Origin of the sequence: Chryseobacterium sp. MFBS3-17, assembly GCF_020687745.1 — a bacterium.
Taxonomy (GTDB): Bacteria; Bacteroidota; Bacteroidia; order Flavobacteriales; family Weeksellaceae; genus Marnyiella.
This window is the reverse complement of the sequence record NZ_JAJEWK010000009.1, coordinates 1-57,671: the sequence shown is the minus strand read 5'-3', so window position 1 is coordinate 57,671 and position 57,671 is coordinate 1. Positions and strand designations below refer to the sequence as shown.

Annotated in this window: 44 protein-coding genes (1 of these 44 running past the window's edge); 24 read left to right on the top strand and 20 right to left on the bottom strand. The window is 43.9% G+C overall.

Translation table 11 applies throughout. From position 1 onward, the window contains the following. The 9 genes from lpxK to LKO26_RS06810 form a co-directional block, all read left to right on the top strand. Positions 1-401, top strand: partial view of a tetraacyldisaccharide 4'-kinase gene (gene lpxK / locus LKO26_RS06845; protein ID WP_227587114.1) — the final stretch only. The gene continues 628 nt to the left of window position 1, outside the view; 401 of the gene's 1,029 nt are visible here — the last part of the coding sequence; the start codon falls outside the window, past its left edge; it ends in the stop codon at positions 399-401. 447 nt (positions 402-848) lie between these two features. Next, complete coding sequence (locus LKO26_RS06840) at positions 849-3,200, top strand: DUF11 domain-containing protein (RefSeq protein ID WP_227587113.1); 2,352 nt, start codon at positions 849-851, stop codon at positions 3,198-3,200. Between the two features lie 18 nt (positions 3,201-3,218). After that, positions 3,219-3,749 (top strand): hypothetical protein, encoded by a 531-nt coding sequence (locus tag LKO26_RS06835; RefSeq protein WP_227587112.1) that lies wholly within the window; start codon positions 3,219-3,221, stop codon positions 3,747-3,749. Positions 3,750-4,192: 443 nt separating this feature from the next. Next, entirely contained in the window at positions 4,193-8,029 is a 3,837-nt protein-coding gene (gene rpoB / locus LKO26_RS06830) for a DNA-directed RNA polymerase subunit beta (RefSeq protein WP_227587111.1), read from the top strand. A gap of 121 nt (positions 8,030-8,150) precedes the next feature. Next, on the top strand, positions 8,151-12,416 hold the full coding sequence (gene rpoC, locus LKO26_RS06825) for a DNA-directed RNA polymerase subunit beta' (protein ID WP_227587110.1): 4,266 nt from the start codon (positions 8,151-8,153) through the stop codon (positions 12,414-12,416). A gap of 103 nt (positions 12,417-12,519) precedes the next feature. After that, positions 12,520-12,825 (top strand): DUF3467 domain-containing protein, encoded by a 306-nt coding sequence (locus LKO26_RS06820; RefSeq protein WP_227587109.1) that lies wholly within the window; start codon positions 12,520-12,522, stop codon positions 12,823-12,825. A 593-nt stretch (positions 12,826-13,418) separates the two neighbouring features. Next, positions 13,419-13,550 (top strand): hypothetical protein, encoded by a 132-nt coding sequence (locus LKO26_RS12720; RefSeq protein ID WP_262907426.1) that lies wholly within the window; start codon positions 13,419-13,421, stop codon positions 13,548-13,550. A 274-nt stretch (positions 13,551-13,824) separates the two neighbouring features. Continuing rightward, a complete protein-coding gene (locus tag LKO26_RS06815) occupies positions 13,825-15,102 on the top strand; it encodes an ectonucleotide pyrophosphatase/phosphodiesterase (protein WP_227587108.1) in 1,278 nt (425 codons plus the stop codon). Between the two features lie 84 nt (positions 15,103-15,186). Beyond that, complete coding sequence (locus LKO26_RS06810) at positions 15,187-15,774, top strand: hypothetical protein (RefSeq protein WP_227587107.1); 588 nt, start codon at positions 15,187-15,189, stop codon at positions 15,772-15,774. Positions 15,775-15,979: 205 nt separating this feature from the next. On the opposite strand, the gene LKO26_RS06805 is transcribed toward LKO26_RS06810, so the two are convergent. Next, a complete protein-coding gene (locus tag LKO26_RS06805; protein ID WP_227587106.1) occupies positions 15,980-18,397 on the bottom strand; it encodes a prolyl oligopeptidase family serine peptidase in 2,418 nt (805 codons plus the stop codon). A 305-nt stretch (positions 18,398-18,702) separates the two neighbouring features. Beyond that, positions 18,703-19,761 carry an NAD(P)-dependent alcohol dehydrogenase gene (locus tag LKO26_RS06800; RefSeq protein WP_227587105.1) on the bottom strand — a complete coding sequence of 353 codons (1,059 nt, stop codon included), beginning with the start codon at positions 19,759-19,761 and terminating at the stop codon, positions 18,703-18,705. Between the two features lie 415 nt (positions 19,762-20,176). On the opposite strand from LKO26_RS06800, the gene LKO26_RS06795 reads away from it, so the two are divergent. After that, positions 20,177-21,922 carry a sensor histidine kinase gene (locus LKO26_RS06795; RefSeq protein WP_227587104.1) on the top strand — a complete coding sequence of 582 codons (1,746 nt, stop codon included), beginning with the start codon at positions 20,177-20,179 and terminating at the stop codon, positions 21,920-21,922. Continuing rightward, positions 21,900-22,550, top strand: coding sequence for a response regulator transcription factor (locus tag LKO26_RS06790; RefSeq protein ID WP_227587103.1), 651 nt, complete (start codon positions 21,900-21,902; stop codon positions 22,548-22,550). The genes LKO26_RS06795 and LKO26_RS06790 overlap by 23 nt, the downstream gene beginning before the upstream one ends. 375 nt (positions 22,551-22,925) lie before the next feature. Here the strand turns inward: LKO26_RS06790 and amyA are convergent, their stop codons facing one another. The 15 genes from amyA to tssD (LKO26_RS06715) form a co-directional block, all read right to left on the bottom strand. Next, a complete protein-coding gene (gene amyA / locus LKO26_RS06785; RefSeq protein ID WP_227587102.1) occupies positions 22,926-24,416 on the bottom strand; it encodes an alpha-amylase in 1,491 nt (496 codons plus the stop codon). Between the two features lie 129 nt (positions 24,417-24,545). Beyond that, complete coding sequence (pyk, locus tag LKO26_RS06780; RefSeq protein WP_227587101.1) at positions 24,546-25,988, bottom strand: pyruvate kinase; 1,443 nt, start codon at positions 25,986-25,988, stop codon at positions 24,546-24,548. Beyond that, on the bottom strand, positions 25,981-26,451 hold the full coding sequence (locus LKO26_RS06775) for an IPExxxVDY family protein (RefSeq protein ID WP_227587100.1): 471 nt from the start codon (positions 26,449-26,451) through the stop codon (positions 25,981-25,983). The genes pyk and LKO26_RS06775 overlap by 8 nt, the downstream gene beginning before the upstream one ends. Then, a complete protein-coding gene (rnc, locus tag LKO26_RS06770; RefSeq protein ID WP_227587099.1) occupies positions 26,426-27,190 on the bottom strand; it encodes a ribonuclease III in 765 nt (254 codons plus the stop codon). The genes LKO26_RS06775 and rnc overlap by 26 nt, the downstream gene beginning before the upstream one ends. A gap of 9 nt (positions 27,191-27,199) precedes the next feature. Beyond that, complete coding sequence (gene fabF, locus LKO26_RS06765) at positions 27,200-28,444, bottom strand: beta-ketoacyl-ACP synthase II (protein WP_227587098.1); 1,245 nt, start codon at positions 28,442-28,444, stop codon at positions 27,200-27,202. Positions 28,445-28,473: 29 nt separating this feature from the next. Continuing rightward, on the bottom strand, positions 28,474-28,713 hold the full coding sequence (locus LKO26_RS06760) for an acyl carrier protein (protein WP_227587097.1): 240 nt from the start codon (positions 28,711-28,713) through the stop codon (positions 28,474-28,476). A gap of 203 nt (positions 28,714-28,916) precedes the next feature. After that, positions 28,917-29,879: a DUF2931 family protein gene (locus LKO26_RS06755; protein WP_227587096.1), complete on the bottom strand. Its 963-nt coding sequence runs from the start codon at positions 29,877-29,879 to the stop codon at positions 28,917-28,919. A 79-nt stretch (positions 29,880-29,958) separates the two neighbouring features. After that, the gene (locus LKO26_RS06750) at positions 29,959-31,587 is read right to left on the bottom strand and encodes a phospholipase effector Tle1 domain-containing protein (RefSeq protein WP_227587095.1); all 1,629 of its coding nucleotides are present in this window, start codon (positions 31,585-31,587) and stop codon (positions 29,959-29,961) included. Positions 31,588-31,590: 3 nt separating this feature from the next. After that, complete coding sequence (locus LKO26_RS06745) at positions 31,591-33,549, bottom strand: type VI secretion system Vgr family protein (protein ID WP_227587094.1); 1,959 nt, start codon at positions 33,547-33,549, stop codon at positions 31,591-31,593. 211 nt (positions 33,550-33,760) lie between these two features. After that, positions 33,761-34,168 carry a type VI secretion system tube protein TssD gene (tssD, locus tag LKO26_RS06740; protein WP_227587093.1) on the bottom strand — a complete coding sequence of 136 codons (408 nt, stop codon included), beginning with the start codon at positions 34,166-34,168 and terminating at the stop codon, positions 33,761-33,763. 254 nt (positions 34,169-34,422) lie between these two features. Continuing rightward, positions 34,423-35,787: a hypothetical protein gene (locus tag LKO26_RS06735; protein WP_227587092.1), complete on the bottom strand. Its 1,365-nt coding sequence runs from the start codon at positions 35,785-35,787 to the stop codon at positions 34,423-34,425. A 199-nt stretch (positions 35,788-35,986) separates the two neighbouring features. Continuing rightward, positions 35,987-36,583 (bottom strand): hypothetical protein, encoded by a 597-nt coding sequence (locus LKO26_RS06730; RefSeq protein ID WP_227587091.1) that lies wholly within the window; start codon positions 36,581-36,583, stop codon positions 35,987-35,989. Between the two features lie 7 nt (positions 36,584-36,590). After that, positions 36,591-37,640 carry a hypothetical protein gene (locus LKO26_RS06725; RefSeq protein WP_227587090.1) on the bottom strand — a complete coding sequence of 350 codons (1,050 nt, stop codon included), beginning with the start codon at positions 37,638-37,640 and terminating at the stop codon, positions 36,591-36,593. Next, positions 37,640-39,745, bottom strand: coding sequence for a type VI secretion system Vgr family protein (locus LKO26_RS06720; protein ID WP_227587089.1), 2,106 nt, complete (start codon positions 39,743-39,745; stop codon positions 37,640-37,642). Before LKO26_RS06720 ends, LKO26_RS06725 begins: the two co-directional genes overlap by 1 nt. A gap of 196 nt (positions 39,746-39,941) precedes the next feature. After that, a complete protein-coding gene (gene tssD, locus LKO26_RS06715) occupies positions 39,942-40,346 on the bottom strand; it encodes a type VI secretion system tube protein TssD (RefSeq protein ID WP_227587088.1) in 405 nt (134 codons plus the stop codon). Between the two features lie 356 nt (positions 40,347-40,702). Here tssD (LKO26_RS06715) and LKO26_RS06710 point away from each other — a divergent pair, with 356 nt between their 5' ends. The 12 genes from LKO26_RS06710 to tssR all read left to right on the top strand — a co-directional run bounded on the left by LKO26_RS06710 (position 40,703) and on the right by tssR (position 54,633). Beyond that, a complete protein-coding gene (locus LKO26_RS06710) occupies positions 40,703-43,186 on the top strand; it encodes an ATP-dependent Clp protease ATP-binding subunit (RefSeq protein ID WP_227587087.1) in 2,484 nt (827 codons plus the stop codon). A 13-nt stretch (positions 43,187-43,199) separates the two neighbouring features. Then, positions 43,200-44,078, top strand: a complete 879-nt coding sequence (locus tag LKO26_RS06705; RefSeq protein WP_227587086.1) for a lytic transglycosylase domain-containing protein — start codon at positions 43,200-43,202, stop codon at positions 44,076-44,078. A gap of 1 nt (position 44,079) precedes the next feature. After that, complete coding sequence (locus LKO26_RS06700; protein ID WP_227587085.1) at positions 44,080-44,520, top strand: GPW/gp25 family protein; 441 nt, start codon at positions 44,080-44,082, stop codon at positions 44,518-44,520. Between the two features lie 12 nt (positions 44,521-44,532). Further along, positions 44,533-46,404, top strand: a complete 1,872-nt coding sequence (locus LKO26_RS06695; protein WP_227587084.1) for a type VI secretion system baseplate subunit TssF — start codon at positions 44,533-44,535, stop codon at positions 46,402-46,404. Between the two features lie 7 nt (positions 46,405-46,411). Further along, a complete protein-coding gene (locus tag LKO26_RS06690; protein WP_227587083.1) occupies positions 46,412-47,356 on the top strand; it encodes a hypothetical protein in 945 nt (314 codons plus the stop codon). Positions 47,357-47,401: 45 nt separating this feature from the next. Next, complete coding sequence (locus tag LKO26_RS06685) at positions 47,402-48,316, top strand: TssN family type VI secretion system protein (protein WP_227587082.1); 915 nt, start codon at positions 47,402-47,404, stop codon at positions 48,314-48,316. Next, on the top strand, positions 48,313-49,461 hold the full coding sequence (locus tag LKO26_RS06680) for a hypothetical protein (protein ID WP_227587081.1): 1,149 nt from the start codon (positions 48,313-48,315) through the stop codon (positions 49,459-49,461). The genes LKO26_RS06685 and LKO26_RS06680 overlap by 4 nt, the downstream gene beginning before the upstream one ends. A gap of 72 nt (positions 49,462-49,533) precedes the next feature. Further along, complete coding sequence (locus tag LKO26_RS06675) at positions 49,534-50,205, top strand: response regulator transcription factor (protein ID WP_227587080.1); 672 nt, start codon at positions 49,534-49,536, stop codon at positions 50,203-50,205. A 3-nt stretch (positions 50,206-50,208) separates the two neighbouring features. Continuing rightward, positions 50,209-50,742, top strand: a complete 534-nt coding sequence (gene tssO, locus LKO26_RS06670; protein ID WP_227587079.1) for a type VI secretion system TssO — start codon at positions 50,209-50,211, stop codon at positions 50,740-50,742. A gap of 18 nt (positions 50,743-50,760) precedes the next feature. Next, complete coding sequence (tssO, locus tag LKO26_RS06665; RefSeq protein WP_227587078.1) at positions 50,761-51,285, top strand: type VI secretion system TssO; 525 nt, start codon at positions 50,761-50,763, stop codon at positions 51,283-51,285. 25 nt (positions 51,286-51,310) lie between these two features. Then, entirely contained in the window at positions 51,311-52,228 is a 918-nt protein-coding gene (locus LKO26_RS06660; RefSeq protein ID WP_227587077.1) for a PKD domain-containing protein, read from the top strand. Between the two features lie 29 nt (positions 52,229-52,257). Beyond that, positions 52,258-54,633: a type VI secretion system protein TssR domain-containing protein gene (gene tssR, locus LKO26_RS06655; protein ID WP_227587076.1), complete on the top strand. Its 2,376-nt coding sequence runs from the start codon at positions 52,258-52,260 to the stop codon at positions 54,631-54,633. A 74-nt stretch (positions 54,634-54,707) separates the two neighbouring features. Here tssR and LKO26_RS06650 read toward each other — a convergent pair whose 3' ends face one another. The 3 genes from LKO26_RS06650 to LKO26_RS06640 all read right to left on the bottom strand — a co-directional run bounded on the left by LKO26_RS06650 (position 54,708) and on the right by LKO26_RS06640 (position 57,041). Continuing rightward, complete coding sequence (locus tag LKO26_RS06650; protein WP_227587075.1) at positions 54,708-55,145, bottom strand: hypothetical protein; 438 nt, start codon at positions 55,143-55,145, stop codon at positions 54,708-54,710. 72 nt (positions 55,146-55,217) lie between these two features. Continuing rightward, positions 55,218-56,579, bottom strand: a complete 1,362-nt coding sequence (locus tag LKO26_RS06645) for a DUF5458 family protein (protein WP_227587074.1) — start codon at positions 56,577-56,579, stop codon at positions 55,218-55,220. A 15-nt stretch (positions 56,580-56,594) separates the two neighbouring features. Next, the gene (locus LKO26_RS06640) at positions 56,595-57,041 is read right to left on the bottom strand and encodes a type VI secretion system contractile sheath small subunit (RefSeq protein WP_227587073.1); all 447 of its coding nucleotides are present in this window, start codon (positions 57,039-57,041) and stop codon (positions 56,595-56,597) included. 268 nt (positions 57,042-57,309) lie between these two features. Here LKO26_RS06640 and LKO26_RS06635 point away from each other — a divergent pair. After that, positions 57,310-57,671: DUF4280 domain-containing protein (locus LKO26_RS06635; protein ID WP_227587072.1), on the top strand; the 362-nt coding region annotated here is incomplete at its 3' end.

Genomic DNA, 57,671 nt, shown 5'->3' with positions numbered 1-57,671 from the left:
AGAAGGTGTTCTTCTCTTCCATAGTATATGATGAACATGTTTTTTCTGTAGACCATAAAATTCCGGATAATAATCTGGCCTATTACGACATTTTACTCATTACCGGCATTGCCAACCCGAAACCACTGACAGAACATCTTTCCAAGTTCTCGCAACGGGTGAAACATATGAAATTCAAGGACCATCATGACTTTTCTGATGCGGACATCAAAAACATCCTGAGCGAATACAAAAAACTGGGCGAATACCGGATGATCCTGACTACAGAAAAGGATTTCGTACGCCTGAAAAGCTTTGACTACCTACGCAAACTGGTCTATTACTGGCCCATTAACGTGGTCATTGATAAAAAAGCAGAGTTTAATCAGCTGGTGATACAGTACGTTCAGGGCAACAATTAACTTTTACTTTCCAGATTTTCCCGAAACCATATAAACTGGAATGCACTTTATCAAAAAAAAAGGATATCCAGCCGGAATGATTGATGAATTATATTAATATAATTTAATTTATCACTTCATTTTTTAAATTATTTTATGCGTATATTTGCTTCCTGAAAGGTAAAAAAAGCTGTTATTGATTATAAATTGTCAATCGCACCTGCTCTTAAAACTTTAAAAATTACATTGTTTTTTGCAATAATTAAAAAAGCGGATTAACTTATATTAATCTCGAAAACCAGACTATGGCACAGAAAACATTACTTGAAAATATAAAATTATTTTATACTATGTACCGATAAACAAAATATATATTTTGCACAAAAAACAATATATAGCTTTATATTCTTAAATCTTTTTTACTCAGAAATACATAATCATTAAACAACAATTACCAAACTTCAACAAATGAGATTAAAAACTACCCCCGTAGAAAAATCCGCTAAGTTATTCAAGGCATTAACAGTCTTGGTAACTCTGCTGTGCAGCCCTTCTTTATGGGCAGACGGCTCCCGGGACCTGTACCCCTCTACCGCCACCGGTGTTCGTGCACAGTTACAAGCTGCCAACACGGTGACTGCCAACTGGCCCTTTCCTAATTCTTCTGCCCATTATGTGTATGCCCAGGCAGGAGAACGGATTACACTGGCTTCCAGCGCACAGGGTTCAGGATCAGCAAGAATCAGACTCATAGGTCCATCCGGAACCGAACTGGTAAATAACACCTCCGGCGGTCTGATTGCAAACCGGGCGGCAGAATTAGCAGGACCACGACTATTCGGGCAAACGGGAGGCAATTTTTACACACCCATTTACTATCAGGTGCCAGCTAATGGCACAGGCATATACAAAGTGGAATTTACTGCCCGTACCACCAATACACCATCTAACAGCATCAGCGCAACAGAAAACTGGTCTCAGGGAAACAACGGTATTATTGCTTGGGATATATCCGTCATTAACAGCAGCAATAGTGGTTTTATACCGGGACGCGTATATACCAATGTCATGAATCTGAGTAATGGTTCCGGCGGCAGCGGTGGCGCCAATGGATTTCATGGAGTTTTCTATACGCTTACAAAAGACGGCTACACCTACCGGGTAAAAAACAATGGCAACAACGGACTTTATTTCACGTTTTTTGTCAACAATAATGGTTTTGTAAATCCCAGCACCAGGATTCCGTTATACAAGAGTTTAAATTATTCAAACGGAACCAACTTTACCAGCCGTGTACACAACCCGAACCTGGCCGATACTGCTACAGAGATCACCCATAAAATATTTTACACGCTGCCCGCATCAGATTTACCAGCTTCTGCTACCGGCGCAGCTCCAGGCCCTAACCAAAGCAATACTACATGGCTGAAAAATGCTGTGATTACCCCGCAAGTAGCCGGAGTTTCGGTAGTAGGTGTAGAAGGAACCGGCAGCCAGGTGGGTGCCAAAGGTGGTTACGTTAAATTCAACGCAGACACCCAGGGAAATTACCAGGTCATCATAGAAGGATCTGCACCCGGATCCGGCTTTGTGAGACGCGTACTTACCGGCTCTGCAGTTGCAGGCCTCAATCAGGTGTACTGGGACGGAAAAGATGGTAACGATGCGCTGCCACCGGCCAGCAACACCGCACTTCCCATTAAAGTCACTGTAATTCTGCAAGGTGCCGAAGTACACTTCCCTTTCATTGATATGGAATACAACCCGAACGGGATTATTATTGAATTACTAAATCACAACAATCTGGCATCAGCCCCTGTATCAGACATTGTGTACTGGGATGACTCCGATGTAAGCGGCACAGGTCCGACTCCGAAAAACAACAGCCATCTTCCGCCAACCAACAACCCGGGCAACACTTCATCCAATGTAAACGGACACCTGTGGTCAGGCGGCACATTTGGTAACGAGAAGGGCATCGATACCTGGACCTTCATCAAGGGACAGGAAACCACCATCAATACCGGCGTGCTGGTAAAAATAGCAGATCTAAAAATCGTTTCTATCGTTCCGGACAAAAATACTGCCTATACAGGAGATCATATTATCTATACCGTCAAAGTGAAAAACGACGGCCCCAGTGATGTGACCGGCGCAAAATTCAACTTTAATCTTCCGGCGGGAATGTCACCTCAGAACGCCCAGTTTGCGGCCAGCGCATGCGGAAGCAGCACCCCGCTGACCTACAATGCTGCCGGAAATACCTACACCTCAGACCTTACTCTGCCCAATGGCTGCGAAGTAACCATTACCATTACCGTAACCGTAAACAACACCGGCCCGCAAGGTCCGCAGGCACAGCAGGTGGAAGCTACAATTCTCCGCACCAATGACGTTACAGACCCCGATGCCACCAATCCGGACATCAACACGATGCCTACTGATGCACATTCAGAATGCGCCAACAACGGACTGGGCGGCACATGCAACAATATCCTGACGAACAGTGCACTGATTGCGACCAGAGCCTGCTACAGTGACCCGCTGATTACAGGAACCGGAGCACCGTCGCAACACGGAATCACGTTACTGCAGAGAGCAGGATCCGGCAATGACAACTGGCCCATGGTTCGCACCTCTGCGCATACCGTCTTGGAATCCAACACCAAAGGTCTTGTGATTACCCGTGTATCTACCGCAGGGCTTACCGCCATCACTGCTCCTCAGGAGGGAATGATGGTCTACGATACAACGGAAAAATGTCTGAAAATATACAGTGACGGAGTCTGGTCATGTTTCAACAATCCAGCTTGTCCATAATTCATAAACAGTAAAGTCATGAAAAAAATAATATCAGCAGGAATAATCCTGATTTCAACACAGGCATTCTCACAGGTAATCATCGGAGATGATACCGGTACTGCCATCAATAAAACCTCTGTACTGCTGGAATTTGCAGCAGGACAAAATAAAGGGCTCATTTTGCCTTACGTAAGAACGCTGCCGGCATCACCGGCAGAAGGAACCATCGTGCTGGATGCATCAGCGCCCACTGCCGCACGAGTAAAATACTATAACGGAACCTGGGTAGACCTCAGCGGACAAGACGCAAATGTAGGCGAAGAAATGGACGACCAGCCTACTACTGCCGAAATCACGGGAGCCAAAGCGGTTATAGGTGCCTCCACCTCTACCGCAGACGGTGTGCTGGTATTGGAATCCACTACAAAAGCCATGGTTCTTCCTACGGTAACAGATGTCAGTTTAATCCCGGATCCGTCTCCCGGGATGATGGTATATGTGAATAAAGCAGATGCTAAAAGACTGGCTGTATTTAACGGAAGCCAATGGTCATTCTGGGCTCCGTAATGATTTTCCCATGAACACACTTCAAGAGCGGCATTTTGCCGCTCTTTTTTATTTATCCAAAAGGAAATCAAACAGATAGCCACATTTATATTTTGCATTGTCAATAAAACTTTGTATCTTTGCCCCTCTTTTGGCGCTTATAATTGTTACTTTTTTGTAAAATATTGAATATGAACTCTTTTGGATTTTTCCGAAAGGGGCATTTTCATTGAGCAACCGTAACAGATTTTGTGTCTGAGAGAAATCAAAAAATATTTTGCATTACACCGTGAAAAGATATACCGGCGTTGCAGTTAGAAATCAGGACTAAGAAATTAGAAATGAAGCAAGACTCAATCTGATAGCGCCAAATATCACACGTCTTCCCTTCTTTCGCTCCTTTTTATCCGGTTTCTGATATTTTTTAAACAAAATATTTTTTAACCCAATTGTTTTATTACTTTATGAGTAAATCTAAAGCTACAAAAAGCTCTGCGGAAATTACCGCAAAGGAAAGAATCAACTTTTCTTCAGCCAAAGGGCGGATTTCAGCTCCGGATTTCCTGGATGTGCAGTTAGCCTCATTCACGGAATTCTTCCAGCTGGACACGCTTCCGGAAGCCAGAGTGAACGAAGGTCTTTACAAGACTTTCCAGGAAAACTTCCCGATTACAGATTCCAGAAATCAGTTCGTACTGGAGTTCCTGGATTATCTGGTAGACTCGCCACGGTATTCCATAGACGAGTGTGTAGAGAGAGGTCTAACCTACTCTGTACCATTAAAAGCCAGACTGAAACTGTATTGTACCGATGAGGAACATGAAGATTTCCAGACGGTTATTCAGGATGTTTATCTGGGGCCGGTGCCTTACATGACCCCATCCGGATCATTCATCATCAACGGTGCAGAACGTGTTATTGTGACACAGTTGCACAGATCTCCGGGGGTATTCTTCGGACAAACGTACCATGCCAACGGTACCAAACTGTATTATTCCAGAATTATCCCGTTCAAAGGATCATGGATGGAATTTACCACGGACATCAATAACGTGATGTATGCGTATATTGACCGTAAGAAAAAATTACCTTTAACTACCCTGCTCAGAGCAATTGGTTATGAGTCTGATAAGGATATTCTTCAGATTTTTGACCTTGCCGAAGAAGTAAAAGTTTCTAAAGCTGCGCTGAAAAAAGTAGAAGGAAGAACCCTGGCAGCGAGAGTGCTGAACACCTGGTTCGAGGACTTCGTAGACGAGGATACCGGCGAAGTGGTTTCCATTGAAAGAAATGAAATCATTCTGGACCGTGAAACCATTCTTGAAAAAGAACATATTGATATGATTCTGGATGCAGGTGTAAAATCTATCCTGATTCACAAAGAAAACTCTAATGAGTTCTCCATCATTCAGAATACCCTGCAAAAAGACCCTACCAACTCCGAAAAGGAAGCAGTAGAATACATCTACCGTCAGCTGCGTAATGCAGATCCGCCAGATGAGGAAACAGCAAGAGGAATTATAGAAAAGCTGTTCTTCTCTGAGCAGAGATACTCGCTTGGTGAAGTAGGCCGTTACAGACTGAACAAGAAACTGGGTCTTAACATTCCGGAATCTACCGAGGTACTGACCAAGGAAGACATCATTGCAATAGTAAGACACCTGATAGAACTGGTAAACTCTAAGGCAGAGGTAGATGATATAGATCACTTGTCTAACAGAAGAATTAAAACTGTGGGCGAGCAGCTTGCAGGACAATTCGGCGTGGGTCTTTCCAGAATAGCCAGAACCATCCGTGAGCGTATGAACGTTCGGGATAACGAAATCTTTACACCTATTGATCTGGTTAATGCCAAAACATTAACTTCAGTAATCAACTCATTCTTTGGGACCAACCAACTGTCTCAGTTTATGGACCAGACCAACCCGCTGTCTGAAATCACTCACAAGAGAAGACTTTCTGCACTGGGGCCTGGCGGACTTTCCAGAGAAAGAGCAGGTTTCGAGGTGCGTGACGTTCACCATACCCACTACGGAAGAATTTGTCCGATTGAAACACCGGAAGGTCCGAACATCGGTCTGATTTCCTCTCTGGGTATTTATGCGAAGATCAACAACTTAGGTTTTATAGAAACCCCATACCGTAAAGTAGAAAACGGAAAAGTAAATCTGAAATCAGAGCCTGTTTATCTGAATGCTGAAGATGAAGAAGATAAGGTAATTGCGCAGGCCAACGTGGATTTGAACGAGGATGGTGCATTTGAAACAGACAGAATCATTGCCCGTCTGGATGGTGATTATCCTGTAGTAGAACCGCATGAAGTACACCTGATAGATGTTGCTCCTAACCAGATTTCCGGTATATCTGCATCATTGATTCCATTCCTGGAGCATGATGATGCGAACCGTGCCCTGATGGGATCCAACATGATGCGTCAGGCTGTTCCGCTGCTGAAGCCGGAAGCACCTGTAGTAGGAACCGGACTGGAAAAGCAAGTAGCCAAAGACTCCAGAATTCTGATTAACGCAGAAGGACCTGGTGTGGTAGAATATGTAGATGCAGATAAAATTGTCATTAACTACGAAAGAAGTGAAGACGAGGATATTGTAAGCTTTGATTCATCCACAAAAACTTATAAACTGACCAAATTCAGAAAGACCAACCAGAGTACCACCATTACTTTGAGACCTAACGTACGTGTAGGAGACAAAGTAGAAAAAGGACAGGTACTGTGTGATGGTTATGCTACAGAAAACGGTGAACTGGCACTGGGCCGTAACCTTACCGTAGCCTTCATGCCGTGGAAAGGATATAACTTTGAGGATGCCATCGTAATCAATGAAAAAATTGTGCGCGAAGACTGGTTTACGTCTATCCATGTAGATGAATACTCACTGGAAGTGCGCGATACCAAACTGGGTATGGAAGAACTCACTGCTGATATTCCTAACGTTTCTGAAGAAGCTACAAAAGATCTGGATGAAAACGGTATGATCCGCATTGGTGCCGAGGTGAAGCCCGGCGACATTATGATCGGAAAAATTACCCCGAAAGGTGAATCTGACCCTACACCGGAAGAAAAACTTCTGCGTGCTATCTTCGGAGACAAAGCCGGAGATGTGAAAGATGCTTCCCTGAAGGCAGACTCCTCATTGCGCGGAGTAGTCATCAACAAAAAACTTTTCGCCAGAAATATTAAGGACAAGAAAAAACGTGCAGAAGAAAAGCTGAAGCTGGAAGAAATCGAAAATAACTATAAAGCGAAATTCGATGATCTGCGCAGTACACTGATTGAGAAACTAACGTCTCTGGTTAATGGTAAAACATCACAGGGTGTAAGAAACGATCTGGAAGAAGAAGTCATTGGTAAAGGGGTGAAATTCACTCAGAAACTGCTTACTTCTATTGAAGATTATGTAAACATCAGTGGTGCAGACTGGACTGTGGACGAAGAGAAAAACAACCTTATCAAGCAACTGATTCACAATTATAAGATTAAGTTCAATGATATTGCCGGAGTTAAAAACCGTGAGAAATTTGCCGTTTCCATAGGTGATGAACTTCCTGCAGGAATCATGAAACTGGCTAAAGTGTATATTGCGAAGAAACGTAAACTGAATGTAGGAGACAAGATGGCAGGTCGCCACGGTAACAAGGGTATCGTATCCAGAATCGTAAGAGAGGAAGATATGCCGTTCCTGGAAGACGGAACACCGGTAGACATTGTACTGAATCCGCTGGGGGTACCTTCCCGTATGAACATTGGACAGATTTACGAAACTGTACTGGGCTGGGCCGGTAAAAAACTGGGACTGAAGTTTGCTACGCCAATCTTTGACGGTGCATCGCTGGATGATATTACCAAATATACAGATGAAGCAGGACTTCCGCGTTACGGAAGCACCTATCTGTATGACGGTGGTACCGGTGAGCGCTTTACACAACCGGCTACAGTTGGTATTATATACATGCTGAAACTGGGGCACATGGTAGATGACAAGATGCACGCACGTTCCATAGGACCTTACTCACTGATTACACAGCAGCCACTAGGTGGTAAAGCACAATTTGGTGGTCAGCGTTTCGGAGAGATGGAGGTTTGGGCACTGGAAGCCTTCGGTGCATCCAATATCCTGAGAGAAATCCTTACTGTGAAGTCAGATGACGTCATTGGTAGAGCAAAAACTTATGAAGCCATAGCCAAAGGAGAAGCCATGCCGGAACCCGGCATTCCGGAATCCTTCAATGTATTGCTTCACGAGCTGCAGGGTCTTGGATTAGACGTAAGATTGGAAGAGTAGATAACAGATGTCAGACACCCGTTGTCAGACTTTGACACTCCAAAAATTTTAAAACCAGTTGAATTTGGAAGAAAAGATTTCGTCTGAAATCTGAAATCTAAAATCTAAAATCTAAAAAACAATGTCAAATAAAAATAAATCAAGCAGATTTAGCAAAATCACCATCGGTCTGGCTTCACCGGAATCCATTCTTCAGGAATCCAGAGGGGAGATTCTAAAGCCGGAAACCATCAACTACAGAACGCACAAGCCGGAAAGAGACGGGTTGTTCTGCGAGAAAATATTCGGTCCTGTAAAGGATTACGAATGTGCCTGTGGAAAATACAAAAGAATCCGCTATAAAGGAATCGTGTGTGACCGCTGTGGTGTGGAAGTGACCGAGAAAAAAGTGCGTAGAGAAAGAATAGGCCATATCAATCTGGTGGTTCCTATTGCTCACATCTGGTACTTCCGTTCTTTACCGAACAAAATAGGATACCTGCTGGGTATGCCGTCTAAAAAACTGGACATGATTATCTACTATGAAAGATATGTCGTGATTCAGCAAGGTATTGCCAAAAAAGCAGACGGTTCAGATTTTGATCACATGGAATTCCTTACAGAAGAGGAATACCTGGATATTCTGGAAACAATACCGCATGAAAATCAGTATCTGGATGATTCTGATCCAAATAAATTCATCGCCAAAATGGGTGCAGAAGCAGTAGAAGAACTGCTGAGAAGAATTAACCTGGACGAATTGTCTTTTGACCTGAGACATAAAGCGCACAACGAAGGTTCCAAGCAAAGAAGAACCGAAGCACTGAAACGTCTGAACGTGGTAGAAGCCCTGAGAGGTGCCAATACCCGGATGATTAACCGCCCGGAATGGATGATTATGAGAGTGCTTCCGGTAATACCACCGGAACTGAGACCTTTGGTACCACTGGACGGAGGACGTTTTGCCACATCGGATCTCAATGACCTTTACCGTAGAGTAATCATCAGAAACAACCGTCTGAAGAGACTCCTGGAAATCAAAGCTCCGGAAGTAATCCTCAGAAATGAGAAACGCATGCTTCAGGAATCTGTAGACTCATTGTTCGATAATACCAGAAAATCTTCTGCCGTAAAATCAGAATCCAACAGACCACTGAAATCCCTTTCTGACTCTCTGAAGGGTAAGCAGGGACGTTTCCGCCAGAACCTTTTGGGTAAAAGGGTAGATTACTCTGCACGTTCTGTAATTGTTGTAGGTCCGAACCTGCAGCTGCATGAATGTGGAATTCCTAAAGATATGGCCGCAGAACTGTACAAACCGTTTATCATCAGAAAACTGATTGAAAGAGGAATTGTAAAAACAGTAAAATCTGCGAAAAGAATCATTGACAGAAAAGAACCTGTGGTATATGATATCCTGGAAAATGTGATGAAAGGCCACCCGGTTCTGCTGAACAGGGCACCTACCCTGCACAGACTGGGAATCCAGGCGTTCCAGCCAAAAATGATTGAAGGGAAAGCCATACAGCTACACCCGCTGGTAACCACGGCCTTTAATGCCGACTTTGACGGTGACCAGATGGCCGTTCACCTCCCGCTGGGACCGGAAGCCATACTGGAAGCACAGCTGTTGATGCTGGGATCGCAGAACATTCTGAACCCTGCAAACGGTTCGCCTATTACGGTACCTTCTCAGGACATGGTTCTGGGTCTGTATTTCATGACCAAAGAAGCCCACTCTACAGAAGAACATAAAGTAAAAGGTGAAGGACTGGCATTCTACTCTCCGGAGGAAGTAGAGATTGCCTACGCAGAAGGACAAGTCTCCCTGAATGCGAAAGTAAGATGCCGTCTGCCCATCAAAGAAAACGGAGAAATCACCACCAAACTGATTGAGACTACTGTAGGTAGAATTTTATTCAACCAGATTGTACCAAAGGAATCCGGATTCATTAATGAACTACTGACCAAGAAATCTCTGAGAAACGTTATCGGAAGAATTCTGGCAGATACAGATTTCCCGACTACCGTTCAGTTCCTGGACAATATGAAGGACCTGGGTTACCAGAACGCCTTCAAGGGAGGACTTTCCTTCAGCCTGGGAGACATTGTAATTCCTGAAGAGAAGAAAACAATGATTGCCACTGCGGTAGAGAATGTAGATGAGATTAAGGCCAACTATAACATGGGTCTTATTACCGATACAGAGCGTTATAACCAGGTTATTGACGTGTGGACCAATACCAATGCCGGACTTACAGAAATGATTATGAGCAGAATGAAAACCGACCAGGGCGGATTCAATTCTGTGTACATGATGCTGGATTCCGGAGCGAGGGGTTCCAAGGAACAGATTCGTCAGTTATCCGGGATGAGAGGGCTGATGGCCAAACCGCAAAAAGCAGGTTCTACCGGTGCAGAGATTATTGAAAACCCGATTGTGGCCAACTTTAAAGAAGGTCTGTCCATTCTGGAATACTTTATCTCTACCCACGGTGCCCGTAAAGGTCTTGCAGATACCGCACTGAAAACTGCAGATGCAGGTTACCTGACCCGTAGACTGGTAGATGTGGCACAAGATGTTATCATTACTGAAGACGATTGTGGAACACTGCGTGGTACAGAAGTAACGGCACTGAAGAAAAATGATGAAATTGTAGAAAAACTCTCCGAAAGAATTTTGGGTAGAGTTTCCCTGCACGATGTTTATCATCCGGAAACAGATGAAATCATCATCCATGCAGATACCATCATTAACGAAGCATATGCCCGTGAGGTAGAAACTGCAGGAATTGAAGCCATAGAAGTACGTTCACCACTTACCTGTGAAACCAAAAAAGGAATCTGTGCCAAATGTTATGGCCGTAACCTCGCTACCGGTAAACCTATCCACATGGGTGAAGCTGTGGGGGTAATTGCCGCACAGTCTATTGGGGAACCTGGTACACAGCTTACCCTGAGAACCTTCCACCAGGGGGGTACTGCAGGAAACGTATCAGAAAACCCATTCATTGCAGCCAGAAGAGACGGTATCGTAGAAATGGACGAAATCCGTACCGTAACCTCTGAAAACGATGAAGGTAAAAAAGCAGAAATCTTGGTTTCCCGTTCCACAGAATTCCGTCTGGTAGCAGACAATGACACCAGAACACCTCTGATGGTGACCAACGTGCCTTATGGTTCCGAAATATTTGTAAAACCGGGAGATAAAGTGAAAAAAGGCGATATGATTGCCAAATGGGATCCGTATAATGCGGTAATCATTGCAGAAACTGCCGGTAAAGTAGAATATGAAGACATCATCCAGGGCGTTTCATTCCAGTTGGAAATCGACGAGCAAACAGGATTCGAAGAGAAAGTAATTGCAGAATCCCGTAACAAAAAAGCAGTACCTACGCTGAAGGTTGTAGACTCCAAAGGGGTAGAACAGAAAGCGTATAACCTGCCGGTGGGTGCCCACCTTATGGTCAATGACGGGGAGAAGATTAAAGCAGGTAAAGTCCTGATTAAGATTCCAAGAAAATCTGCAAAAGCAGGGGATATCACCGGAGGTCTTCCGCGTGTGACCGAACTTTTTGAAGCCAGAAATCCATCAAACCCGGCTGTGGTAACAGAGATTGACGGTGTAGTATCTTACGGTAAAATCAAGAGAGGTAACCGCGAACTTATTGTGGAAGCCAAAACCGGAGAGCGTAAAATCTACCTGGTCAAACTTTCCAACCAGATCCTGGTACAGGAAAATGACTTTGTGAGAGCAGGATCACCGCTATCTGACGGATCCGTAACTCCGGATGACATCCTGAACATTAAAGGCCCAACTGCCGTACAGGAATATCTGGTTAATGAAATTCAGGAAGTGTACCGACTTCAGGGGGTAAAAATTGACGATAAGCATTTCGAAATCATCGTTCGTCAGATGATGACTAAAGTAGAAATTGTGGACGGTGGTGATACCCAGTTCCTGGAAGGTGCGCTGGAGCACAAATTTGACTTCCTGGAAGAAAACAACCGCGTATTCGGACTGAAAGTAGTTACAGAAGCCGGAGATTCCAAGGAATTCAAACCAGGACAGATGATTACAGCCAGAGAACTCAGAGATGAAAACTCCAAACTGAAACGTGAAGACCTGCAGCTGGTAGAAGTACGTGAAGCCCTTCCTGCTACTGCTACGCCGGTTCTCCAGGGGATCACCAGAGCGGCTCTGCAAACCAAGTCATTCATGTCTGCGGCGTCCTTCCAGGAAACCACAAAAGTACTGAACGAAGCGGCTGTATCCGGTAAAGTAGATTACCTGACCGGTCTGAAAGAAAACGTAATTGTAGGTCACAGAATTCCTGCAGGAACCGGTCTGAAAGATTATCAGAACATTATTGTAGGTTCCAAAAAAGAATTCGAAGACATTAATTAATTATTAAATGGTTCAAAGTTCAAAGTTAAAGGATCAGCATTTTTAAAGACTTTTCCTTAACTTTGGACAGCGAACATACAACTTAAATAAAACAAAATCTAACATGGACAACAATCAAAACCAAGATCCAAACAACATTAACATTCAACTGAACGAAATGGTTGCTGCAGGGGTATACTGTAACCTTGCACTGGTAAACCACTCACCTTCTGAGTTCGTTCTGGACTTTATCCAGATGATGCCGGGGGTACAGCAGGCCAACGTAAGATCCAGAGTAATCCTGGCTCCTCTGCATGCCAAAAGAGTACTGCAGGCACTTCAGCAAAACATCCAGAACTACGAACAACAATTTGGAGAAATCAAAGAAGTTGAGCCTTTCGTAATCGGACAAAATAACGTACAGGCGTAAGCACAGGTTTGTAATACGTACAACAATCCCTGCCATGTGGCAGGGATTTGTTTTTATTTACTGAGCAAATTCTGTAGCTGCTCCATCATCTTGTCTTTATCTTTTAATCTCTCTTCATACAATTTTTCTATCTTTTCACTCTTCTCTTTATTTTCCTGATAGAGATTTTGAATATCCTGATATCCTACAGATGCATCGGTACATTATTCAAAAATATTTTGTGCAGAGTTGTTTTTAGTACATTTGAAAACCACACAAATCTCATGAGAAAAAATTCAATTTTTCCGCTGCTTGCGCTGTGGTAAATTTGAATAATCCCTGTTCAATAAACAAAACTACAATCCCAAAACCAATTACACTCACCAAGCAGTAATTTAGTGAGAAAGATATATGAAAAAGCTATACAAACATACCGCTTGTATGGTTTTTATATTACTTTAATGTTGGCAAATTTTGATTACCGATAATATACTTAGTTCCAAAACTTAAATACCAAATCTCTACCCCTACTCTTAACAATCATTCAATAAAAAACTAGCTATTACACAAAAACAATACTATTATTTGATTATATTTGAGCATAACTCAAAACCATGACTAAGAACACTCCCCACTCCTTTTCTGATGCTTTAAGCTTCGTGAATCCGGCGCTGCAGGCAGAATTTCAACAGTATGCCACCCCCGTACACATCAGAGCAAAAAAAGAAATTACCAGGGAAGGCTAAAGAAACAAATTCATTCCCTTTCTGGGTCGGTCAAGGTATATACCCTGAAAAACGGCCGGAAATTCATCTACTATTATATAACCAAATAAGAGATGCATCATGACATTACCATCTGTTTTTTCAGATTACGTGAGTAAAGTAAGGTGGTATCACTGTGAAACTCCGATTAAACAGTAGATCTGAAGCCACTTTACGGTGGCTTTTTTAATGAACTTCTACTGCGTGAATTTTTTATCCTAAAAGTTCCGCTTACATTTGTTGAAAATTATAACAGATGAAGAAGAGCATCGTTTTATTCTTATGTTGCGTTGCGCTGAGTGCATTCTCACAAAAACCGGTGACCGATACCGCGCAAGTGATTCAGCCCCACCGGAAAAATGCCCCTGAGACGCACGCCAAACCCTATGTGATTCTGATATCTGCCGATGGTTTCCGCCATGATTATGCGGAAAAATATGGTGCCAAAAATATTCTGAACATAGGCAGGAGCGGTGTTTCGGCAAAATCTATGATTCCCTCTTATCCGTCGGTTACCGGACCCAATCATTATTCACTGATCACCGGGATGTATCCTGCTCATCATGGATTTGTAGACAATTATTTCTTTGACCCGCGGCGCAATGAAATGTTTGCCATGAAAGACCTGAACCAAAATAAAAATAAAAAATGGCTGGGCGGCATCCCGCTGTGGAGTCTTGCCGAGCAACAGGGTGTTCTTTCGGCTTCACTGTTCTGGGTAGGTTCCAATACTGATGCCGGCGGTACCGGTCCCACCTATTATTACGATTATCATGAAGCATTTTCCACTGATAAAAAAATTGACATCGTGTTGGACTGGCTGCAGCTCCCCGAAGAAAAAAGGCCTCATTTCATCACCTTTTACTTCCCGGAGGTCGATCAGAACGGACACCGCTTTGGCGCAGAGGCCCCGGAGACCCGTGCGGCGGTAAAAATGATTGATGATGCCGTGGGAAAACTCATGCAGAAAGTCAATGCGCTCCAGTTGCCACAGGTGAACTTTATTTTCGTCTCAGACCACGGGATGATTGATGCCGATGTAGCGCACACACTGAAAGTCCCCGAACTGATTACCGATAAAAACCGCTTTGTATATATCAACTCTCAAACATTTCTCAGGGTAACTGTAAAAGATAAAAACCAGATAAAAAGCGTTTATCGCGAACTGAAAAAGCAGCAAACAAAGGAGTATAAAGTGCACCTGACCAAACGGTTTCCCCGAAAACTCAATTATGCCAGCCGGAATGACCGTTTCAATCGCATTGGCGATATCATTCTGGTACCGGATTCACCGAAAATTTTCCTGGAAGTCAACCGCACTTCTCCCGGCAAACATGGCTATGATCCTTACCGGGTTCCCGAAATGCAGGCTACATTTAAAGCATCCGGCCCGGCTTTCCAAGAGGGAAAAGTGATTGCTCCGTTCAGAAATGTAAACCTCTACCCCATTGTGGCCGAAATTTTAGGCTTAACCATGACCCATCCCATAGATGGCAAATCTGCCACAGCAAGAAGGGTTTTGAAAAGAAAATAGAAAGGGTAGAAAGTCCTTTCTACTTTCTAACAAAGCATCCTTTTACAACCAAAACGACAGATAAATTCTAAAATTTGAATACTGTTGATTATAGATACGCATGCAAATAAGCAAATGACCAAACAACAACTGAAAATTTTAATCGGAATAAATTTACTGACCATATTGTTGGTGATTTCACCCTTTTTACCAGGGCCGGGTTTTCTCAGCAAACTCACAAATACAATATTCAGTTTAGCACAAATCAGCAGCGTTTTCGGGCTTCTGCTGATGCCTGTGGGATTATTACGAACAATCAAACAAAGGAGTCAACAAGACAAGAAACTACTCCCCCTGCTGCTTTGGACTGTTCCGCTGTGTATAATTATCTTTTCCATATGGGGTGCAGGGTTTGCGAGAGAGATAAGCAGACAAATTGCAATGCACAATGCACAAAATTTAATTACCGCTATAGAAACATTCAGGACTGCGAATGATCATTATCCGGAAAATATTTCTCAATTACAGCCATCATACATTAAAAATATTCCGCAACCTTGGATCATGGGGATTTCAGGCTATACTTATGAAAAGAAAGATGACCATTTCAATTTGTCATTTACTCAAAATGTGTTACTAAATTTTAATTTTGAAGTTATGATATATGATCCTATGGGAAATCACACAGCATAGAAGAAGAACTACAAACTTTATATAGGACAGGCCTAGACAACTGGAAATACTATATTTATGACTGAAATAGATGAATTTCAGCAGCGGACCACTAAGTTTAGCTTCATTCGGCCGGAGAAAATTTAATAAAAAACGAACTTTAAGGCATTAAATAAACCGCGACTTGCACAAGACGCGGTTTATTATTATTTTCAGAAAGAACAAATTATTTACCCTTGTTTTTCACGTATTTCTCCAGCCACTGGTCTTGCTCCCAGATGACGTGCAAAATGCTTTCTTTGGCAGCATAGCCGTGAGATTCTTTGGGCAGCAGCACCAGACGGGCAGGCGCCCCGAAACCTTTCAATGCATTGAAATAGCGTTCGCTCTGCATGGTATACGTACCGGAATTATTGTCATCATTCCCGTGAATCAGCAGCAGTGGCGTTTTCATTTTATCGGCACTCATAAACGGCGACATGGTATTGTACACCTGCGGTGCTTCCCAGTAGTTGCGCTCCTCACTCTGGAATCCAAATGGCGTCAGGGTACGGTTATAGGCACCGCTTCGGGCAATTCCGGCCGCAAAAAGACTGGAATGAGACAGCAGATTGGCCGTCATAAAGGCACCGTAAGAATGGCCGCCCACCGCCACCCGGTTGCGGTCTATATATCCCAGTTCATCTACGGCATCAATGGCCGCTTTGGCATTGGCTACCAGTTGTGGGATAAAGGTATCATTGGGCTCCTCTTTTCCTTCGCCTACAATCGGGAAGGCAGCATCATCCAGCACAGCATAGCCGCGGGTTACCCAGTAAATGGGAGATCCGTAATGCGGAAAAGTAAATTCATTGGGATTGGTAGTCACCTGTGCGGCACTGCTTTTATCTTTATACTCTGCAGGATATGCCCACATAATCATGGGCAGTTTTTCCTTTTTCTTCATGTCATAACCCACCGGAAGATATAAAGTTCCCGAAAGTTCCAGTCCGTCCTCGCGCTTATACTTAATGACTTCCTTATGTACATTTTCTATGGCGGTAAATGGATTTCTGAAATGGGTCACCTGCACGGGTGCTTTTCGGCTCCGGATGTTCTTTACAAAATAATTCGGATATTGATTGGGGGATTCCTTGCGAACCAGAATCTCCCCTTTTTTCACATCCAGCACAGAGGTAATGTCCTCTTTTTCACGGGTAAGTGCCGACTGGTACAAACGGTTGCTCTTCAGCGTACTTAGGTTCAGCTGATCGATGAACGGAAATTGTCCTTTTTCGGTAAACCCTTCTCCCAGCAGTAAAATCTGGTCGTTCTGAATGTCCATCACATATTGCCCGAATTCATTTCTTTTGGTTTCCGGACTGCCGGGATCACTGTATTTATCCTGATAATTCCGGTCCCACAGGATTTTGGGTTTCTGCGTAAAATCCGAAGGATTCAGGATATAGGTCTTGGAGTTCCGGGTATTCCACCAATAATCCGAGAGTAAAGCGAAACGGTCATTGCCCCAGGTAATTCCGGAAAATCTTCCGATGGTTTTGGCTACAGATTGCGGTGAGCCGGTAAACGGTGCTGCAATCTGGAACACCTCATCACGGAATGGCGTTTCCTGAGCCGGGTCTCCTCCATCCAGTGCTTCTGCATAGACCAGTGTGGCGGCTTTATCGGCCCGCCACTGTACAGCGCGCTTACCGGTCTGCACTGCCATAAAGCCTTTGGGTAAGTCTTCCAGCAGCGGGGTTTTAGAAAATTCTGACACCGGTTTCCCCTCTTTGTCATAAATGGTGGTGGTCACCGGGAATCTGCTGAGCGGCACAATATACGAATAGGGTTTTTCTATGGTGGAAACCATCACATAATTGCCGTCCGGCGAGAAGGAAATGCTGCGGTAGATGGCTTTATTTTTCCAAAGAACCGCATTTCCGTTCAGATCTACCTGATACAGTTCGGAGGTGGTAAGGATATCGAAATTATCTTCATCTGTTTTACTGGTGAGTAAATCCTGGTAGGTTCTGTTTTGCGCCAGACTGCCGTCACTTACGGTCACCACAGGTCCCTGAGGCAAAGCCGTTTTGGGATCAGTCAATGCAGGTTTGTCTTGGGGAAGCATGCGCACCAATAGGGATTTCCCGTCCTTGAACCACGTGATCGGACTTCCCAGATTGGCGTTGGCACGGGCATCTGTAAGCTTTTTTGCGGTTAAAGATTTAAAATCTGCCAGCCAGACTTCTACTCCGCCATCGGCGGTATGGGTGAAGGCCATCTGTGTTTCATCCGGGCTCCAGGAGAAATGGGCCAGTCTGGGGTTCCGGGGCAAGCCTTTAAACTGCTGCAGTTCCCGGTCTTTCAGTTTCCGGTACTGCAAATTGTTGACATAGGTAATGGTACTTGAGATATTGGTTTTCGGGTTGATGCGGAGTCCGGCCAGGCGCATCTCTTCTTCCGAAAGACCGGCGATGGTTTTATAGGTGTCGCGGTACATGAACACAATCTGTTCCTTTTTACTGTCCATAGCGACAGACGGTGCCCGCTGATAGTCTACCAGCTCCCTGATTTCTGCGGGAGGAACCTGATAGGTAATATCTTCCTGTGCAAAGCCGAAACCTGCCAGCAAGACAAAAAGCAATGAAGTCATTTTTTTCATGAGTCTCTGTTTAAGATCAAGGGTAAAAATAAGGAATTAAAGTTGAAGAAACGAAACTCGTCTCACGTCAGACAACTTATATTATGGTAGAAGAAACCTTTTTTGGAAGAAGTACGCCGCGCGAACCTAGCCCGGATGGCAGGGGCTACCCCGCACAGATTACCCACGGTTAAAACCGTGGGCAATCTGAAGGAGTAATAGCGTACAGCCGGTGAGAAAGGTGTGTCCACAACATCACGCCATGCTCTTGATTATCTGATACTTAAAGCAGCTATAGTCTTTTACAGGCTGACAGACGAGAGGATTTATCCTTTCAAACTTTGCATATCAATGACAAAACGGTAGCGTACGTCGCTTTTCAGCATGCGTTCGTAGGCATGGTTAATGTCCTGCATTCTGATCATTTCCACCTCCGGCAGAATATTATTTTCCCCACAAAAATCCAGCATTTCCTGGGTTTCCCGGATGCCTCCGATGACCGAACCGGCTACCGAGCGCCGGCCGCCAATCATGGGTGAGGTAAGTAATGCTTCATCCATTTTCCCGATGTATCCCACCAAAACCAGAGTTCCGGCAACTGCCAGCGTGGAAATATACGGATTGATATCATGGTCATACGGGACCGTGTCTATAATGAGGTCAAATTTGCCCTTTGCCGCTTTCATTTCATTTTCGTAGGTGGAGATGATCACCGCATCGGCACCCAGATTCAGTGCATCCTGAATCTTATTCGGACTGCGGGAGAAAAGGGTTACCTCTGCACCCAGACCTTTGGCCAGTTTGATGGCCATATGACCCAGGCCGCCCAGACCCACCACCGCAACTTTGGTCCCGGGGCCGGCATTCCAGTGTTTCAGCGGTGACCAGGTGGTGATCCCGGCACACAGCAAGGGCGCTACAGCCTTCAGATCCAGGTTTTCAGGGATTTTCAGTCCGAAAGCTTCATCTACCACCACCTTCTCAGAATATCCGCCAAAGGTATGTCCACCCAGAAACTCATCCCGGCCGTTATAGGTTCCCACAGAACCATTCAGGCAATATTGCTCCAAATCTTTTTTGCAACTGTCACACTCACGGCAGGCATCTACCAGACACCCCACACCGGCCAGGTCACCCACTTTGAATTTTGTGACTTCTGAGCCCACGCGGGTAATTCTGCCGATGATCTCATGGCCGGGCACAGAAGGATATTTGGTGCCGCCCCAGTCATTGCGGGCCGTATGCAGGTCACTATGGCATACGCCGCAGTACAGAATATCGATTTCTATATCTGTGGGATTTACCTCCCGGCGGTCAATCTGCATTTCTGACAGGTCATCATCTTTACTGGGCGTGCCAAAAGCCTTTACAGGGAATGTCTTCATACTTCTGAGTATTTATGCTGTTAATTTCATTCAAATGTACAGCAAATCTCACGATGCTGCAGAATAAGCCTTATTAAAGTTTTCTTAAAAATATTCGGTTTCTGCGCTTCTGAGCCCGGAAGAATATTTCTCCCGATTCTCTGCAGGCATTTAAAATTTCGGGATCAGGCCTTTGTTGTAACAATAGATACACAACCTCTGAATCGGCTTATGCAAAATATATTCTTCTCATAGACAAATATCTACGAGCGTATAGAGTTCATTCTATACCCGAAAAGAGATTGAACGAACATCCATTAATATCTTTGTATAGCATGAATCTTTTAGTAACTGATAAAAATCTGCTTATGACCACCTGTATACTGGAATTTTATCGTTACTTTTAGTACAATGAAAATACCTGAGAAAAGAAATAATGCAAAAAGCAAATAATCCAGACACGCCACTGAACTTCAGATACAGAAAAATCATTCATTTTTCTCTCATTGGTTGTTTACTGCTGATCCAGTTGCTCATTGCCGGATTTTTCTATAACGAATTCCGCACCGGCAAAAACAAAATCTATATGGAAAACCGGCTGAAAGAAATTACAGCATTGGAAAATCTGACTCAGAACTCCAGGGAAAATTTGCTGAATGTTCAGGATTACTTTCAGAAATACCTGAAGACCGGGGACAAGTCCCACCTCAACGCTTATTTCGAATCCATAGGGAAACTTACCGGCAAGCTGGACAGTATTCAGAATCTCAAATTTGAGGATCCGAAAATCAACAGCATACTGGCATCCAGGAAAATAGATTCAATGAAACTGGAAGACCTGAAAATACTGATTGATTCCACACAGGAATATACCACAAAAACAGGTTTTAAGCTAAGGGAAGAAATGCCGGTATTTAATAATTTTTTTTTGGAAGAAACCCCGGAAACCTTTGATGTAACCACCGAAACCTACACGGATTCTGTAAGGAAAAAGAACCTTTTCGGGAGGCTGGGTGATGCCATCACCGGCAAGGAAACGGTTCGCAAAGACAGTACGGTGGTGACGCTGAAATCCGGAAAAACCCCTGCCGCCCAGCTGAAAGAAAATCTGGATCATATGGTGGGAACCATCAACAATCATTACCATAAGGAAACCCGCCGTTTTATTACGGCTGCCGGCAAAAACCAGGACAACAGCATCAAATTCTATGAAACCTTCAGCAGGCTGATGGCGTACAGCAATGCTGTGATGTCCATTTACGAATCTGCTGTAAAAAACTCTAAAACAGAGATTGAAAAAGAGTATGAAAAACTGACTTCACAGAAAAACAAAATCAGGGAATACCTGATCATCGGAGCCATGATCCTCATGTTTATCGTATCCCTCCTGATATTACTGCTGACCAGAATTGCGTTTCTGTATGAAAAAAAACTGAAAGCGGCCTCCAGACAAATCAGCGAAAATTTAAAATTCAAAAACAGAATCCTGGGAATGCTGAGCCATGAAATGAGAGCCCCGCTGAAAAATATCGGCCTGTTTATGAACCGGATCAAGAATAAAATAGAGGATGAAAAAATAAAAGAATATCTAAACTCGGTCAGTTATACCAGTAACACATTAATGATGCAAGCCGGCCAGATTCTGGAATACACCAAAAACCAGCAGGCAGAAAACCGCCTGATTCCCGTATATTTTAATCTGAAGGAAGAGGTGAATGCCATCTTCAGATCCATAACACCCTATATTGAAAGCCGGAATAACCGGTTCATTACGGAGGAAAATATACATCCGGAAACAATGGTGTACTCTGATAATGCCAAGATTAATCAGATTTTTATGAATATTCTGGGGAATGCCAATAAATTTACCGAAAACGGAACCATCAAAGCGACTGCCCACACAGAAAAAACCGGCGAAAACAATTTGCTGTTCACGGCAACGGTAAGCGATACGGGAGCCGGAATTTCAGACGCTGATCTTCAAAAGATATTTGAGCCTTACTACCAGGGCGTCCTGTCTAAAGATGTAGAAAACCTGGGTGCCGGACTCGGCCTGAGCCTGTGCAAAGAACTGGTGGAGTTGTACCCGGGAACCATTTCTGTACAGCGAAATGCGGATCAGGGTACTACTGTAACTTTTTCCATTAACCTTAAAATAAATGATGACAGAACTGCCTCCTAAAAGCCTCACCTTCTTACTGGCAGATGATCACGCCATGATCCGGCACGGCCTGGCCATGCTGATTGATGATATTCACCCGGATCATCAGCTTATTCATGCCTCAGATTTAAAAAACATAAAACTCATTCTGCAACAGGACAAAGTAGATATTGCCATACTGGATGCCTCTTTTCCCGACGGAAACTGCCTCAGCATTCTGCCGGAACTGCGCCGCAATAACCCCGGACTCGTCCTGCTGATTTACAGCGGTATTGATGAAACAACACATGCCCTGCAATACATCAATGCCGGTGCCAATGGTTTTCTGAGTAAATTAAGTGAGGATCACGAAGTAGAATCTGCCTTGCGGCAACTCATCAAAGAGGGTCGGTACCTTTCTGCACAGACTCAGTCACTGCTCATTCACTCCCTGCAGAACCCGGCTTTGGTAAACCCCTTGTCCTGCCTTACCGACCGTGAGCTTGAGGTAGCCCTGCTCTATGCGGGCGGAACCGGAAATATAGAAATCGCAGCGCAGTTGAACATCAAGCAAAATACCGTGAGTACACTAAAAAAACGGGTATTCGAAAAACTAAAAATAGACAATATTGTACAACTAATCAGCCTGATCAACGATTACCGGCACTGAATAGTATACATGATCTGTAGACAAATATCTACAACTGTATAGACGCCTTTCTAAAGGAAATTCCGGATATACATGATGATGTATATTATCTTTGTACTCATAATCTTTAAGAGAGAAAATTCATTTTTTTCTGCTAAAGATTAAAGCACAACTGTTCATATAAGATTTTGACCACATCACTCTTTCTTCTTTTGGGAAAGTTTTTCGTGTTTTTTTTGGGGAGTTTGTAAAATTGAAAACACACGTGGTCAGACTTTCATTCTCTTTACAGAGCGTATTGCTCTGTAAGAGATGTTAGTCACCGATAGCTCATCTGATGAGAAAAAATTTCAGAACAGGATAACCGCATTTTGCCATGCGGTTATTTTTTTGTACTCAGACTCCGGATTCTATTGCCGAAACCGGTACCCAGACCGAAACATTTCCTGCGGGAACAGGAAAATTCCCCCAGCCGTTTTCATCAATCTCCACTTCATGGTCAAAGCGCTGCAAATAGTCATAAAAATGCTGTCCTGCATAGGGCATTCCCATTTCCATTGGTTTCTCATAGGCATCCCTGTTGCTCAGCACCACTGCACAGCCAGCATGATTTTCATCTCCCTCCCGGGTCCAGCCCAGGCAATTGGCATCTTCAAAATAATCCCGCTGAAATCCGTACGCAAATAACTTTCTGACTTTTAATAACTCCTCTATCTTTTCTGTTTTCTGCATAAAGATTTCATGTTCCAGGCCATCCTCACCGGTATCCCGGTATTGTGCCCCATATAAATCGGGATAAAATACGCAGGGCAGTCCGCTTTCCCTTAGCAGAATCAGCGCATAGGCCAGCGGTTTGAACCAGTTTTCCACCACAGATTCCAGTTCCTGCAGGGGCTGGGTGTCATGATTTGCCACGACCGTCACAGAGAGCATCGGATTTTTCTCGGTCAATGTTCCCCGGAAGATGTTCCGGAGGTCATATGCTGCGCCTTGGCGGGAAGCCTCATGAAAGTGCCGTTGAAGAGGCGCATCAAACAAACTCATGGATCCCTGTATAACCGCTATGTATTCTTCCAGCAATTCCGGCTGTCCCGCATTCCAGTATTCGCCTACGGCAAAGATATTTTTACCAGTATTGGATCGCAACAAGGTAAGCCATTCGCGATAAAAATCCGGCGACTGATGTTTCACGGCATCCAATCTGACGCCGTCAAAACCAATCTGATCATGGTACCACTTTCCCCAGGCATTCAACTCTTCTCTCACAAAAGGATTACGATGTTCGATATCATTGAACATGAGATAGTCATAGTTCCCCTTCTCATCTCCAACCATTTCTTCCCAACCCTCGCCATGATCATGTAAAATCCGGAAAATCCCTTCATGGTTTTCTGCATGATCCACACCGGAAAAGCATGTAAAATCCCATTGAAAATCCGAATAAACATTGTTCCGTCCCGGGAAAGTAAATCGGGTATAACTTTCTATTTCTACCGGTTCGGATTCGGCATCTTCCCTGTTTTCCGGATTTACCCGCACCGCCATGAAGCGCTCTTTCTGGTCTCCGTGTGCTTTGTGATTCAGTACTATATCTGCCATAACAGCAATACCGGCTTCCTGCAATGCTTTGCAGGCAGCAAGATACGCTTCTTTGGTTCCGTACTTGGTCGCTACGGATCCCTTTTGGTCAAATTCGCCCAGGTCATACAGATCATAAGGATCATAGCCTACGGAGTAACCCCCGTAGGCACCCTTAAAAGCCGGCGGAAGCCACGCCATAGAAATGCCCAGTTCACTTAGTAAGGGAACTGATTCCTGCAGGTTTTTGTAGAAAGTGCCGTTTCCTTCGGTATACCAGTGGAAAGCCTGAAATAATGTAGGGTTCATATGGGAAGATTTAAATATAAAGGTACGTAAATACTCCAAAAATGATGCAGATGTAGATTCATAAAATCTTAAGGACAAAAAATCCTCAGAAGGATCTGAGGATTGCAGATTGGCCGTGTGACCATTCCCTTATATGGTAGTGAGTCTCAGCGTATTGGTTCTGCCTCCTTCACCAGATGGTGTGGCATTCAGGTTGATTACAAAATCGCCTTCATCTACATAACCCAGTTCATTCACCATTTTATTTACATGCACAATGGTTTCATCAGTGGTTTGTACATCATCATAATAATAGGCACGGACACCCCAAAGTAAATTGAGCATGGTGGTTACCCTGCGGTTGGAACTGAAAACGATGATATGCGAATTGGGCCGGTGAGAAGAAATCTGAAACGCCGTATAACCGGAATGCGTGAGGGTGATGATGGCTTCCACATCTGTACTTTTTGCAATGCGCACTGCAGCCAGACAAATTCTTTTGGTAATGAAACGGTCATCTATACAATTATATTCTTTTTCTATAGGCTCATTTTTGTGAATATAAAAATTGGTACTTTCTATGTTTTTCACAATTTTGGTCATATTTTCAACCACCTGTACGGGATATCTTCCTACGGAAGTTTCCCCGGACAGCATCACGGCATCTGCACCGTCCAGCACCGAGTTGGCCACATCATTCACCTCTGCGCGGGTTGGCGTAAGGCTGCGGATCATGGTTTCCATCATTTGGGTAGCGATGATGACCGGCTTGGCATAAGCTCTGGCTTTTTCTACCAACATTTTCTGTATGGCGGGAACTTCTTCCATGGGAACTTCTACCCCCAGGTCTCCCCGTGCCACCATCAGCCCGTCACATTCCATTAAAATCTGTTCGATATTCTTTACCCCTTCCGGTTTTTCTATTTTAGCAATAATAGGAATTTTCTGACCCTTCGGGTGTTCTTTCAGAAGATTCTTGAGGTCAATGATGTCTTGTGCGTGGCGCACAAAGGAAAGGGCGATCCAGTCCAGATCAAGTTCCATAATGAAACGGGTATCTGCTATGTCTTTCTCGGTAAGTGCCGGAAGGGATACATGGGTATTGGGCAGGTTCACGCCTTTTTTGGAACTTAGCGGTCCCCCTTGTATGGTTACGGCTTTCACGGTATCTGTTTCGTTGGTTTCCAGCACCTGCAGAACCAGTTTACCATCGTCAATGAGAATGCGTTCTCCGGCTTTTACGTCTTTCGGAAAATCCTGATACGTCATATACACCACGGTAGAGTCTCCTTCTATTTTTTCATTGGTGAAGGTCAGAACATCTCCCGGGTTCAGATAGGAACCTTCTTTCACCACGCCTACCCTCAGTTTCGGGCCCTGCAAATCTCCCAGGATGCCTACAGATGATCCCAGTTCCTGATTGATTTCACGGATTAAGCGGACATTATTGCGAACCAACTCATAATCAGCATGTGAAAAATTTATCCGGAAAATATCTACCCCTGCTTTCACCAGATCAGTCATAATTTCTTTAGTGGCTGTGGCGGGTCCCAGGGTTGCAATGATTTTTGTTTTCTTAAGGTATTTATTCATAGTACTGAATTATTTGGTAAAGCGCGTCATCTGCACTCAGAAAGAGGTCTTGTCTCTGAAAGCACAAGTTTTCCGGTAGCAAAATTACGGAAAAATCGGCATATGTATCGGGTGTGAACAAGATATAATCTGCATCCGGATGCAGGGGCATCAGCCAGGAAGTTTCTTGTTCATCCGGAAAGAGGACATCGCTGATTTTTTTCTGAACGCTCTGCACGGAGCGGTTACCGAAAAAGTGAAAACACACCTTGCTCTCGCGGCAGTATCCGCGGAACACTACAAATGAATAGGTGAAGTAGCTGCCTTCCAGCACCAGATCATCAATTCTTTCAAAGCAAAAGCGGTTGTGTTTGTTGAGCAGGTAAAAAAACTCATAGTCGGGAATATCTTTCACCAGTCGTACCAGTGCAATCTGGCCCGCCTGCTCTTCGGGTTCCTCAAGTATTAGTTTTAGGTGCTCCAAGGATATTTTCTTTTTTGTTTAATACATAAAATGCGCGCTGCGCGGCTTTCTCTTCTGCTTTCTTCTTGGAAGATTCAGTTGCATTGGCTATTTTATCATCGTGCAGCCATAAGGTACAGCGGAACACGACATTTTTTCCGGCCTGAATTTCCTCGCAGGTTTCATAGCGGATGCTCACTTTCTGCTTCTGGCTCCACTCCAGCAATAACCCTTTGTAGCTTACGATCAGGTTTTCCAGTTTATTGATTTCTTCCGGTGTCAGTAGTCTTTCCAGAACAATATTCCGGCAGGCATCATATCCCAGATCCAGGTAAACGGCGCCAATCATTGCTTCGAACAAATTTCCGCAAATATTTTCACTTAAAGTGGCCGAACTGCCATTTTGTATAAACTTTTTCAGTTTCAGGTTTTCGCCGAGTTTATTGAGGTTTTTACGGTTTACGATTTTGGATTTCATTTGCGTAAGGTAACCTTCATTGGCTGCGGGATAGGTACTGAAGAGGTAACAGGAAATGATGGATCCCAGAATAGAATCACCCAGAAACTCCAGGCGTTCATAATTTTTATATCCGGGATTTTTTGAGGAGCTTTTCAGCGAAAAAGCTTCACGGTACAGACTGATATTCTGAATTTCGCGACCGGTAATGCGGTACATTTCCGAACTTAAATAATAGTCTTTCTCCGATAGAACTTTTTTTCTTTTTTTTAGGAATTTCCGGAAGTATTTTGATAACTCCATTCCACAAAATTACAGTTTTTTAAACAGGACGCATGCATTATGACCGCCAAAACCAAAGGTATTGCTCATGGCGACATTCACCTCTTTCTCTACTGCTTTGTGGAAGGTAAAGTTCAGGCGGCTGTCCAGATTCTCGTCATCTGTAAAATGGTTGATGGTAGGCGGAACGATGCCGTGAACAATAGTTCCTAAAGCTGCAATAGCTTCAATAACCCCTGCTGCACCCAGCAAGTGACCGGTCATTGATTTAGTAGAATTGATCTGGATATCAAAAGCATGCTCGCCCAGCAATTTGGATATTGCGTTGGATTCTGCTATATCTCCCAGTGGCGTAGAAGTACCGTGCATATTGATGTGATCTACTTCATCTGTACTGATTCCTGCATCATCCAGACAGTTTTTCATCACCATATGGGCTCCCAGTCCTTCCGGGTGTGGAGCGGTCATGTGGTAGGCATCTGCACTCATGCCTCCTCCTTTAAGTTCTGCGTAGATGGTAGCACCACGTTTTACAGCGTGTTCATATTCTTCCAGGACGATGCATCCTGCACCTTCACCCAGTACGAAACCATCGCGGTCTTTATCAAAGGGTCTGGAGGCTGTTTTGGGGTCGTCATTTCTGGTAGACAGTGCCATCATGGCATTAAATCCGCCCACACCACTTGCTGTTACGGCAGCTTCAGAACCGCCACATACAATGACATCTGCTTTTCCGAGCTGGATCAGCATTTTGGCATCAATAAGTGCGTTTGCAGAAGATGCACATGCAGAAACTGTGGTATAGTTGGGTCCGTGAAAGCCGTACTCTATAGAGATGTGTCCCGGAGTAATATCGGCAATCATTTTTGGAATAAAGAATGGATTAAATCTTGGGATTTCAGAGTTTGCCCAGCCCAGCACTTCCGTTTCGAAGGTTTCCAGACCGCCAATTCCGGATCCCCAGATGACACCGATTCTGTTTTTGTTTACCTGGTCTTCTATAATTCGTGAATGTGCTACGGCCTCACGTGCTGCAACCATTCCGAACTGGGTATTCCGGTCCATTTTTTTTGCTTCCTTTTTATCAAAGTGCTGCAGCGGATCGAAATTTTTAACTTCGCAGGCAAATTTTGTCTTGAAATTTGTGGCATCGAAAAGAGTAATAGGAGCAGCACCACTCTCACCTTTCACAAGGTTTTCCCAGTATTCCTGCGCATTATTGCCAATAGGCGTTAAAGCACCAAAACCAGTAACCACTACTCTCTTCAATTCCATAAATAATTTAATTTTCTGTTAAAGAAATACTATTTGTTAACTACTTCTTCAATGTAAGCAATCGCGTGACCTACGGTAGTAATTTTTTCTGCCTGATCATCAGGAATCTGAATATTAAATTCTTTTTCGAATTCCATGATTAATTCTACAGTATCTAGAGAATCAGCTCCTAAATCGTTAGTGAAGCTAGCTTCTGCAGTAACCTCTGTTTCTTCAACGTCAAGCTTATCAGCGATGATAGCTTTTACTCTTGATGCAATGTCTGACATAGTAATTTAAATTTTTAATTATTGTTAATTGCTGCAAATATATAAAATTCTTTAGGATAAATAATTTTTTTATATTTTTTTGATGAAAAAATCGGCCGTTTGTATTGAGTATCAAGCCTAAAATAAGTACAACGGTTCACCTGATTGTTCGTGTTCGTTTTGTATTGGATAAAAGATTAATCAACAGGAAATTTAAAATTGCTTCAATACATCCGTATACTGTCTGTTTCCAAAGGCTGTCCGTTGAGCGTAACTTCTATGCTGTTGTTATCTGCCGCTACTTTAAAACCCAGTTGATTTTGTTGTTGTCCTCCTTTTTTAAATGCTGTATTGGACTTTTCCCAGTTGAAAAATACGGTGGCAGAATAGTTCTCTTTGTTGTTTGACTCCCAAATGAAGTTAATAAACTTGGGAACAGCTCTATCTCTTTGTCCGGGATTCACCATAAATGGCTGGTAGAGATTTTCATGTTCTCCATTGTAATAACTAATGCCGTTTTCTAACAAGTGGAAATCTTTGTTTTCCGAACTTATTGCAGGCTTCCAGTTGTATTTGATGCGATAGTTATCCCATTTCTCCGGAGATGCATCAGGAATTAAATCCCTTTCCTTTACTTCCGTTCTGTTCATGGACCAATTCGCAAAAAGCTTTTTCTCCAGTTCCTGATCATCCTGTATCACTTTCGCCTGATAGCGTCCGATTTCTATTTGCATGCTCCCCGCATAACTGATCCAAACCACCACCATCCCTTTAGGGGCAAAGCCAAAAATAAGATCGGTCATACTGCTGTAAGGACTGTCATAACTGTCATAAGCAATCTTCTTTTCTGATAAAATATATGGTTCAAAAGATTTTGAATATTGATCGGCATACCCTGCCATGTACGCTCTCCTGAGCAGATCCTTCATCTTTTCTGAAGGAAAATCCACATCCAGATGGTAAAAGGTATCTTCATAACCGGCATAATAGATAATATCTGCGCCGATGGGTGTTCCGTGCTGCTCTGTCCAGCCCTTGCCGGAATCGCCCCAGCTGCCGGAAGTACCTCCATAAGGGAGATGAGCCGCCACGCCTTCTAAAGTTTTAATCCTGTCTGAGACAAACTCTATTCTATACTCATTTGCCGGATGGCATATCATCACATTATATTCCGGTAGATTCTTCATATCCATCTTTTTATTTTGACATTGTGCCAGTGAAAACACGCACAGCAAACTTATGAACTGTATAATTTGTTTTTTCATATTATCCGTGTTGTATGGTTCTTTTGCGCTGAGAAACCGGAAGCGCTCCGGATACATTCTCTCCATTTACGAACAAATCACCGTATTCCACAGACCAGTGCAAATATCGGTTGCGCAGTCTTTTCAGACTTTCCTCTTCTATATAATCCTCATAACGGATGTTTTTAATATCCTCAATATAATTACCTACAGTTCTGCCCTCCACATAATCATTTCTTTTTTGGTTGCAGGCATTCATATAACCCAGTAGCTGGCTGTAAGAGGTGCTTAAAGTGTCACCTGTAACTGCATGCATTCTACTGATAACATCTTCCATATATTTCACCTGAAATTGTTTAGAGTAATGAAACATCATATTCAGCGGTATTTTGTCATAATGGTTAGAGAGCACTCTTTTCCCTGTCACAGTATAAGACGAAGTCAGATGCCTTTTTCCCGGCGACATTGATTTTGGACCGGCTTTGATGCTGATTTCTTCGGAATTGTACCAACCCTCGGAAATAAGCAGCTCTCGGAATCGCTCACATTCCAGCCGATTTTTGCTTGTAAACAGTTTTTTCGTCTCATACCGGAAACGGTCGTCACGCTCTTCATTTCCGTTCCGGTAGGCACCACCAATATCCGAATGTACGCCGGGAAGGGTAAATTCCAGACCATGCAGTGCAGCACTGTTGATATTGGTAAGCCGGAAATTCTTTCTGTACTCATTATCTGAAGCCAGCTGGAGGACAAAATAGGCTCTGCTGATGCTGTCCAGTCCCAAATCTGAGGTATCATTTTTATGCAACACCCCGTAGGAAGCTACCGTATCGTAAAGCCCTACGAAATTAACAACTATTTTTTTAACTGCAAGTCCCTTTTTCATCAGACAAGCCCCAAAATATCCATACTGATTGATAAAATCTAGTTTTGTACCATCATCATCAGTAAGGACAAAGGAAGCGTCAGGAATATTCTTCGGTGGAAAAATCTGTAAAACCGATCTCCCGTTACTGTAGGAGACAGAAGGCGGAGTACCTGCCACATGCACAAAGTGCCGTGCAGCTGCAGCACCACGACTGAACCCATAAACATTGACTTTGAGAGTATTGATATTCTTAATGCTGGATTTCTTTATAAAGTTGCCCACTTTATCTGCTCCTTTCATGCATCCTTTCGTTACTTTTCCTACTACACCAGTTTCGCCGGAACCCAGCGCTTGTCCCGGGAAAAGATTATCGCCCTGAAGATCGACAGTTCCGATTCCTTCGATATATTCTGCCACTTGATTCTCTGCATCTGAATCTATGGCATCATATCCTTTGGCTACATTGGAAAATTCGTTTTCGAAGCTGTCATTTTTTTTATTGCCTTCTTCCTGATAATGGATACTGTTTGCTTTCCGGGCTTCGGTGTTGGATTTATTGTTTCCGGTACCGTCAAAAAACAGATTCAAGGTCACATCTATGCTGTTCACAGGTTTATCTGCGTCATGTACTTCATCTGCGTTATTATAGCTCACACCGGTTTCTGCACCCTTCTGCGCCACAGACTCAACAGCATTATTGCTTACAACACCTTTGGATTTTACAATATGATTCCCACCGGTTTGTAATTTTACCTGACCTTCTACAAAATATTCGATGCTCATGATCTAATAATTTTTAGATTGCTCCCCACTATTATTCTGAACTTCTTTTTCGGAATGCTGCTCTATTTTTCCCTGACTGCTTACTTGCACCCCTTTCAGGGTAGTCAGTTTGTGTTCTTTCTCGCCAAAGAACTCCATATCTCCTTTAATGTACTGGGTAAGTTTGCCTGTAACATTCGTAAAAAAACTGCCGGCAACCGCGACATTTTTCATAGCACCCACACTCTCATTATAATTCATGGTGACCGTATCGGATTTATTCATCCCCACGGTATTGGTCTGGTTGGCTCCCACGGTGGTGGTCATATTCTGTCCTACACTGATATTCATATTGGCGCCGGCCGTAAGATTGATATCTTTGGGTGCGGTGACAGAAATATTTCCGTTTCCGTCCATAAAATAAGTGTTTCCGCTGGGATCCAGAATGGTAACGCTTTTTTCAGCATCATTCATCAGTACCCGGATTCCGCTTTTCGTCTGAATGGATCGCATATGGTTCTCCGCGCCCCCGCCCAGTCCTGTTTTGCCGTGGAACATGCCGCCCATTACAAAGGGCCGGTCCGGGTGGTGATGCACGAAGCCCACCATCACCTGATCGCCTACCTCCGGAATTGCCACGTAGCCCCGGTTCTGAGTGATCTGATCTGTGCCACCGGCATCGGGACTCATCATCCGGATGAAACTGGTGACCTCATGCAGTTGCCAGTCGAACTTTACCGCTACACGACCCTGTCCCAGAGGGTCTGCATTAGAGATTACCGTGGCCACCTGCGGCTGTGCGACCGGCTCGGTATATTCCGGTCTGGGCAGGTAACCCGTATCACTGGCTATGGCGGTAAAGCGGCCCTGGTAGCGACCCAGCTTGTCTACCTCGTGGCTGATTTCGGTAATCATCACCCGCGTGAAGTACGAGGTCTGATTGCTGGACTCCTTGCGCATCTGCACATCGGCCACGCAACCCGGGTACAGAAACGGAATGCTGGTATGGCCGCTGACACAGAAAACCTCTGCCGCAGCCATTCCCGCGCTGCTCTGCTGGGAATTTACCACATCCTTGTCCGTCACCGCACGGATGGGGGCCACCTGCCGGGACGGAGTTTTGTAAATTTTTTCATTATGGGCATAGGCCGTACGAGCCAGGTCACTCACGTGTTTCACCGGCGTCTCACCAGAGGTGAGCCGTGCATGGGCGCTGCTGTTATAGCCATAAAATTCCGGACGGGTATGTACCGCCTTCAGTTCTACTTTTATATCGCTGATGTTGCGCCCGTAGATCAGCTCTACCGGCTTGTTCCCGGGCGGAAGTTTGCCGAAGTGCAGCACCTCTCCGTCGTAATAAAACTGTTCCCCATAGGCAGCAGCCATGCGGCACAGGTAGTTATAATGGGTTTCCCGGTACTGCGCACTGTACACAATTTCTGAGTAGTCATGGGCATCTACGCGCACATCAAAACTCCGGGAATCGATTCCTTGTTTAATGACTTCCTGCGCAATCATGCTCAGTTGAACCGGTTCTTCGCCCCCGAAACTCTGCGTATGGGGTGCCCCGTCCAGCAAAATGGTAGGGCTGTACCCAGAGAGTACGATATTCCCCAGATTGCCCTGTTCCTGAAGGTAGCCCACCTCTGTGATGACTCCCACAAAGGTGCGCTCCGGACTCTGAGGCACATCTTTATAGGTGAAAACCACCGTGAGGCGCTTGCCCAGAAAATCATTGCTGGACTCCAGCAGGTGGCTCTCGCGCCCGCCCAGGGTGTCATGATCCAGAATCATCTCGAACCGGTGATGCCGCGTGCTGTGCTGCTGAAGTGAAAAATGCTTGAAGCCCTTCACCACCCTGCCATCTACCACCACCTTGAGTTTCACCACACGGTTGATGCCCGAAAGTTCGTTATCTTTAATGGCCGAAGCGCTGCTGTCCGGCTTATACTGGAATCCGTTTTTTGTAGAAGATGTCGCCATAGTCTGATGTTTTGTAAGGGGGGTTGATGAATTTTGAACTCGTTCAAAATAAATACTTTGGAAGCCACGGCCCACAGCCGTGGTTCACCGGTTCGCTGCGGTTGCACGGCCGTTCTCCCGCCGCATGTCCGCTACGTACAATAATCCCGATGTGCCCGCCACGCTGGTGCAGAAACATCAGGATTATTTTCCTTTGCTGTGCGGTACTGCGCTATGCGCCGGGCCAGATGCCGGCATAGGAGGCGGTGCCGTAGTCTATCCCTTCTGCACTCACCACAAAGGAAACCAGCATATTATTATCATTCAGCGCATCAAAATCTACTTCGTGCTGAATCACATAGCCGTTTTCCCACTTCAGCTTGATCAGTTCACCTTCTTCGTGGGCTTTGTTAAAGGTAATCTCGCCCACAGTGGGTTTATACTTGCCATTGAGTAGGCTCTCCAAAATCGTAGAACTCTCCGTAGCCTCTATGGTTACTTTGATTAAAGCATTAGACGGATCAGACGCCACGCGCCCCGAAACATCGGTCGTTCTGCTTACGCTGTAGTTCAGTTTTAATACTTTCTGGTCTTGGCCACCATTAAATCTTAGTAGCCCTCTGGAATTGTTTGCTGCCATAATGAATCACTTTTTTTTTAGTTAATTAATCTTATTGATTACTTCAAAGTTAATCACTCAACTCAACAATCATTGTAGTAATTTTACGACAAAATCAAGAAAAGATTACCGTTTAGCAATAAAAAGAAATAAAACACTGCAAATTCAGCAGAAAAAGCACGCGAACAGGCTACACAAAGGGCCTGAGAAGCGCTGCTTAAAAGAAGAATTCCGGCACAAGAATAGGAAAACCTCCCCATTACTTGTCAAAGACATCAATCTACGGGTGTCTTTGCCACCAGTTTACTACCCCCGGGTGCTGCTGCCAGATCGGCAGCCATTCCCTGAGCGAGGTCTACTCTGGCTTCTTCAGATAAAATGGTTCCCAAAAAAGGAATGAGGAACAGTGCTCCCTGAAAAGTATTGGATTTCAGATTTTTTAAACTTTGCGCAGAATGGTTTGCTGCAACGGTTCGACCGTCATCCACCATACTCGGATTCATTCTGCCCGGATTATAGTGCGAGGCGGCACTTCTCCACTCCGGATAGCGGCCATTATTCAGATCATTCAATAACTGTCTGGCCTGAGCATTGTTTCTCAACTGTTGCCGGGAGAGGCCTTCCAGACTTTGCAGCCGTCTCTGCAAATCCAGGTCTGCTGCATGAATGCGCCCTGACTCTACCACGCCGGTGATTTTGCCCGCCACAGAGACCGTTTTATACGACGAAACTTTATACCATGGCCCTTGTTCCTTTTTTACTTCAAGAATATCTTCGAAGTCCTGCACCAGATCATCCGGCTTTGACATCCCGAACAGATTATTCCGGTCTATATCTACGGTCTGCATCTCGCCGGTTTCCTGATTCATTACCACTTCAGAATGGTTGTTCATGCGGTCATAGGTAACATTATCTTTCACATCACCAAAATTTTCGTGCCCCCATCTCATGCCACCCTTTGCCGCATAGTTGATTCCGCTGAAAATGGCAAAACCGGCAATAAACCTGCCCCCCGCCATCCATACTTTCCCGGCCAGAGATGCAGCCCCAAATCCGGAAAATGCGGCAGGAAGAAAAAATCCGGCACCCAGAGAGGCCACCACATTGATGCCTAATTCCCATCTGTTTTTATTCGCAATAGAGCTGGCAGCTGCAGCGGCTGAGGCTTCATCAAAGAAAGGTGTAAGAATGCCACCATTCCCACATTTCAGGATAGATGAACGGGTAATGGCAGAGGCACCATTAATTTTCACACTGTTATGAGCCAGCAACCAGTTTCCACTGTTCAAAGGATCTGTACACTTATGTGTTACCGCCTGTATGGTCACAACAGCACCTGCTGCAAAAACAGCCGCACCGACACCAAAAGCAATCCACCCTACAGGACCCGATAAAAAGACAAGTGCGCCCACAGCAAGCCCTGCACCGAAAGCCAGCAAGGTACCCGCAAGATTGGCAGGAGACTTACAGGTAAATTCCACCATTACATTTTTGTCATCAACCGTAAGTATCGGCTGTTTACTGCTTTCATAAAATACATTTGCGCGGGTTCTGCTGTATGAAAATTTCTGCGGAGTTGCACTAAGTTGATTGGTACATACCGCAAAAACTTTGTCCTGAGGAATATATGATACTGCCATACCGTTTTAAATTATAAATTAGATATCCTGAAAAACACCACACTGATTGCAGTGCAGGTCACATTTCCGGTTAAATGATACTTTTCATCATTTTTAAATTCATGGCAAAAAGTAATCTCCTATTTATTTTTTGCCATTCTATTGCCCCCGGACAACTGTATAACGATGTCGCTTTACCTCACTTCCGGATACGATGCTATTACTGCAAACCGATGATAAAGTAGGCTAAAAAACCCAACAAACTGAGAAAAATCACAGCTATTACAATATAAGGAAGCCGGGTTGCCGCAAACAAAATGAAAGCATCCATCCCTGTTTTTTTTCTTTTGGATGCCATGGTCTCCTGAAGCCCTTCATGCAGCTTTTCTTTATGAAGTGCATCCCTCTCATTCCGCCCGGTCAGACTCAGTGCGCCCAGCCAGAAATATCTGTTTTTGCCATTAACATTCACCCGAAGTATATCCAGCAGCCCTTTTTTGGTAGTATTGAAACTGTAATTGACAACCTCATCATTTGCGATGACCGTTTTTTTCCCGGTTTGCACCGTGGTAAATTCCAGGGAATCCGGAGCGGTCATGACCGAGATGACTTTGGAACATCTGATATTGATGGCCATTACCAGAAAAAACGCAGCAGACAAAATAAAAATTAAAGTAAGTGTTTGCTGTGTTGTATTGCTAAACAATCGGTAGATACCCTCGCTGGTCACAAAAAGCAATAATCCTGCAAAAAATAAGGCTAAAGAAACCATCCAAACCGTGAGGCTGAATTGCCTGAATTGATACTGATTTTCCATAATTCAATTATACTTCTACGCGCTTTATTTTATACTCTGTGATGACTTCAAAATTATTCTTTATTTTTTCGGCTATTGAAGCCTTCCCCTCCAGCAACAGTTTACTTTCCTTATGAACAGTATAAGTAATTCTGTAGATAAAATCAAATTCGGTATAGCTGAACTTCAGGGCAGACTTATAAATTTCATCATATCTTTTTTTGAGTTCATTATCCGACAGATTTTCTCTCTTGAGGGTCCCTACAAGCCTGTAAGTAGCCTGGTCATCATCTTCTTTCACCAGTGATTTTACCACCGCTGTATTCAGGGAGATATTGGGAAACAATTGTGAAAACTGATGGAGTTCATAGTCCTGAAGTGCGCTACCCAGGGAAGCTCTGAAAAAAATATGAAAAAACAGATTTTTATCCAGATTATCTGAAAATTTAGTTTTTTCCAGAAACTCTTTATTACCGGTAACAATTATATCTTCTGCCTGTTTCGGTGCCTGTGCCAAAAGTTGCTGAAAGATTTCATCCTTTTGAAGTTCATGATCCCGGAATGCAATCCATTTCTTTCCGGTTTCATTAAAATTGAACACTTCAGCACGACCGTTTTCCGTAATTCTACAGGTTAACGGCAACTTGAGCTTCTCCAATTTCTGAGCAAATAAAAATCCTTTTTCATAGACCACCGGGTCCACCTCAAAGGTAAAATCCGTCATCTCAAAATTGTAAACCTCCGCATTTTCTGCCTGAGAAACCAGAAATTCTGAAAAGGTGTGTGCAGAAAGCGTAATGATTTCATTATTAATCCTACTCACATTAGACTGCTCACACCGGTATCTGGCAACATTTCTGAATGAAGTCTGGTTCACAGCTTTAGTTTTGGCATGCTCATCAACAGCCGGTAAAAACAATTTTTTAATGTGGTAAGGAATATCATTATTGAAAATCTGCTGGGTAAGGTTTGCCCGCGAATTGTGAAAATCCAGCAATTCATCTACGGCTAAACCATGCTTCCCGGCAAGTTCTTCCAGCGTATCTTCTTGTTGTATTTGGTATGTGTAAAACTCCATTAATTAATATCTACCTGATTGGGGTTATTGATGCTGATGACTCCGGGTGTAATGTTGATGGCCGATGCAGAGCACGCAGAGCCTGAAGAATTATCGGCGGTAACCGATGTGGATCCGTTGATTTTTACCACGGAACCTTCAATCGTAATATTAATGCCTTTGATGGTAATATTTCCTTCACTATCCATGATGATGGAACTTTCTCCGGTCTCCAGTTTTATTTCCGAGTTACTCTTCAGACCGATATTGCCGCCATTGTCCATGGTAAAAACACTCTCGTCTTTCCCTACATTCACTGTAGATCTCGTGGCAACATTGGTGGTATGGCTGTTCCCGATATCTTCCTGATTGTCATTGCTTACCTGAGTGGTCACATCTCCGGTGCCGCTCAGGGTCACAAAGTTTCCGTTTCTGTCTTTAATTTCTATACCGGCGCCATCATTCAGGCAAATGATATTTCCACTTTTGCTGCTCAGGCTTTTGATGTTGTTTCCCGCACCACCGCCTGCGCCTACTTTTCCGTGAAACATTCCACCCAGGGCAAAAGGCCGGTCCGGGTGATTATGCTGAAAACCCACCATCACCTGATCTCCTACCTCGGGAATTGCCATAAACCCACGGTTTGCACTCACTTTTTCACTGCCACCGGCATCCGGAGTCATCACCCGGATAAATTCGCTCCTGTCTGCGCCTTTTTGCCAGTCAAACTGCACCTGAATCCGCCCCAGGTTCTGAGGATCTGTATTAGAAACCACCCGGGCCACCTGCGGTTTGGCATCCGGCACTTCAAACTGAGGCCTCGGCATAAAGCCACTGTCTGCCGCAATCGCTTCGAAATGTCCGTTATAGTAACCCCGGGCATCTACTTCATGGGTTACTTCTGTAATCATCAGTTTGGTAAAGAACGATGTTTTATTGGAGTCCTGCTGTCTCATTTCTATATTGGCCGGACAACCCGGATATAAGAACGGAACCGAGGTCGTGCCGGTGGTCACAAAAACATCTGCTGCCCTGCTGCCGGCCGTCCCTTTCTGTGATGCACTGATATCTGTAGATGTTGCAGATTTAATGGGAGCCACCCGCAGGGAAGGTGTTTTAAAGGTAGATTCGGAAATACCAAAGGCACGCCGGGCAATATCTGATTTATGATGCACGGAAGACGGTCCTGTGGTCAGTTTTTCGTCTTTACTGCTGTTATAGCCGTAGAAAGTGGGACTCACATGCAGGGCTCTCATGGCCACTTTGATATCGTGTACATTACTCCCGTACTTTAATTCTACCGGTGTTTCCTGTGGCGGCAGTTCCCCGAAATGAAGTACTTCGCCATCGTAATAAAACTGCTCACCATAGGCTTCGGCCATACGTGCCAGGTAGTTATAATGCGTTTCCTCGTATTGCGAACTGTAAGAAAGACTGCCATACTGCGCGGCGATCCTGTAATCAAACCGGTTTTTTTCCAGTCCTTCTTTCAGCACATGATCTGCAATACTGCTGAGACTTACCGGCTGCGCCCCGCCAAAACTTTGGGTATGCGGCGCGGCATCCAGAAGAATGGTAGGGCTGTACCCCTTTAGTATAATATTTCCGAGACTTCCCTGTTCCTGGGCAAATGCCACTTCGGTAATCACCCCCACGAAAACCCGCTCGGCACTGTCTGTGACATCCTTGTACCGGAATATTGCCGTGATTCTTTTTCCTAAAAAATTCTGGGCATCTTCCAGATGGTGATTTTCCGGATTCCCCATCACATCATGGCTCAGCTCTACCGTAAATTCATGATGTTTGCGTGCGCTTTGTATCAGCCTGAAATGTTTAAAGTGCTTCACGGTCTGACCTTCTATTACAATACCCAATTTTACCACGCGATTGATACCGAAAAGTTGATCTTTTACAATATTTCCGGCATTATAAATCCGGGAGGTAGGTTGCGGTTGCCAAATTTGGTTCTGCATGGCATCTTTAGACGCTGCGGCTATACCCTGATCAAACTGCGTGATTTTCTGTGCAGAGTTTAGTTCCGGCTGAACCGAATCTGCCGGTGCAGAAGACTCGGAGCGCTTTGGTGTAATTATCTTACCGGATACTGAAGAATCTTGTTGAAACATGAAAGCTTGTATTTGGAGTTTATCTGTTAAAACCTGTGATGTGGGTTATTTATTATCATGATGGCCAAAAAAAGTCAACCACAAAAGCGTGAACACCTTCAAAGGTTTGAAAATCAACACAAAATCCTGATGCGACGGATACCGCACCAGGTTTTGTATGATTCATATAAGATTTTTCTGACTTTGATTCTTACAATTAAGAAGGCCAGAGTCCTGCATACATTGCTGAACCATAATCAATCGTTTCTGCACTTACTACAAATGAAATCAGCATATTATTATCATTCAGCGCATCAAAATCTACTTCGTGCTGAATCACATAGCCGTTTTCCCACTTCAGCTTAATCAGTTCACCTTCTTCGTGAGCTTTATTGAAAGTAATTTCACCTACTGTAGGCTTATACTTACCGTTCAGTAAGCTCTCCAAAATGGTAGAACTTTCAGTAGCCTCTATGGTTACTTTGATTAAAGCATTAGACGGATCAGACGCCACACGTCCCGAAACATCGGTCGTTCTGCTTACGCTGTAGTTCAGTTTTAATACTTTCTGGTCTTCGCCACCATTAAATTTCAGTAGCCCTCTGGAATTGTTTGCTGCCATGATTGGTTGATTTAAATGTTGATAAATATTTATTTTAATAGGACAAAGATAGAGGCTCTTTGGCAAAATAGTTGTAGTAATTTTACGACAATCCTTGAAAACTTTAGATCACAAAAAAATCAAATAACGCTTTTTTACATAAAAAATACACGATTTTCACACCATAGTGATAGTGAACCAAACTCCCCAACCCTTATCAATTCTACACCAATAAAGAGTTTTTAAAACTTTTGGTGAAATTATTATTCAATTATAAAAAATTATCTATATTTGAAAACACATCGTTATTGCATTGCTTTGTTGCTGCAAATAAATGTGTAATTACAGACCACATTCACAACATTAAAAGCAGATTTATGAGCGTAATCTTAACCAATGAGACCATAAACGAAGTATTTCATGTTGCCAGATCCATAGCCCGGGAAAATTATAATCAGGAATATGGAGCAGCCCATCTTTTACAGGCACTTTTGCATAATGATTTCGGGTTAAAAGGTTTCCTGATTAGTCTGGGTAAAGATCCCGGATACATTTATGAATGGGCAGATGTACGCATAGAAGAACTGCCCAAGATCAATCAACTTCCGGAAGTGGTCTCGCAGGACAACAAAGCCGAGCTGATACTGGAAGAAGCAGACGAGATTCGCCTGAAACTGGGTCTGGACGAAATTTCACCCCTTTGTATGCTGGCTGCCATTGCCAAACCCAATGTCGCGTACAGCACGCAGGAACTCAAATCCCTGCCCTTGCGTGAGCATGAAATTCTGAATCTGTACCGCGGGGAATCCCAGCAAATTGACCATCAGGAAAAAGCATTACTGAACGGCAATTCTGCTACAGGACACACATTGCAGGCTATTCAAAGTTACTGTACAGACAAAACCAGACAGGCACGGGACGGAAAACTGGACACCATCATCGGACGAGATAAAGAACTGCGGAACCTCATCGAGATTTTGTGCCGCCGCACCAAACCCAATGTCATTATTGTGGGTGAACCCGGAGTGGGCAAAACAGCCTTACTGGAAGGATTTGCCACCGAAATCAGCAAAGGAAATGTACCGGAACTACTGAAAGAAGCCACCTTGCTGGAACTGGATACCGGTTCCCTGCTGGCAGGAACCTCCTACAAGGGAGAAATAGAAGACCGGCTGAAAAAAGTCATCAACGAATGCAAAACCATTCATAAAGCTGTTTTATTCATTGATGAAATCCACGCACTGCTGGATCCGAAAGGCAGTGCCGGAAATGTGGCCAATTTACTGAAACCGGAACTGGCGCGCGGCGAAATCACGGTTATAGGCGCCACAACTCAGGAAGAATACCGTAAAATCATAGAACCGGAACGTGCCTTTGACCGCCGTTTTGAAGTACTGCATGTTCTGGAACCGGATGACACAACCTGTGTGAAGATGATGGATGCGGTACTGGAAGGTTACAAAAAACATCATCAAATAGAAGTGGAACCGGATGCACTTCAGGAATGCGTGCGTCTGGCCAAAAGATATTCCAAAGGTAAAAAACTGCCCGATTCAGCAATTGACCTGCTGGACCGTACCATGGCTTCCGTTAAAATGCTGGACGAACTCTCCGAAACCGAACTGAAAAACTGGAAGGAAGATTATGACCGGCTCACGGCACAAAATGAGGAAGAAAATCCCGGTCTGGCCGATGAACTGGTGTGGATGTACCAACTGCTGGAAAACAGACTGAGTCCTATTCTGTGGGGATTACTCTCAGAGCATCCGAAGCTGGACCACACTATGGAAGTTTCCGTACTGAAAAAACATCTGGAGGAAACCTATGCTGAACTGATGCAGCATGCGGCAGTAAAAAGAGAAAAAGCAGGTAAACTGGAAATGGCAGCCGTGATGGCAGCCAAAACCGGAATCCCGATCGGGAAAATACAAGCAGGCGAAAAAGAAAAACTGCTGAATATGGAAGACCTGCTCATGAAGCGAGTCATCGGGCAGGATCATGCCCTCAGAATTCTCTCCGAATCCATTGTAGAAAGCCGCAGCGGACTGAACAAACCCGGGCAGCCTATCGGTTCCTTCTTTTTGCTGGGTCCCACCGGAACCGGCAAAACGGAACTGGCAAAGTCTATAGCAGAATTGCTGTTTAATGATGAGAAATCCATGATCCGGTTTGATATGTCTGAATTCAAAGAAGAACATTCGGCGGCATTACTCTATGGAGCGCCTCCGGGATATGTAGGGTATGAAGAAGGGGGTATGCTGGTGAATAAGATCAGGCAACAGCCTTATGCAGTGGTATTGTTTGATGAAATAGAAAAAGCACACAGTTCCGTATTTGATGTATTTCTTCAGATTATGGACGAAGGAAAAGTACATGACAAGTTGGGCAAGGAAGGCGACTTCAGCAACTCCCTGATTCTATTTACCTCCAATATCGGAAGTGAGGAAATTGTACAATATTTTGAACGAAATGAAATTCCGGAATCAAAGGATCTGATGAAAATCATGAACGAATCGGGAAAATTCCGTCCCGAATTCCTGGCAAGAATAACCGAGATTATTCCCTTTGCACCCATCACCGAAAAAATGGCCGGGAAAATTTTTGAAATTCAGCTCAAAACGCTTCAGAAATCCATGGAACGTCTGGGCATGAACCTCAGCGTAAGCAGTGAAGCGGTAGAAAACCTAGCACTGAACGGCTTCAGCAGTAAATATGGAGCCCGACAGATATCCGGTGTCATCCGCACCAAACTGGCGAGACCGGTATCCAAAAAAATTGTACGCGAAGAAGTAAAACCGGGACAAACCATCACTGCAGACTGGGATGCTGCACAAAACGATATCAGCTGGACCATTCAATAAAAAATTCAGAGCATTGAGACGTATCATTACATATTATGGTATTTTTCTGTTTGTGTTAATCAGCAGTAAAGTGAAGGCACAGGCACTCACCGCAAACAACACATCCGAACAGAGTGTACGGATGTATCAGAGCGTGATTAAAAACAACAGACAACTCGTCAGTTATATAGAATATACGTTTGTAAAAAAGGGAATCCCGAAACACCTGCGCAACCTGGCTATTATAGAATCCGGTCTGGACCGCCATCAGGTATCACATGCCGGAGCCAAAGGCGTATGGCAGTTCATGCCCGCCCATGCCAGCATGTACGGACTTACCGAAGACGAACGCTCAGATATGTATAAAAGTACCCAAACGGCCGCTGTTTCCCTGAGTAACCTCTACAAAAAATACAGAAACTGGATTACTGTAGTGGCTGCTTATAACTGTGGCGAAGGGAATATTCAGAAGGCGATGAGCCGCGCCGGATCCCGGCTATACACAGATTTCAGACCATACCTACCCCAGGAAACCCAGAATCATGTTCAGAAATATCTGAATGCCAGCTATGCGACCGGAGAACTGAGCCAGGTTCTGAATAACTACCACAATTTTGCAGCCCAAAACAACAGTTCCGGGACATTGCGTATGGTGGCAGCACCCCGGAGCACCCATAAAGGTAAAAAAGGAGCCGATCTGGTAGAAACCCAATTGAACAGTGCCTACCGCATCTCGGCCATTGCAGAAGTTCTGGAAATCAGCCCAAAACAACTGCTGAGCTGGAATCCCGGCATAGAACGCCGTCTTCAGGAAAAAGGTGAAAGCGATTTCTATCTGCCTACCGAGATGATGGTTCAGTTTGAAATCAACAAAACAAAAATTCTTTCGAACTCACTAAAAGCAGAAGATTAAGATGGACCAGAAGAATTACAGCTTACCCTTCAATCCTTCAGCGGTGATGGTAAGTAACGGTACGATATCTACGTGCAGTATGGGAGAAAGCATTGCACAGAACATCATGTTGCTCATCATTACCAAGCAAGGCGAAAACCGCTATGATGAGAAGTACGGAAATGATGTATGGAGTGTGGAATTTGACAATGGTGTATCGCCCGCCATGTGGGAAAACATCTTTATAAACAGCCTGAAAAGACAGATTGCCCAGTACGAGACCCGAATTACGCAGCCGGTGATCCAGGCGCATATTACCTATGTGGAACACAATTATGAAACCCGGAATTTCACCGAGGTTAAAAAGAAAGTAAAAGTGGGAATCAATGCAAAAATTGAATCTACAGGGGAGCATTTTTCCTTTTCCACGGAACTGTTTCTGAGTCCGATGTCTATAGATTAATAAAGAGAGACCATGAGTTTTAATCAGCAAGCCTACTCTAAAGAAGCCATAAAATCCAGAATGCAGCAGAATGCGACCAAACTTTGGGGAGTCAAAAACATCCAGAGTCTGGATCCTTTTGTCAAACTTCTGATTGATGCGTTCAGTACAGAAGTATTTAAGGCGAATAATGAAATTCAGACCATCAACGGCAGAATTCTGGAGAAACTGGCCAGAATGCTGACCCCGGCCAAATACACCCACCCAAGTCCGGCACACGCCATCGCTTTCTGTATGCCCGATGAAGACCGGGAAATCCTGATGTCTCACGCAGAGTTCTTCGTGAAGAAACAATTGAATTCCTTCCGCAAAAACCAACCGGACCGCCAGCTGGAAATCCCGCTCACTCCCGTAGATCACATTCAGCTGATCAATGCTCAAACCCTGTTTATGGCGGCAGGAAACACGGTATATCATATAGATGAGCAAATGAATAAAATTGCGGTGAGCAGAATGCCTTCTGATCCCGACCGGTTTCGGAGAATGAAAATAGGCATTGATTTCAGCCGGTATGCATCCGGAAATCCTCCGGAAAGACTGAGTTTCTACTGTGCCAATCCCACCTACGAAGGTGTAGGATACCTCTACAAACTACTGCCGCACATCAAAGTATCCTGTAACGGGACAGCACTTACCGTTCAGCCGGGACTTACTTATAATGAGTCCATACCCGAAGAAGGCTTCCGGGGAATTTTTGAAGAGCAATCCCTGCAATATAAAATCTGTGCGGACATCAAATCTCTGTATCAGCATAAATTTATAGAAGTTTCCGGCTTCACCCCTCATCTTTTTGAAGAGATGACTACTGGTGTTCCGGAAGATATCCATCAGGGAAACCCTGTATTTCTGTCCTATCAGGATAAAAAAATATTATGGCTGGATCTGGAGTTTCCGCCGCAGTTTACGGCAGAAATTCTGGAAAACTTCCTCTTCGTACTCAATGCGTTCCCGGTATACAACCGCGGATGGAAAAAGACCGAGTACAGTCTGGACATCATGGGCAATAACATCCCTCTGGAAACCACAGAAGACGAACATTTTCTGTACGTAGAAGAATTGACAGACGGCCTGGGCAAGACCTACCACGAAATTCCCTTTACGCCGGATGAGGAAATGGAAAAAGGCCTGTACACGGTACGAAAAGGCGGCATGGAACGGTTCACTAACCGGAACGCCATAGATCTCATAGCCTATGTCATGGAATTATTGCGGGATGAAGTCGCTGCATTTTCCATCATCAACAGAGATAAAGTAAAAGATGTACTGAGTGAAATCTCTGATAAGATGAAAGGGCTGATGAAGAAAGTAGAACTGGCCAATAAGGAACTGAAAGAAGACATTAATTACGTCATTATAGAGCCGCTGGAAAATTCCGCACATACCTATGCCGCATTCTGGGTTACCCAGTCTGCTCTAGCCAACGGCATACGGCCCGGCACAGAATTTAACTCACAGAAGAAGCTGCAGAGCATCACCCTGCTTACCGAAACCACCGGGGGCGCTCAGGAAAAGAAACAATCGGACACCATCCTTGCCTACAAGTATGCGCTGACCACGCGTGATAAAATTATCTCTATAGAAGACGTGAAAAATTATTGCAGGATGATGCTGCGGGATGAGATGAAGTCCATCACCGTAAAGCGGGGAATTATGATCAGCGAAAAGCCGAATGAAGGATTTATAAGAACCATAGACATCTCCATAGAACCACAAAATTATACGTTTTATGGCAAGTCATACTGGGACGCTATGGCAGAAACGCTGAAGCATCATATAAAATCCAAAGCCATAGACGGCCTGGAATACCGGATTGCCATTAAAGATGAAGGTGTAATTGCAGAATAAATACAAGATGCGAAAAGACACAGACCATATCTCAGAATTGAATTATAATAAACTTGGCACCGATTTCAAGGTAGAAGCGGTGACGGCAAACCTGCTGAAGTATTATAAAGAGCACGCCTCTGTTTTCATTAAGAAAATAGGGGTTAATGACCGACCCTACCTGAAGGATATCAAAAAAATATATACTTCGCATTACGGCCTGGATCAGCAAACCATTGTACTGGAAACCTACCGGGAAAGCATTTATGATTATCTGCCGGAAGGATTATTTCACCCGCCGTCACTGGGACAGCAAAGCTACAATGTGGACAGTGTGGTGAAGGAAATAAAGAAACAAAAAGCGGTAGAAGAAAGCGCGCGGAATTTTTTTCAGCCTTTTGAGCAGGAATTTTTCTATACAGAGGTTGCCGCCCTGCTGAAGGAAATGGAACTGGACATTGCAGACCAGTCTCATGTAATCATTGAGGTAATTGCAGACCTGTGGCCCCTTCTGAAAGAAGTAGACGGGCACACCGCCCGGACTTTTTTCCACATCTTACCCTTCTTGCATGAAGTGCGGGGAAACAGAAAATGGATAGAAAAGTTCCTGAGTGCGTTCCTCAATGTAAAAGTCTGCATAGATTTTGTTGCGAATAAAATTAATGAGCAGAAGGATCCGGATGGGATGATCAACCTGGGGACCACAACACTGGGAATAAATTTTATACCCAATGGAGCTCACTGGGATGGAGAACGAAACTGGCGTGTGAATATAGGGCCGATTCCGTACCCGAAAATCCATAAATATGTCCCGGGGCACCCCTTCAGAAAATTATTACAAGGGATTTATGATTATTTAATGCCACTGTCTGTGAGGATAGAAGAGAATTTTGTTACAGAAAAGGAAAAAAACTCATTTGTATTGGGAAAAACTTCAAACACCAACCGTTTGAGCTATTCCACTTTTATTTAACCGGCTATTGTATTAGCCCAACTTGAAAACACAATAAAGCAAATTATGGAGGTAAGCTCTCTCAAAAGTATATTCTTCAGGTATATCCTTATGCCATTGGTGGTAGGACTGCTGGTTCTGATCATGAGCCTCATCAGTAAAAATAAAACCGCCATTAAATTAAAGCACATCATCATTTATGTACTGCTGGCTTCACTGGTTCTGTGCCTGCCGGGGTTTCTGGGATTCTCCGGAAATCTCTTCAGTCCGTACTGGTATCTTTTCGCGCAGTTATTTTATCTGGGGTTGGGAATTCTGCATGTAAATGTGCTGCACCATTATTTCAGAAAGCATATTAAAACATTAGGAATGAGCATGCTTTTCGAGAGCATTCTTACCATAGCCTGTCTGTCTTTAGGAGGTTATCTTTTCACATGGATATTCTCCTGGATCAGCACCGGACTGGGCAATCCCTATATGGCTGCGAGCAGTATGCTTATCTTCTTTGTGCCGCTGCTTTTTTACTATTGCTACATCCAGTTCATCAGCATTCCCTTTGATATTTATAAAACCTGGCGGTATAATCCGGAGCAGAAACCGCATAATTTTCAGGGGGTGGATTTTGACCGGCTCATGGTACTGAATGTGGAACTCAGCAAAAATTCTGAAGACCAGCAGCGATTTATGGTCAAAGCCAAAACGCTCCCCACCGGAATTACCTTCGGTGACTGGTTCTTCCGGGTGGTCGATGATTACAATCACAAAAACCCCTCATCTACCATCAAGCTTACCGATGAGAATAATGAACCTTACTACTGGATCTTTTACATCAAAAAATCGTTTTTCAGCAACAGGAAATATATTGATTTTGATGAAGACATTACCACCAACCGCATTACCGAAAATGAAACGGTCATCTGTAAAAGAGTCATCAGACACCAGGAAGAAGGACGCCAAAACCTTGAAAATACACTATTATGATAAAGCCTTTACAATACCATGCCGTAAACTGGGTAGACGGGATGAAAATATCCCGGGAACACTTGGTGCACCAGGAAAACTTTGTAATCGACTTGTTGCGCGATGCCAATTCGATTCCTATTAACGCCTTGAATTACGGGCTACTACCGGCTACAGAGAAATATGGCGATAAAAATCTCTACGAAATTCACAATACCGCCACCAATGACGCCCAACTCGTCATTAAAAAATGTACCGCAGTCACGCTGGCCGGTCACCGCATTGAACTCACAGACTACAAGGTCAACATCCGGAGTCTGGCAAAAGAAATGACCGGTGCCACCCAGGAAGAGGCTGAAGGCGTTTACTATATTCTGGCGTCTGTGAATCCTTTCGAAAAAATACCTTTCGGAGATATAGATTCGGAAGAAATACCACCTCGACACCCCTTTACACAGCCGTCGCACCGCATAGAACTCGTAGATGTTTCGGTACTAAACGGCAGTTTTTCCGGCGGCAACTATCTGGTATTGGGCAAGGTAGCCATTAAATCCGGAATTGCACAGATTGACTCCAATTTCATACCTCCGTGCACCGCTGTAGAGAGCCATCCGAAATTGATGGAATATCACGGCAGCTTTTCCAGTGCCCTGGGCAACATCCGTCAGTCGGCTTTTAAAATCATTCAGAAAACCAGTCATAAAAATCAGAATAACGTGATGGCTGACAATGTGAAAACCATGTGCCGCACAATCATTCGTCATACCGGAGAAAATTATTTTCAGCTGAAAAACATGGTTCCGGTACAGCCTCCGGTTGTGATGATGAATATTTTTGCCAAGCTGGCCCTGCATCTGTATAATGACACACAGATGATGGTACAAGCTGAACTGGAGGAATTGCTGAATTACAGCATGGAATGGAGTGAGATCTCCCCACACACCCTGCTGAACCAACTCTCTACGGTAGCAGAAATTAACTACGATCACCATAATACAGGAGAAGATTTCTTTAACATCAGCCAGTTACTCAAGAGTCTGGAACACATCTTCGGAAAACTGAGCGATCTGGATTATATAGGTCAGCGTAAAGAAAATATTATTGTGAACGAGCAGGAAGTAAAATCTACCAATGACCCAAAAAAAGGATGGAGCGTCATTGATTAACCCCCACATTATTGACTAGCAAAAAAACACAATGATTACATAGAGAGAGAATATTAATCTATAAGAATTACCATGTTTAGTAATAATGCCAAAATAAAAAGATTCTCCATAGCTGAAAGTGATTTTTACTTCAAACAGTTTTTGGTGAAAATGTTGATGGAAAATCCCTTTTACAGGATTGTAAACGACTGTAATAATGGGAATGAACTGATTAACCGTTTGTACAGCAAACAGGAGGACATCTTTGTCATCAATCTCTTCATGCCCATTCTGAGCGGCCTGGAGGCCATCAAATTCATTCGCCAGACCAATAAAAACATTCCCATTCTCACTTACTCTGCCACATATCAGGCAGATATGGCCGAGATTATTGAAAATATCCCGAATACCTATTACTGCCAGAAGAGCAGTATTGTGATTAAGGACATTCTGAACAACTGCATTATTTCTAAAAACAGCAGTTATGAGGAATACAAGAAAGAATGGGCTTCCCAGTCTGAGGCGGTAAAAGACTATCTGCAAAGACAAAAACAAGAGCAGGAAGAACTGTCTGTCACAGAAATACAAATTCTGAAACTTTGCTACGAAGGTTACAGCAATAAAGACATCGGTGAAAGACTGAATCTGAGTTCCCGCACCATAGACACGTACATTAACAGGCTTACGGAGCGCCTGGGGCTGAAAAGCAAACTGGACCTGGTGAGGTTCTGTGTAGAAAAAGGATATTATAACACAAGCATTTAGATTATGGTTTCAAACGGAAAACAAAAACTTAACCGCAAGGATGTGAGGCAGGCTACACTGCGCTTTATACTTTCTTTCGTGGTGCTTTGCACAGTGAGTTTTCTCACGGTTTTCTTCATGTTTAAAAGTTCGCGCATACAGCAGGAACACATACAGATCGAAATAGATGCATACAAAAATATGATTTCCAGAAACGAGGTCATGAGAACCAAACTGGATGAAATCTATGACCAGATGAACCTGATGAATTCCAATAAAGTTCAAAATGAAATCTTGCTGCGCGACCGGATTCTGGAGGACATCCGGAATACAGAAAGTGCGCTTCGGGAAGACAGCGCCAAAGGCCTGAAGCACTATGCTGTCTTCCTGAAACACTCCAAAGAAATCATGCGTTTCAAAAATGAACTGCTCAATATACGCATACAGGAACAGAGCGCATTGCGAAATCTGAACGACTGTATGGGCACAGAACAAAGAATGACCGACCGGCTGAAACCCGACGTGCCCAAAATCAGCAAAAAATTTAAAGGCAGATAACTTTTGTACACCCACACTATGGAACAGATTCACATTACCCTCTCCAATAAAGAAAAAAGACACTATTTCCTGTATCTGCTGGCCATGCTGTTTTTTGCTGTGCTCATTCTTTCGCTCATTCTGCTGGCAAAATTCCGGTCACCGTTTTCAGATGCAGACCTGGTGTCCATTCAGGTACTGCAGGAGAAAGCAAAATTTGAAGACCGCCAGGCGAAAACCATTTATGTGCTGGACAGCGCTTTCAGCAAGATAGAAAGACTGCCCCTGGAAACCAGAAATACATTTGAGGCCAATGAAATACAATACAGCATTAATGACATTCCCAATGTTTTTGAAACCGTGAACACCACAGACCCGCGCAAACAGTCTTATGTACAGATTGCCCGGTTTTATGAGATGTTTTTCAGAGACAAAGAAATGGCATCCAAAATGAATGAAAACATGAAATTCTATAAAAAACAGGCCGAAGACTGTGCCATAGGCGTGAAGGAAAAAAAACAGCAGCTCCTGAACCGGGACAACAGTATGCTGATGAGACCATAATCAACCCCTTGATAAACCTATCCGTATGAACTATATTCAGAAAAACAAGAAAAGCATTATTTTGGCAGTCATTGCTTTGCTCCTGGCGGCCGCCCTACTCGTGCTCTGGCTTCAGAGAAAAGTACTGCACAGTGCAGATGATATTATAGCAGCAGTATATCCCTCTACACTTCATGTAGGAGACTCCCTTTCATTTGAAAACAAATCAAATTTTGGCACCACCGTCCGGTGGGATTTCGGCGATGGTGTGACTACGGATAAAAGTTCGGGCGTGCATTTCTTTAAAAAGTCCGGATTCTATCCCGTATCCCTTACCCTGGATAATAAATATACGAAAACCTTCTCGGTACTGGTTTCGGCACCGGTGGCCAGAGCTGCAGACACCATTATGACCACCTCGGTTATAGACGGACCACCGCAGGCCATGCAACTGGAAAACGTTTTCTTCCGTGCTATTTCACCAGACGCTTCCAGTTTCAGCTGGAGATTTGGAGAATCCGGAAACATCGACTCTAATGAAAAAATGCCCTCCTATGCTTATAAAAATCCGGGAAATTATACCGTAATCCTTACAACAGATGTAGATCAGGTCTCGCATCAGATTAAAATTCTGCCCGCATACAGCGAGTTGGATGATGTGGAAGAAGTAATGGCCAGTCCTTCTATTTCTGCGGTTTTCGAGAAAATCAGCAACGATTTCAAATATCATCTGCAACAAATTGCAAACGGTAACAATTTCAACACACACTATAATTATCTGCTCAATACTTATCTGTGTAATAAGGACAACATCAGTGTAAACGTAAACGGGAATAACCAGTCCTTCTACTATTATACCACAGGACTGCAGTTTGACAAGAAAAATATCATTCAGGAAGCAAAAATAACATTTGATGCAGATCAGAACTGCGTCACCAATGTAGAAATCAAGCAAAGCAAATAACAGAAAAGTGTAACCGAAAAAGTCATCTTATGAAAAATAAATTACTATCCCTTACCTGTATTGTGACTGCAGCCTGGATCAGTTCCGGCTGCCATGTCAGAATTCCGGGAGAAAATACGCCCAAACCGTCTTACTATGGAGTGATGGACAGAACCACGGTGAGCAACGGATTCCCCAACCAGTCTGAGCCATGGGTGGTCATCTCTGACCGCGCCAGTAATACTGTCTTCATGGACAAAGGGAGTGAGAAATCCCCAAAGGAAATAAAATTTCTGGAGCCCTTGCTGGTCATGCAATACAATAACAGTAAAAAACTGGTAAAAGTAGCGGAATACAATCCCGATGCGCTGATGCAGAAAATTCCTGTGCGCAATGTAAAAACCTACGGCTGGATTCCCGAGGATCAGCTGCTGCTCTGGACCAACTCCATCAAAAGCAGCGAAACCGGATTCAGTATGAAGGCCGCCCTGGCACCCAACAATTCTGATGTTTTAAATAATGGTGCCAAATACCTGAAAAACGATTCGGTAGTGCTGTTTTCTACCCCCGATCTCACCAAGGTGACCGGTAAAAAATTGCCCATAGGGCAAATGGTCTACATTTATAAAAAAGGGGAAAACGACCGCTACCTCATCGGCAAATATCCTTCTGTAAAGATAGACAGCGTGGAAGGCAATATTTATGGCTGGGTAAACGGGAATATTGTTACACCCTGGGGAGAAAGAACCGCACTGCGTTCATCAGCAGATTACGCATTTACCGAAGATGTGAACCAGATGGCCATCACCAAAATATCTGCCGGAGGTGCTACAGAACAAACCCGTTTTGTGGTGACAGATTCTGAACTTCGTACGCCTATGGAAAATCTTATAGCCGTAAAACCTACTGCACTGGACAGTCAGAACACCGGAAAATTCTTCACCAATGCGCTGGATTACAATAATAATTTCATTCTGAATGTACTGGGAGAACCGCTGTATTATGACCGGTTCAAGGAAATCACCCGCAAAAATAAAAATCTGAATATTGTTTTTGCGATAGACATCAGCCGGAATAACACACAAAATATTTCCATTGCAAAATCAGCATTTCAGGACATTGTACTGAAACTTCATCAGCTGAACTACTTTCATAAAGTAAAATTTGGCGCTGTCCTTTATAAAGCAAACTCCTGCGGAGACAATGTAGCGGCATCTGCACTGAATGCCAATTATGAGGTCATCACTAAATTTATAGACGAACAATCGGTGCTGATGAACTGCAACAGTTCGGGAGGCCAGCCGCTGGCCGAAGGACTGGATGCAGCCGGCGAATTGCTGAATCCGGTGCGGGATGAGACCAATATCCTCCTGGTGACCGGCTCTACTTCCCTCTCCGGTAGTGGCGCCTATAACGCCATCCGCTCGCTTACCTCAGCCAGAGCCAGAACTCTATTTTTCCAGACGGCTTCCGCTTCGGCAGACAGTTATAACAATTACGTGCTCATGGCCGAAAATGTACTCACCAATACGGCAAAAAACATTGCAGAACTGGACAAGGAGCGCATTGTGGATCAGGCATTGATCTTTGACAAGAACAATTATAATCTGGTACAGGGAGAAGCAGGTGTTTATTCACTGGACTATCCAAAAGGAAGCATGTCCCAGGGCTTCGTAATCTATCCGAAAAAAGGCGAAGCTACCTCCGTAAGCCTTCTTTCCAAATCCTTTGATACAATGGTGGGCCAGCTGACCCATTATAATAAAACCATAGACTCTACCCTTACGGCTTATTTTAAATCTTCGGTTGGATCTTCTAAAACATTCCTGAAACCGGACTTTACACAACAATATCCCAGCGCCCCAGCACTGATTCCTACAGAACTGGCTTCACAGCTGGTCCCTTATGATTTTCCGTTTCTGGCACGCGGCACCTTTCCGGAGGCGTACAGAGAATACTGGCCGCAGATTCAGAAAGGGATTCTGATTTCCGAACCGGAATATGATGCGCTGCGTAACTTTTATATGGAAACCTATCAGCAGACAGAGCCCTACAGCGCCTCATTCAGTCAGAGAAAAGCGGTGAGCAGATACCTGAAAGTACTGAAAAAGTACAGCGTAACAGATAAATTCCGCAAGGGAGCCTATCTGGAAAAACCAATGGACTACTCCGTAGCATTAGCTACCGGATTCGATAATTCATCAGAAGAAATGCTCTCCAGATATATGCTGAAAGGATGGAAAAAATCAAAAGTAATTCCGGAAAACGCTGCCAAAACCTATTTTAATCAATTCAAAATACTGGCCGACAGACTTTTGGATCACAAGAATAACCCAAAAATTATGATTGAGCAAAACGGAGCCCGCTTCTACTGGCTGAATTCTTATTTTATGCCTATGGTGACGCCTTTGGAAAACTTACCTTAAAACGACAGAACATTATCCAACAAAACCGCCCGGAAAAGGCGGTTTTTTCATGTCAGAAATTGTCTGTTACTGGTTTACGGCGCATAGGGAACCGCCTGAAACCGGATATTTAAAGCGTTAGTAATAATGGTGTATGAGGAGGCCTTCTGCAAATAAATACTTGCAGAATCGTCATGTGCAGGCTTGCGGATTTCGTAATCAGAGATAAACCTGAACGGCCATACCGCTGTCGAATCATTATTGCCTTTGGAGAAACGGCCTTGTTGCACCTCATAGACATAAAGCTTCTTAGCTGCTGCAGAAGCACTGTCAGCCAGCAACAGCATATTGGTGCGGAGGATGAGGTCACTTCTTTCTGCAGCTTCATCAGCAGACAATACTGGAATTTCTTCCGCAGCTTCCGTGGCGAACAGATCTATGGCATAACGGTCCGGCCTTTCATATTTTTTTTCGCAACCCCACAAGAAGATTACGGTCATCCCTGCAGCCGGCAAAAATGTTTTTAACTTCATAGCATCAGATTTCATTAAAAAAGGGACTGCGCAACATGCAAATCCCTTTTTTTATATATTAATTTACTACTTTTATTCCTGTTGGTATTCTGCTTCCCATTCATTGCCATCATCACCCTTATGACCATCCAGTTTTATAACGAAACTTTTAGTCGGGAAATATGGAGTCATGCGGATATCCAGCCATACACGGTCTTTATTTACACGGTCTTGTTCAAAGCGTACAATTTTAAACTTCTCAATCAGTTTATCCGGCCCTTTAATCCCATCCAGAAACGTCACAATCTGTCTTCTCAGATCGTCCTCATTCTTCGGGTTCCAGTTTTCAAAAGCTCTTCTGTTCAGGAAATCCAGTAAAACCTTGGTCACATAATCGAATACGCGCACTACGGAATAGGTCTGCAGGCCAATATTGTCACCCGTAAACAAAGTTTTGGCAGAGAATGCCATAATTTTTCCGTACTCATTCACCATAGGCACCAGTCCCATTTTTTCCAGCTGAGAAATTTCGCTTTTTTTAAGGTCAAATTTCACGGCATCCACTTCGTTGATATTGCCATGTTTTTTTCCGGCAGCTACTTGGGACATCAGGGTTTTATAAATTTTTCCGGCCAGCGAAGTAGATGGCGGGAGGTCTACATTTTCCTCTTCGCCTACTTCCTCGGCCTTGCCCCGGCCTACCAGCCAGTTGGTGGTCATGATAACGTTACTCCGGTGCAGTTCACCGCCGGTAAGATTGGCAGAGTGGAACAGATCTACCACATCATCCGGTTTATCCAGATTGGCAAAATCAGTCACCAGCATGACTTTATTTTCGTTACAGATTTTTGCCCATTTTTCAACCACCTTATTGGATCCCAAATATCCCGGAATTGCCATAATGGAATAGTTATCCCTCAGATCCAGACGGTCGTAATATTTTTTAAACTCTTCGGCTATGGCTTCAATAAATATAGGATTATCCAGATCCTTCATCTGATCCAGACTGGCGTTCACAATACTTAGATTATCTACTTTATCCAGCTCCGTATTTTTGTAGAACTGTGCCACTGTTCTGTAACTGGTTTCCAGATTGCGCACCGCATCCAGAGTGTTTTTCAGGTTACTTTTCAGATTTTTCTCTGCAGATACAGACTTCGTTCTACAGGATTCGGCCATTTCCTCTGCCGAATTATGATTCTCCAGCAGAGAAACCCAAAGGTTGATCTTCTGCAGTAAATCTTTTCTTTCTACGGCTTTATTGGAATCATTCAGGAAAATTTCTTTTCTGGCCTTTCGGGTAGGGTTCATATTGGCAATGCCATCTACCACCGTTTCTATAAAACCAAACCCTCCCACTTTGTTCAGCTCCTGCAGGGCGGGTGCTTTCTGCTGCTGGTTTTGCTGTTGTGTATCTTGCAGACTTTGAGTTGCTGCTTGTTGTTTATTGTCCATGGATGTGTGTTTAAGTTATTTTTCAAGCTCACTGGCCACATCTTTCAACGCTTGTATAAAAGCATCTTTCGTTTGTGGGTTTTCCAGGATTGTGCGCAGGATTTTATTGTTTTTTAATTGTCTTAAAACCTTATTATACTGCTCTTGCTCCATGCTGAGTTGTTTCAGATAATCAGAATTCTGGGTAAGGTTCTTCGGGGTAAAATCGCCCAGTTGTTCAAACCGAAATTCTTCGTTAATAATGCTTCCGTCCTCTGTTTCATGTTGCACAGAAATCGCAGGCTGAAAATGTCTGAAGACGTCATCTACCGTTTTCAGACCTTTTACAATTTCCGGAACCATCGGTTCATCTGCTGTCAATTGGCTTACCACAAGGGATCTGTTCTCCTGAATCTCCTGTATTGCCTCGTTAGCATCAACCTTAACCTCGTTGCCGCCAACGCCGTAATTAAACATTGCCATAAGTTCTTTATTTTTATTCTTATCTTTTTTCGATGTTCTAAATTTATAAAAAAAATTCCATCTGTCCGGTAATTTCCATATCATTTTATCTTTATTAAAATGAATTTTATAAGACCTGTCCTTACATTAAACAAATAAACAAAAAAAAGCAATCTTTCATTCAGAAAAAAAATATTTTTTCAAAATTGTCGTAATTCTACTACTTTTTGTAAAAGAGATTTTGATTAGCTTTAATCCGTTACTTATAGAACCCTGAAAATCTTTGGTTATGGCTTCACCTCATGACGGTAAACATTTTGTGGTACAGAAAGGAACCTGCCAGTGCAATCAGGGGTTTCAGTTTCCTGCTTTTAAGGTGACCAGCCATCAGAAGCATTATTGGAATGACGCCGATGGACAGGCAGATTTTCTGGCCGTGACTGAGGATGACCTGATGCTGGATCCTCCTGCCATGCCCTTTGGGAACTGCAAACTCAAGCCCACATCCGGCGGCTATTTGCCCTGCTCCTATGCGCCGGCCGGCAAGTGGCAGAAAACTTATGACCAGGTAAAAGTCATGGGCAAAAGTTGCGTAACCGAAATCTCCGAACTGCAATGTACCGTGGGCGGCAAGATTACAATTCTAAAGCA

Excerpts from the sequence above, each read along its gene's own strand:
- LKO26_RS06840 (WP_227587113.1), top strand. The coding sequence starts at position 849 with ATGAGATTAAAAACTACCCCCGTAGAAAAATCCGCTAAGTTATTCAAG.
- LKO26_RS06835 (WP_227587112.1), top strand. The coding sequence starts at position 3,219 with ATGAAAAAAATAATATCAGCAGGAATAATCCTGATTTCAACACAGGCA.
- rpoB (WP_227587111.1), top strand. The coding sequence starts at position 4,193 with ATGAGTAAATCTAAAGCTACAAAAAGCTCTGCGGAAATTACCGCAAAG.
- rpoC (WP_227587110.1), top strand. The coding sequence starts at position 8,151 with ATGTCAAATAAAAATAAATCAAGCAGATTTAGCAAAATCACCATCGGT.
- LKO26_RS06820 (WP_227587109.1), top strand. The coding sequence starts at position 12,520 with ATGGACAACAATCAAAACCAAGATCCAAACAACATTAACATTCAACTG.
- LKO26_RS12720 (WP_262907426.1), top strand. The coding sequence starts at position 13,419 with ATGACTAAGAACACTCCCCACTCCTTTTCTGATGCTTTAAGCTTCGTG.
- LKO26_RS06815 (WP_227587108.1), top strand. The coding sequence starts at position 13,825 with ATGAAGAAGAGCATCGTTTTATTCTTATGTTGCGTTGCGCTGAGTGCA.
- LKO26_RS06805 (WP_227587106.1), bottom strand. The coding sequence starts at position 18,397 with ATGAAAAAAATGACTTCATTGCTTTTTGTCTTGCTGGCAGGTTTCGGC.
- LKO26_RS06800 (WP_227587105.1), bottom strand. The coding sequence starts at position 19,761 with ATGAAGACATTCCCTGTAAAGGCTTTTGGCACGCCCAGTAAAGATGAT.
- LKO26_RS06795 (WP_227587104.1), top strand. The coding sequence starts at position 20,177 with ATGCAAAAAGCAAATAATCCAGACACGCCACTGAACTTCAGATACAGA.
- LKO26_RS06790 (WP_227587103.1), top strand. The coding sequence starts at position 21,900 with ATGATGACAGAACTGCCTCCTAAAAGCCTCACCTTCTTACTGGCAGAT.
- amyA (WP_227587102.1), bottom strand. The coding sequence starts at position 24,416 with ATGAACCCTACATTATTTCAGGCTTTCCACTGGTATACCGAAGGAAAC.
- pyk (WP_227587101.1), bottom strand. The coding sequence starts at position 25,988 with ATGAATAAATACCTTAAGAAAACAAAAATCATTGCAACCCTGGGACCC.
- rnc (WP_227587099.1), bottom strand. The coding sequence starts at position 27,190 with ATGGAGTTATCAAAATACTTCCGGAAATTCCTAAAAAAAAGAAAAAAA.
- fabF (WP_227587098.1), bottom strand. The coding sequence starts at position 28,444 with ATGGAATTGAAGAGAGTAGTGGTTACTGGTTTTGGTGCTTTAACGCCT.
- LKO26_RS06760 (WP_227587097.1), bottom strand. The coding sequence starts at position 28,713 with ATGTCAGACATTGCATCAAGAGTAAAAGCTATCATCGCTGATAAGCTT.
- LKO26_RS06755 (WP_227587096.1), bottom strand. The coding sequence starts at position 29,879 with ATGAAGAATCTACCGGAATATAATGTGATGATATGCCATCCGGCAAAT.
- LKO26_RS06750 (WP_227587095.1), bottom strand. The coding sequence starts at position 31,587 with ATGAGCATCGAATATTTTGTAGAAGGTCAGGTAAAATTACAAACCGGT.
- LKO26_RS06745 (WP_227587094.1), bottom strand. The coding sequence starts at position 33,549 with ATGGCGACATCTTCTACAAAAAACGGATTCCAGTATAAGCCGGACAGC.
- tssD (WP_227587093.1), bottom strand. The coding sequence starts at position 34,168 with ATGGCAGCAAACAATTCCAGAGGGCTACTAAGATTTAATGGTGGCCAA.
- LKO26_RS06735 (WP_227587092.1), bottom strand. The coding sequence starts at position 35,787 with ATGGCAGTATCATATATTCCTCAGGACAAAGTTTTTGCGGTATGTACC.
- LKO26_RS06730 (WP_227587091.1), bottom strand. The coding sequence starts at position 36,583 with ATGGAAAATCAGTATCAATTCAGGCAATTCAGCCTCACGGTTTGGATG.
- LKO26_RS06725 (WP_227587090.1), bottom strand. The coding sequence starts at position 37,640 with ATGGAGTTTTACACATACCAAATACAACAAGAAGATACGCTGGAAGAA.
- LKO26_RS06720 (WP_227587089.1), bottom strand. The coding sequence starts at position 39,745 with ATGTTTCAACAAGATTCTTCAGTATCCGGTAAGATAATTACACCAAAG.
- tssD (WP_227587088.1), bottom strand. The coding sequence starts at position 40,346 with ATGGCAGCAAACAATTCCAGAGGGCTACTGAAATTTAATGGTGGCGAA.
- LKO26_RS06710 (WP_227587087.1), top strand. The coding sequence starts at position 40,703 with ATGAGCGTAATCTTAACCAATGAGACCATAAACGAAGTATTTCATGTT.
- LKO26_RS06700 (WP_227587085.1), top strand. The coding sequence starts at position 44,080 with ATGGACCAGAAGAATTACAGCTTACCCTTCAATCCTTCAGCGGTGATG.
- LKO26_RS06695 (WP_227587084.1), top strand. The coding sequence starts at position 44,533 with ATGAGTTTTAATCAGCAAGCCTACTCTAAAGAAGCCATAAAATCCAGA.
- LKO26_RS06690 (WP_227587083.1), top strand. The coding sequence starts at position 46,412 with ATGCGAAAAGACACAGACCATATCTCAGAATTGAATTATAATAAACTT.
- LKO26_RS06685 (WP_227587082.1), top strand. The coding sequence starts at position 47,402 with ATGGAGGTAAGCTCTCTCAAAAGTATATTCTTCAGGTATATCCTTATG.
- LKO26_RS06680 (WP_227587081.1), top strand. The coding sequence starts at position 48,313 with ATGATAAAGCCTTTACAATACCATGCCGTAAACTGGGTAGACGGGATG.
- LKO26_RS06675 (WP_227587080.1), top strand. The coding sequence starts at position 49,534 with ATGTTTAGTAATAATGCCAAAATAAAAAGATTCTCCATAGCTGAAAGT.
- tssO (WP_227587079.1), top strand. The coding sequence starts at position 50,209 with ATGGTTTCAAACGGAAAACAAAAACTTAACCGCAAGGATGTGAGGCAG.
- tssO (WP_227587078.1), top strand. The coding sequence starts at position 50,761 with ATGGAACAGATTCACATTACCCTCTCCAATAAAGAAAAAAGACACTAT.
- LKO26_RS06660 (WP_227587077.1), top strand. The coding sequence starts at position 51,311 with ATGAACTATATTCAGAAAAACAAGAAAAGCATTATTTTGGCAGTCATT.
- tssR (WP_227587076.1), top strand. The coding sequence starts at position 52,258 with ATGAAAAATAAATTACTATCCCTTACCTGTATTGTGACTGCAGCCTGG.
- LKO26_RS06650 (WP_227587075.1), bottom strand. The coding sequence starts at position 55,145 with ATGAAGTTAAAAACATTTTTGCCGGCTGCAGGGATGACCGTAATCTTC.
- LKO26_RS06645 (WP_227587074.1), bottom strand. The coding sequence starts at position 56,579 with ATGGACAATAAACAACAAGCAGCAACTCAAAGTCTGCAAGATACACAA.
- LKO26_RS06640 (WP_227587073.1), bottom strand. The coding sequence starts at position 57,041 with ATGGCAATGTTTAATTACGGCGTTGGCGGCAACGAGGTTAAGGTTGAT.